Source organism: Leucobacter massiliensis (assembly GCF_002982315.1).
Taxonomy (GTDB): domain Bacteria; phylum Actinomycetota; class Actinomycetes; order Actinomycetales; family Microbacteriaceae; genus Leucobacter; species Leucobacter massiliensis.
The window spans coordinates 737,352-794,367 of record NZ_MWZD01000017.1 but is presented as its reverse complement, the minus strand read 5'-3'; the positions used below and the strand labels follow the sequence as shown (position 1 = coordinate 794,367).

At 71.6% G+C, this 57,016-nt stretch carries 49 protein-coding genes, 2 tRNA genes and 2 pseudogenes (2 of these 53 only partly in view); 20 read left to right on the top strand and 33 right to left on the bottom strand.

The genetic code is table 11. The features are described 5' to 3' along the window. Positions 1-428, top strand: partial view of an isochorismate synthase gene (locus B4915_RS10470; RefSeq protein ID WP_105805832.1) — the 3' end only. Its footprint begins 886 nt before the window's first position; 428 of the gene's 1,314 nt are visible here — the last part of the coding sequence; its start codon lies beyond the left edge, outside the window; it ends in the stop codon at positions 426-428. A 28-nt stretch (positions 429-456) separates the two neighbouring features. On the opposite strand, the gene menD is transcribed toward B4915_RS10470, so the two are convergent. Together menD and B4915_RS10460 are read right to left on the bottom strand one after the other, a co-directional pair. Then, positions 457-2,220, bottom strand: a complete 1,764-nt coding sequence (gene menD, locus B4915_RS10465; protein WP_245907436.1) for a 2-succinyl-5-enolpyruvyl-6-hydroxy-3-cyclohexene-1-carboxylic-acid synthase — start codon at positions 2,218-2,220, stop codon at positions 457-459. After that, on the bottom strand, positions 2,217-2,705 hold the full coding sequence (locus B4915_RS10460) for a PLD nuclease N-terminal domain-containing protein (RefSeq protein WP_105805705.1): 489 nt from the start codon (positions 2,703-2,705) through the stop codon (positions 2,217-2,219). Before B4915_RS10460 ends, menD begins: the two co-directional genes overlap by 4 nt. 93 nt (positions 2,706-2,798) lie before the next feature. On the opposite strand from B4915_RS10460, the gene B4915_RS10455 reads away from it, so the two are divergent. Further along, positions 2,799-3,119, top strand: coding sequence for a DUF4229 domain-containing protein (locus tag B4915_RS10455; RefSeq protein WP_105805704.1), 321 nt, complete (start codon positions 2,799-2,801; stop codon positions 3,117-3,119). Positions 3,120-3,229: 110 nt separating this feature from the next. Then, positions 3,230-3,535: a helix-turn-helix domain-containing protein gene (locus B4915_RS10450; protein WP_105805703.1), complete on the top strand. Its 306-nt coding sequence runs from the start codon at positions 3,230-3,232 to the stop codon at positions 3,533-3,535. Positions 3,536-3,545: 10 nt separating this feature from the next. Here the strand turns inward: B4915_RS10450 and B4915_RS10445 are convergent, their stop codons facing one another. From B4915_RS10445 to B4915_RS10385, 13 genes are all read right to left on the bottom strand, one after another. Beyond that, a complete protein-coding gene (locus tag B4915_RS10445) occupies positions 3,546-4,298 on the bottom strand; it encodes an HpcH/HpaI aldolase family protein (RefSeq protein WP_105805702.1) in 753 nt (250 codons plus the stop codon). A gap of 39 nt (positions 4,299-4,337) precedes the next feature. Continuing rightward, positions 4,338-5,135, bottom strand: a complete 798-nt coding sequence (locus B4915_RS10440) for a carbon-nitrogen hydrolase family protein (protein ID WP_105805701.1) — start codon at positions 5,133-5,135, stop codon at positions 4,338-4,340. Continuing rightward, positions 5,132-6,064, bottom strand: coding sequence for a LysR family transcriptional regulator (locus B4915_RS10435; protein ID WP_181158541.1), 933 nt, complete (start codon positions 6,062-6,064; stop codon positions 5,132-5,134). Before B4915_RS10435 ends, B4915_RS10440 begins: the two co-directional genes overlap by 4 nt. Positions 6,065-6,066: 2 nt before the next feature. Beyond that, on the bottom strand, positions 6,067-7,752 hold the full coding sequence (locus tag B4915_RS10430) for an ABC transporter ATP-binding protein (RefSeq protein ID WP_105805699.1): 1,686 nt from the start codon (positions 7,750-7,752) through the stop codon (positions 6,067-6,069). Further along, positions 7,749-8,594: an ABC transporter permease gene (locus B4915_RS10425; RefSeq protein ID WP_105805698.1), complete on the bottom strand. Its 846-nt coding sequence runs from the start codon at positions 8,592-8,594 to the stop codon at positions 7,749-7,751. The genes B4915_RS10430 and B4915_RS10425 overlap by 4 nt, the downstream gene beginning before the upstream one ends. Continuing rightward, complete coding sequence (locus tag B4915_RS10420; RefSeq protein ID WP_219845104.1) at positions 8,591-9,544, bottom strand: ABC transporter permease; 954 nt, start codon at positions 9,542-9,544, stop codon at positions 8,591-8,593. The genes B4915_RS10425 and B4915_RS10420 overlap by 4 nt, the downstream gene beginning before the upstream one ends. Positions 9,545-9,565: 21 nt before the next feature. Beyond that, positions 9,566-11,125: an ABC transporter substrate-binding protein gene (locus tag B4915_RS10415; RefSeq protein ID WP_105805696.1), complete on the bottom strand. Its 1,560-nt coding sequence runs from the start codon at positions 11,123-11,125 to the stop codon at positions 9,566-9,568. Positions 11,126-11,344: 219 nt separating this feature from the next. Continuing rightward, positions 11,345-12,511 (bottom strand): class I SAM-dependent methyltransferase, encoded by a 1,167-nt coding sequence (locus tag B4915_RS10410; RefSeq protein WP_105805695.1) that lies wholly within the window; start codon positions 12,509-12,511, stop codon positions 11,345-11,347. 92 nt (positions 12,512-12,603) lie between these two features. Then, the gene (locus tag B4915_RS10405) at positions 12,604-13,029 is read right to left on the bottom strand and encodes a heat shock protein transcriptional repressor HspR (RefSeq protein WP_181158540.1); all 426 of its coding nucleotides are present in this window, start codon (positions 13,027-13,029) and stop codon (positions 12,604-12,606) included. A 9-nt stretch (positions 13,030-13,038) separates the two neighbouring features. Further along, positions 13,039-13,995 (bottom strand): DnaJ C-terminal domain-containing protein, encoded by a 957-nt coding sequence (locus B4915_RS10400; RefSeq protein WP_105805694.1) that lies wholly within the window; start codon positions 13,993-13,995, stop codon positions 13,039-13,041. Then, positions 13,988-14,626: a nucleotide exchange factor GrpE gene (locus B4915_RS10395; protein ID WP_105805693.1), complete on the bottom strand. Its 639-nt coding sequence runs from the start codon at positions 14,624-14,626 to the stop codon at positions 13,988-13,990. Before B4915_RS10395 ends, B4915_RS10400 begins: the two co-directional genes overlap by 8 nt. Positions 14,627-14,628: 2 nt before the next feature. Further along, positions 14,629-16,479 carry a molecular chaperone DnaK gene (gene dnaK, locus B4915_RS10390; protein WP_105805692.1) on the bottom strand — a complete coding sequence of 617 codons (1,851 nt, stop codon included), beginning with the start codon at positions 16,477-16,479 and terminating at the stop codon, positions 14,629-14,631. 162 nt (positions 16,480-16,641) lie between these two features. Next, the gene (locus tag B4915_RS10385) at positions 16,642-18,360 is read right to left on the bottom strand and encodes an aminotransferase class I/II-fold pyridoxal phosphate-dependent enzyme (RefSeq protein ID WP_245907435.1); all 1,719 of its coding nucleotides are present in this window, start codon (positions 18,358-18,360) and stop codon (positions 16,642-16,644) included. A 140-nt stretch (positions 18,361-18,500) separates the two neighbouring features. On the opposite strand from B4915_RS10385, the gene B4915_RS10380 reads away from it, so the two are divergent. The 3 genes and pseudogenes from B4915_RS10380 to B4915_RS10370 all read left to right on the top strand — a co-directional run bounded on the left by B4915_RS10380 (position 18,501) and on the right by B4915_RS10370 (position 22,239). Further along, a complete protein-coding gene (locus B4915_RS10380; protein ID WP_146120076.1) occupies positions 18,501-19,463 on the top strand; it encodes a LysR family transcriptional regulator in 963 nt (320 codons plus the stop codon). Between the two features lie 91 nt (positions 19,464-19,554). Further along, positions 19,555-20,907, top strand: a pseudogene (locus B4915_RS10375) (MFS transporter); the annotation flags it as partial. 36 nt (positions 20,908-20,943) lie between these two features. Then, positions 20,944-22,239, top strand: a complete 1,296-nt coding sequence (locus B4915_RS10370; protein ID WP_105805689.1) for an ATP-dependent DNA helicase — start codon at positions 20,944-20,946, stop codon at positions 22,237-22,239. Positions 22,240-22,312: 73 nt separating this feature from the next. Here the strand turns inward: B4915_RS10370 and B4915_RS15065 are convergent, their stop codons facing one another. Next, positions 22,313-23,374 (bottom strand): biliverdin-producing heme oxygenase, encoded by a 1,062-nt coding sequence (locus B4915_RS15065; RefSeq protein ID WP_342747301.1) that lies wholly within the window; start codon positions 23,372-23,374, stop codon positions 22,313-22,315. A 118-nt stretch (positions 23,375-23,492) separates the two neighbouring features. Between B4915_RS15065 and B4915_RS10360 the strand changes: the two genes are divergently transcribed. The 3 genes from B4915_RS10360 (at position 23,493) to B4915_RS10350 (ending at position 26,612) form a co-directional block, all read left to right on the top strand. After that, positions 23,493-24,746, top strand: a complete 1,254-nt coding sequence (locus tag B4915_RS10360) for a serine hydrolase domain-containing protein (protein ID WP_105805688.1) — start codon at positions 23,493-23,495, stop codon at positions 24,744-24,746. 72 nt (positions 24,747-24,818) lie between these two features. Next, positions 24,819-24,892: transfer RNA gene (locus B4915_RS10355), tRNA-Gly, on the top strand. A 223-nt stretch (positions 24,893-25,115) separates the two neighbouring features. Further along, positions 25,116-26,612 (top strand): amino acid permease, encoded by a 1,497-nt coding sequence (locus B4915_RS10350; RefSeq protein ID WP_105805687.1) that lies wholly within the window; start codon positions 25,116-25,118, stop codon positions 26,610-26,612. A gap of 70 nt (positions 26,613-26,682) precedes the next feature. Here B4915_RS10350 and B4915_RS10345 read toward each other — a convergent pair whose 3' ends face one another. Continuing rightward, on the bottom strand, positions 26,683-27,240 hold the full coding sequence (locus B4915_RS10345; protein ID WP_105805686.1) for a methylated-DNA--[protein]-cysteine S-methyltransferase: 558 nt from the start codon (positions 27,238-27,240) through the stop codon (positions 26,683-26,685). Continuing rightward, a complete protein-coding gene (locus B4915_RS10340) occupies positions 27,237-28,895 on the bottom strand; it encodes a DNA-3-methyladenine glycosylase 2 family protein (protein WP_105805685.1) in 1,659 nt (552 codons plus the stop codon). The genes B4915_RS10345 and B4915_RS10340 overlap by 4 nt, the downstream gene beginning before the upstream one ends. 87 nt (positions 28,896-28,982) lie before the next feature. Between B4915_RS10340 and B4915_RS10335 the strand changes: the two genes are divergently transcribed. From B4915_RS10335 to B4915_RS10310, 6 genes are all read left to right on the top strand, one after another. After that, entirely contained in the window at positions 28,983-29,525 is a 543-nt protein-coding gene (locus B4915_RS10335; protein WP_105805684.1) for a TetR/AcrR family transcriptional regulator, read from the top strand. 174 nt (positions 29,526-29,699) lie between these two features. After that, a complete protein-coding gene (locus B4915_RS10330) occupies positions 29,700-30,830 on the top strand; it encodes a tyramine oxidase subunit B (RefSeq protein WP_105805683.1) in 1,131 nt (376 codons plus the stop codon). A 136-nt stretch (positions 30,831-30,966) separates the two neighbouring features. Continuing rightward, positions 30,967-32,139 (top strand): N-methyl-L-tryptophan oxidase, encoded by a 1,173-nt coding sequence (solA, locus tag B4915_RS10325; protein WP_105805682.1) that lies wholly within the window; start codon positions 30,967-30,969, stop codon positions 32,137-32,139. A gap of 102 nt (positions 32,140-32,241) precedes the next feature. Continuing rightward, on the top strand, positions 32,242-33,201 hold the full coding sequence (locus tag B4915_RS10320; protein ID WP_105805681.1) for an ATP-binding cassette domain-containing protein: 960 nt from the start codon (positions 32,242-32,244) through the stop codon (positions 33,199-33,201). Continuing rightward, on the top strand, positions 33,198-34,046 hold the full coding sequence (locus B4915_RS10315; RefSeq protein WP_105805680.1) for an ABC transporter permease: 849 nt from the start codon (positions 33,198-33,200) through the stop codon (positions 34,044-34,046). The genes B4915_RS10320 and B4915_RS10315 overlap by 4 nt, the downstream gene beginning before the upstream one ends. A gap of 128 nt (positions 34,047-34,174) precedes the next feature. Next, entirely contained in the window at positions 34,175-35,158 is a 984-nt protein-coding gene (locus tag B4915_RS10310) for an LLM class flavin-dependent oxidoreductase (protein ID WP_105805679.1), read from the top strand. A 76-nt stretch (positions 35,159-35,234) separates the two neighbouring features. On the opposite strand, the gene B4915_RS10305 is transcribed toward B4915_RS10310, so the two are convergent. The 3 genes from B4915_RS10305 to B4915_RS10295 form a co-directional block, all read right to left on the bottom strand. Next, positions 35,235-35,846 carry a TetR/AcrR family transcriptional regulator gene (locus B4915_RS10305; protein WP_181158539.1) on the bottom strand — a complete coding sequence of 204 codons (612 nt, stop codon included), beginning with the start codon at positions 35,844-35,846 and terminating at the stop codon, positions 35,235-35,237. Positions 35,847-35,935: 89 nt separating this feature from the next. Beyond that, positions 35,936-36,793, bottom strand: coding sequence for an SDR family NAD(P)-dependent oxidoreductase (locus B4915_RS10300; protein WP_105805677.1), 858 nt, complete (start codon positions 36,791-36,793; stop codon positions 35,936-35,938). Beyond that, positions 36,790-37,704 (bottom strand): hotdog family protein, encoded by a 915-nt coding sequence (locus B4915_RS10295; RefSeq protein WP_105805676.1) that lies wholly within the window; start codon positions 37,702-37,704, stop codon positions 36,790-36,792. Before B4915_RS10295 ends, B4915_RS10300 begins: the two co-directional genes overlap by 4 nt. A gap of 194 nt (positions 37,705-37,898) precedes the next feature. Between B4915_RS10295 and B4915_RS10290 the strand changes: the two genes are divergently transcribed. Beyond that, a complete protein-coding gene (locus B4915_RS10290; protein WP_105805675.1) occupies positions 37,899-38,117 on the top strand; it encodes a hypothetical protein in 219 nt (72 codons plus the stop codon). Between the two features lie 233 nt (positions 38,118-38,350). Here B4915_RS10290 and B4915_RS10285 read toward each other — a convergent pair. Further along, positions 38,351-38,435: transfer RNA gene (locus B4915_RS10285), tRNA-Ser, on the bottom strand. A 310-nt stretch (positions 38,436-38,745) separates the two neighbouring features. Here B4915_RS10285 and B4915_RS10280 point away from each other — a divergent pair. Further along, on the top strand, positions 38,746-39,351 hold the full coding sequence (locus tag B4915_RS10280; protein ID WP_245907433.1) for a CHAP domain-containing protein: 606 nt from the start codon (positions 38,746-38,748) through the stop codon (positions 39,349-39,351). Positions 39,352-39,421: 70 nt separating this feature from the next. Here the strand turns inward: B4915_RS10280 and B4915_RS10275 are convergent, their stop codons facing one another. The 6 genes from B4915_RS10275 to B4915_RS10250 all read right to left on the bottom strand — a co-directional run bounded on the left by B4915_RS10275 (position 39,422) and on the right by B4915_RS10250 (position 45,558). Continuing rightward, positions 39,422-40,630, bottom strand: coding sequence for a cobalamin-independent methionine synthase II family protein (locus B4915_RS10275; RefSeq protein ID WP_105805673.1), 1,209 nt, complete (start codon positions 40,628-40,630; stop codon positions 39,422-39,424). Positions 40,631-40,728: 98 nt separating this feature from the next. Further along, positions 40,729-42,393, bottom strand: a complete 1,665-nt coding sequence (resB, locus tag B4915_RS10270; protein WP_105805672.1) for a cytochrome c biogenesis protein ResB — start codon at positions 42,391-42,393, stop codon at positions 40,729-40,731. Beyond that, on the bottom strand, positions 42,377-43,138 hold the full coding sequence (locus B4915_RS10265; RefSeq protein ID WP_181158538.1) for a cytochrome c biogenesis CcdA family protein: 762 nt from the start codon (positions 43,136-43,138) through the stop codon (positions 42,377-42,379). The genes resB and B4915_RS10265 overlap by 17 nt, the downstream gene beginning before the upstream one ends. Before the next feature lie 2 nt (positions 43,139-43,140). Beyond that, on the bottom strand, positions 43,141-43,803 hold the full coding sequence (locus tag B4915_RS10260) for a TlpA family protein disulfide reductase (protein WP_105805671.1): 663 nt from the start codon (positions 43,801-43,803) through the stop codon (positions 43,141-43,143). Next, a complete protein-coding gene (locus B4915_RS10255; RefSeq protein WP_105805670.1) occupies positions 43,800-44,444 on the bottom strand; it encodes a histidine phosphatase family protein in 645 nt (214 codons plus the stop codon). The genes B4915_RS10260 and B4915_RS10255 overlap by 4 nt, the downstream gene beginning before the upstream one ends. A 67-nt stretch (positions 44,445-44,511) precedes the next feature. Further along, the gene (locus B4915_RS10250) at positions 44,512-45,558 is read right to left on the bottom strand and encodes an LLM class flavin-dependent oxidoreductase (protein WP_105805669.1); all 1,047 of its coding nucleotides are present in this window, start codon (positions 45,556-45,558) and stop codon (positions 44,512-44,514) included. A gap of 84 nt (positions 45,559-45,642) precedes the next feature. On the opposite strand from B4915_RS10250, the pseudogene B4915_RS15040 reads away from it, so the two are divergent. Both B4915_RS15040 and B4915_RS15035 read left to right on the top strand, forming a co-directional pair. Next, a pseudogene (locus B4915_RS15040) lies at positions 45,643-46,212 on the top strand (glycerate kinase); the annotation flags it as partial. Positions 46,213-46,267: 55 nt separating this feature from the next. Then, positions 46,268-46,726, top strand: a complete 459-nt coding sequence (locus tag B4915_RS15035; RefSeq protein WP_281258208.1) for a glycerate kinase — start codon at positions 46,268-46,270, stop codon at positions 46,724-46,726. A gap of 14 nt (positions 46,727-46,740) precedes the next feature. Here the strand turns inward: B4915_RS15035 and B4915_RS10240 are convergent, their stop codons facing one another. Further along, on the bottom strand, positions 46,741-47,694 hold the full coding sequence (locus B4915_RS10240; protein ID WP_105805668.1) for an aldo/keto reductase: 954 nt from the start codon (positions 47,692-47,694) through the stop codon (positions 46,741-46,743). Positions 47,695-47,920: 226 nt separating this feature from the next. Between B4915_RS10240 and B4915_RS10235 the strand changes: the two genes are divergently transcribed. Continuing rightward, positions 47,921-48,379 carry a hypothetical protein gene (locus B4915_RS10235; RefSeq protein ID WP_245907432.1) on the top strand — a complete coding sequence of 153 codons (459 nt, stop codon included), beginning with the start codon at positions 47,921-47,923 and terminating at the stop codon, positions 48,377-48,379. Here the strand turns inward: B4915_RS10235 and B4915_RS10230 are convergent. The 4 genes from B4915_RS10230 to B4915_RS10215 form a co-directional block, all read right to left on the bottom strand. Then, positions 48,376-50,640, bottom strand: coding sequence for an ATP-dependent Clp protease ATP-binding subunit (locus B4915_RS10230; RefSeq protein WP_105805667.1), 2,265 nt, complete (start codon positions 50,638-50,640; stop codon positions 48,376-48,378). The two genes, B4915_RS10235 and B4915_RS10230, sit on opposite strands and share 4 nt — an antisense overlap. A 174-nt stretch (positions 50,641-50,814) precedes the next feature. After that, the gene (locus B4915_RS10225; protein ID WP_105805666.1) at positions 50,815-55,611 is read right to left on the bottom strand and encodes an NAD-glutamate dehydrogenase; all 4,797 of its coding nucleotides are present in this window, start codon (positions 55,609-55,611) and stop codon (positions 50,815-50,817) included. A gap of 145 nt (positions 55,612-55,756) precedes the next feature. Next, positions 55,757-56,404: a TetR/AcrR family transcriptional regulator gene (locus tag B4915_RS10220; protein WP_245907431.1), complete on the bottom strand. Its 648-nt coding sequence runs from the start codon at positions 56,402-56,404 to the stop codon at positions 55,757-55,759. Between the two features lie 28 nt (positions 56,405-56,432). After that, positions 56,433-57,016, bottom strand: the 3' end of a protein-coding gene (locus B4915_RS10215; protein WP_105805664.1) for a sugar phosphate isomerase/epimerase and 4-hydroxyphenylpyruvate domain-containing protein. It continues 1,186 nt past the right edge of the window; the window shows 584 of its 1,770 coding nt (coding positions 1,187-1,770); the start codon falls outside the window, past its right edge — the gene reads right to left on this strand; the stop codon is at positions 56,433-56,435.

Genomic DNA, 57,016 nt, shown 5'->3' with positions numbered 1-57,016 from the left:
ACGTGCGCGAGCTGCGCACGAGCGAGGAGCCCTTCGCGCTGCGGCTGCCCAATGTGTGGCACCTGGCCACCGACCTCGGCGCCGCGCTCGCCGAGCACGTCTCCTCGCTCGAGCTCGCCGGCGCGCTCCACCCGACGGCGGCCGTCGCGGGCACGCCCACGGCCGCGGCCGTCGCCGCCATCCGCGAGCTGGAGCCCTTCGATCGCGGACGGTACTCCGGCGCGGTCGGCTGGATCGACGCCGCCGGGGACGGCGAGTGGGCGATCGCGCTGCGCTGCGCCCAGCTCGGAGACGCCGACCCCGCCAGCGGCATGCGGCCCGTCGTCGCGAGCGCGGGCGGCGGGATCGTCGCGGGATCCGACCCCGAGCACGAGCTGGGCGAGACCGTCTCGAAGCTGCGCCCCATCACCGAGGCCTTCGCCCCCTGAGCGCGCGGACCGGGCACGCGCAGCGGCTTCAGCCGGAGAGCGGGATCTCGATGAGCGACGGGCCCGCCACCGGCTCGGTGAGCAGCTGCTCCAGCTCTCCGCGGGTGGAGACGCGGCGGTACTCCCAGCCGTAGGCAGCGGCGAGCGCTGCGAGCTCAGCGGACTGCGGGGTCGTCATCACCCGCTCGAAATCTGCGGCGGGGGCGGATCCCGCAACCTCCAGATCGGCGAAGATGGTGCCGCCGCCGTCGTTGCCGACGAAGAGCTGCACGCGCGGACGCGGCTCGCTCTCCGGCAGCAGCAGCGAGCCGGCGTCGTGCAGCAGCGCCAGATCGCCCAGCAGCACCCGCGTGGTGCCGGCGGCCCGGGCCGGGTCCTCGCTCGCCTGGCTCGCCGCCGCGACGCCGAGCGCCGTCGCCACCGTGCCGTCGATGCCGGCCAGGCCGCGGTTCGCGCGCACCTCCAGCCTGCGGGCCGGCGCCAGACCGTCGAGCACGCGGACCAGGCGGGAGGCCGCCAGCACCAGCCGGTCGTGCGGCCAGGAGGCGCGCCACACGCTCTCCGCGAGCATCGCCCGCGTCACCGGCTCGCGCATGGCGGACAGCTCGGCGCGGGCGTACGCGCTGCGCTCCTTGTAGCCGCTCGCGAGCGCGGCGCCGAGATCGGGTTCGTGCACCGTGGTGCGCTCGCGCAGCAGCGCACGGTCCGCGATCACCCACGCGCCCAGCCAGCGCCGCAGCGCCCGGGGATCGTGGTCCTCGGCGACGCGCGCCGCCCGCACCACGCGCGCGCCGCCCGATGGGTCGTAGTGCTCGGCCTCACCGTAGGGATCCACCACGATCACCTCGACGTCGTCGCGGCGCAGCAGCGCGGGCAGCTGACGGGTGAGCGTGGGGTGCCCGAACACGATCGCCTGTTCCACGAGACCGCCGAGCGCGGGATCCTCAAGCAGGGTGGCGTAGGCCGCGATCGCCTCCCGGCCGAAGCGCGCGCCGCTCACCGCCTCGGCGAGCCAGGAGGCGCGCCACACGCTCTCCGCGAGCATCGCCCGCGTCACCGGCTCGCGCATGGCGGACAGCTCGGCGCGGGCGTACGCGCTGCGCTCCTTGTAGTCCGGGGCCGGCTCGTCCGAGGCGCGCAGCTGCGCCGCCTCGGCGCTCGCCGCCGCGAATCCGCGCGCGATCATCTCGTCGAAGCCGGCGGTGCCCGACAGCGGCTCGCGGAACGCGAGGGTGAGGTGCACCGGGCCCGGAGGCCGGGCGCCGGGAGTCCCGGCCGCCGCGGCGAGCGCGGCGGCGGCGAGCGCTCCGGGGTCGCGCCCGTCAGCGCGATCGAGATCCCCGTCCGAGGCGAATCGGGGAGCGGGCACGTCGCGGGAGAACCGGGCGACCGTGTCGAAGAGGCCGGCCTGCCGGGTGGTCTGGTTGCTGCGGATGCCGCGGAGCTCGGAGGGACGGTCGGCGGTGAGCAGCAGCAGCGGGACGCGTCCCTCGTGGGCTTCGAGCACGGCGGGCATGAGATTCGCCACCGCGGTGCCGCTCGTCACGATCACGGGAGCCGGCACCCCCGTCTCGCGGGCGACCCCGAGCGCGAAGAACGCGGCGGATCGCTCGTCGAGCCGCACGTGCAGGCGGACCGCCTCGGCGCGCTCGGCGGCGGCGGCGGCCAGGGCCAGCGCCTGCGAGCGGGATCCGGGACAGACGACCACGTCCTCCACCCCCCGGCGCACCAGCTCGGCGAGGAGCTCGACCGCGAACACCGAGGACGCCGCGGGCTCCGGACGTGCGGTCACGGCTGCGCCGCGTCGCCGTCGGCCCTGCGGTCGCCCTCGGGGGCGGTGCCGTCGGCGGGGTCGGCGGGATCGGCCGGCTTCGCCGGCGGCTCGGGGGCGGGCGGATGCACGGGCCCGCGGCTCTCGCGCGGCGCCGCTCCGGTGGTGCCGCGTTCCTCCCCGGGGTAGGTCTCGGCGTCGAGTTCGCGCAGGCGCTCCTCGAGGTCCCGCACGGTCGCGTCGAGATCCGGCCCCGAGAGCCGGGTCCCCGTGAATCGCGGGTCGTCGTCCGGCGCGGGACGCCTCGCGGACTCGGCGGGCTTCGTCCCCTTGCCGATCAGGAACCACAGGAGGCCGCCGATCACGGGCAGCAGCACGACGATCAGGATCCAGAGCGGCTTGCCCACTCCGCGGGCACGGCTCGCCTCGGTCATCGCGGCGTCCACGAGCGCGTAGAGCGTGAACGCCACCGCGACGACGACCCCGATAATCACGACCCGCACCATGACCCCCATGCTAGTGTCCCCCGCTGGCCGGAGGCTGGTGGCCGGAGGCGGCCGGGCAGCTTCGCTCCAGGTGACACGGGTACACTCGGCCGGGTGAAGAATCCCCGCACCGCCTGGCTCGTCTACACCGCGCTGCGCCTGCTCTTCTTCGCGGTGCCCTTCGCCCTGATCTACCTGCTGGCGAGCTCGATGCGGTTCTCCCTCATGGTCTCAGCGCTCATCGCGGCGATCTTCGCGGCGCTCATCAGCGCCTCGCTCTCCCTGCTGCTGCTCGCGAAGCCGCGCGAGACCGCCTCGGCGAGCATCTACGAGTGGCGCAACCGCGAACGCACCGCCGACGACATCGCGGAGGACGCGGCGATCGACGCCGCCGAGCGCGATCCCGCGCCGGGCCAGGATCCCGCCGAGCGCTGACACCCCGCGGAGACGGGACCCTCCGGCTTCCCGCTTGCTGTGCACTGGCTGTTTTTTCCCTGAGCGCGTACCCTCTGGCGTTTCAAGCCCGGCACCGACACTCTGGTCCGGTGCCGAGAATCCACTCACCCGCAGCAGTCGCCATCGGACAGCGCATCCGAGCGGTGCGCCACGGGCTCGGGATCTCACTCGAAGACCTGGGCGAACTCGCAGAGATCAGCTGGACCAGCATCGGCAAGATCGAGCGCGGGGTCTCCAGCCCCACGGCCGAGACCCTGATCCGGCTCGGGACCGCGCTCGACGTCGATCCCGGGCACTTCATCACCGGGATCACCTCCGACGACTACGGCCGGCGCTCGCATCAGCTCTCGGCCCGGGACCTGATCCGCGCCCGCCACGGCCGCGACTCGGCGTGAACCGCACCCCTCACACCCGCACGGCCCCCTCGATCAGCCCGTCCATCAGGGCGCGCGCACTCCGGTACCCCTCGGATATGGCGGCGTGCTGCATCGCCAGCAGCACGTAGTCGGCGCCCTCCGCAACCGCGAACTCCTTCTCGATCGTGGTCCAGGCCGGCAGGATCCACGGCTTGTCGTTGGCCCGCGCCGCCGCGACGACCCGCCGGAAGTCCTCGAAATCCGCCTCGCTCTGGCGGTAGACGCCGCGACCGCTCATCAGGGAGAGATCGCCGGGGCCGATGAAGATCCCGTCGACGGTGTCGAGCGCCGCGATCTGCTCGACATCGCGCAGCGCCCGCGGATCCTCCACCATCGGGAAGACCTTGATGGTGCGGTCCTGCTCCGCCACCCACGCGTCGTCGTAGCCGGCGTAGCCCATGGTGCGCCCTCCGGCCAGGCTGCGGGATCCGAGCGGGGGGAACTTCGCGAAGTCGGTGACCCGCTTCGCGTGCTCGACGCCCTCGATGTGCGGGATGATGACCCCGTCGGATCCGAAGTCCAGCACCTGCTGGATCGCGCCGCGCTCGGGCACCAGCACCTTCGAGAGGACCTCGAGTCCGAGCCCCTTGAGCACCGGAATGAAGCGCTCGAGGATGGCGAGGTCGAATGCCCCGTGTTCCACGTCGAGCACGACGAAGTCGTATCCGAGGCCTGCGACGATCTCGCCGATCGCCACGCTGCCGTCCGAGAGCCAGGCCCCCTGCTTCAGTTGTTCAGACATGTGTTCCCTCTGTTCCTTTCTCTGGGTTCGGCTGCGGGCCTACGACGCCGCCGCGACGGTGAAGCGCCGGTTGACGAGACACGGGTTGACGGCGCGCACCTCCGCGATCCGCTGGCGCCTGATCTCGGCGACGGCCACGCCGCTGACCTCGGGGATCTCGACCAGCGTCGCGCCCATCGGGTCCACGATCAGGCTCCCGCCCGTGCCGATCGCGGGACCCTGCGAGACGGCGGCCACGTAGAAGGTGTTCTCGATGGCCCGCGCCCGGGCCAGGGTGTTCCAGTGGTCCTCCTTGCGCGGCCCGGGCATCCACGCCGCCGGGTAGACCAGCACATCCGTGCCCGCGTCGGCGTGCTGCCGGGCCGCCTCGGGGAACCGCAGGTCGTAGCACGTGAGCATGCCGACCGTGGCGTCGCCCACCTCGAGGGTGACCGGTGCTCCGATGTCCCCCGGGCGGATGTGCTCCGACTCGCGCAGCCCGAAGGCGTCGTAGAGGTGCAGCTTGCGGTAGACGGCGGCGAGCCCCGTGTGCGGGGCGACGGCCACCAGCGTGTTGTATCCGCGGTCCTCCCCCGGGATCTCCTCGAGCATCCCCGCGATGAGCGTCACCCCCGTGCGATCGGCCACCCGAGAGAGACCCTGCACGAAGGGCCCGTCGAGTGCCTCCGCGTGGGCGACGAACTCCGGGCCGAGCACCGGCACGTCGTACATGGCGAACTCGGGGAACACGGCGAGATCGGCTCCCGCCTCCGCCGCCGCCTCGGCGAGACGCTCGATCTCCCTCAGGTTCGCCTCTTTGTCATCGCCAGAGACCATCTGGCAGATCGCGAGCTTCATCCTTGCTTCCTTTCTCGTGGGTCCGGTGAGGGCGCCGCATCGGCCGGAACCGCGCAGCTCTCGATGCAGTGCTGCACGAAGGCGCGGCCCACGGAGTCGAGCCGCCGCTCATAGCAGCTCACCGAGACGTTCATGGAGACGGTCGGGTCGACGAGGGGCCGGTAGACGACGCCGCTCGGGCGCAGATCTCCGTAGGAGACGGGCACGAAGGAGACGCCCATCCCGGCCGACACGAGCCCGGCGAGGTCGAGATAGGAGCCGTAGGCCTCGCCCGTCTTCGGTGAGAACCCCGCGCCCACGCAGGCCGCGATGATCGAGTCGAAACCCGCGGGGTTCGCGGAGCGCGGCCCCTGCAGGATCCGTTCGTTGCGCAGCTGCGCGAAGCTGACCTGCTCCTGTGCCGCGAGCGGGTGGTCCTCCGGAAGGCACACCAGGTAGTCCTCGCCGTAGAGCGCGTGCGAGGCGACGTCCTTCAGCTCGGGCCGCGTGAGCAGGATCGCCACGTCGATGCTCCCCTGCTCCAGCTCTTCGACCAGGTACGAGGTGGCGATGCTGCGCAGCTGCACCTCGGCCTTCGGGAACCGCTGCCGGAAGGTGCGCACCATCCGCGCCGGCGCGGCGAAGAGCATCGCGGGCACAATGCCGATGCGCACCCGGCCGAAGCGCACCTCCCGGGCGTCCTCGAGGAGCTGAGACACCTCTCCCATGGCATCGAGCACGTTCTTGCAGCGGAAGTAGAACTCCCTGCCGGCCTCCGTGAGGCTGATGGGACGGGTGCTCCGATCGATCAGCTGCACGCCGACGTCCTTCTCCAGCCGCATGATCTGCTGCGAGAGGGCGGGCTGGGTGATGAACAGCCGGTCGGCGGCCTGCCGGAAGCCGCCGGCGTCCGCCAGCGCGATGAAGACCTCCAGGCGTCGCGTCTCCACGATCAGCCTGCCTTCAGCAGCTGGCGTTCGGCCCTGCGCCGCCGCTGCACCTCGGGATCGGGCACCGGCGCCGCCGCGATGAGCCGGCGCGTGTACTCGTCTCGTGGATGGTGCAGCACCTGCTCGGTGGCACCCTGCTCCACGACGTCGCCGTGCCGCAGCACCACGACCCGGTTCGACAGGGTCTCCACCACCGAGAGATCGTGGCTGATGAACAGGCACGAGAACCCGAGCTCGCGCTGCAGTGCCAGGAACAGCTCCAGCACCTGTGCCTGCACCGACACGTCGAGCGCCGAGGTCGGCTCGTCGGCGATCATCAGCGCCGGGTTCGTCGCAATGGCCCGCGCGATCCCGATGCGCTGCCGCTGACCGCCGGAGAGCTCGTGCGGATGACGGTCCACCCAAGCGGGGTCGAGCTGCACCTTCTCCAGGAGCTCCTCCGCCCGCGCGCGCCTGCGGCGCGCATCGCGCTCGATCCCCTGCCACATCAGCGGATCCGAGATGGCCTGTCCGATCGTGCGCCGGGGATTCAGCGAGGACGCCGGATCCTGGAACACCATCGTGACGTGCCTGCGGAGCTGCTGCATCGCGCGGCCACCGGCGCCCGTGATCCGCTCACCGCGGACCTCGAGCTCGCCCTCGCTCACGGGGAGCAGGCCGACGGCGGCCTTGCCGATGGTGGACTTGCCGGACCCCGATTCGCCGACGAGGCCGACGATCTCGCCCTTGGCGACCACGAGGTCGAGACCGTTGATCGCCTGGAAACCCGGTGTGCGCCAGCGGCCGGGATAGCGGATCACGGCCCGGTCGAACCGCAGCACCGCCTCGGGCACGACCGTGGCGGCCGTCACGCCGTCGATGCGCAGCTTGTCGGCGGAGGACGCGAGGAAGTCCCCCGCCTCGCCCAGCCGCGGCACCGCGGCGAGCAGCTTGCGCGTGTACTCGTGCTCCGGCCTCGCGAAGAGCTGCGCGGCCGGTGCCGCCTCGACCACCCGGCCGTCCTTCATCACGACCACCTCGTCTGCGACCTCGGCCACCACGCCCATGTCGTGCGTGATGATGAGCACCGCCATGCCGAGGCGCTCCTGGAGCTCGGCGATGAGATCCAGGATCTCGGCCTGCACCGTGACGTCGAGCGCCGTGGTCGGCTCGTCGGCGATGAGCAGCTCGGGCTCGCTGGAGATCGCCATCGCGATCATGGCGCGCTGTCGCTGCCCGCCGGAGAGCTGGTGCGGGTAGTCGTCCACCTTCGTCTCGGGGGCGGGCATGTGCACGTCGCGCAGGAGCTGGATCGCGCGCGTGCGCGCCTCGGCCCTCGTGAGTTCGCGATGGCTGGTGAGCGCCGCGATGAGCTGGTCCCCGATCGTGTACACGGGGTTGAGCGCGGTCATCGGCTCCTGGAAGATCGTGGCGATGCGCGAGCCGCGCAGGGCCCGCAGCGCCGCGCCCTTCAGGCCCGTGACGTCGACGCCGTCGAAGAGGATCCGCCCGGTCCGCCGCGTTCCCGGCGGCAGCAGGTCGAGGATCGACATCGCGGTGACCGACTTGCCGGACCCCGACTCCCCGACGAGGGCCAGGGTCTTCCCCGCGCCCAGCTCGAAGGACACCTCGTGGGTGACGTCTCGCCATCCACCCGGTCCCTGGAACGCCACGGACAGTCCGTCGACCTTGAGAAGGGGGGTACTCATGAGCGCTTCTTCGCTTTCGGATCGAGGAGGTCCCGCAGCGCGTCGCCCAGGATGCCGAAGGCGAGGATCGTGAGGACGACGGTGATGCCCGGCACCAGCAGGGCGTGCGGGTCGGTGGTCAGGTAGCGCTGGCCCTGGGCGACCATCGAGCCCCAGGACGGCGCCGGCGGCACGATGCCGAGCCCGAGGTAGCTGAGCCCGGACTCGAGCAGCACGGCCGCCGCCATCGTCAGCGAGAACTGCACGATGATCGGGGCCGACACATTGGGCAGCACGGTGCGGAACATGACGAGCAGAGTGGGCGCGCCGAAGGTGCGGGCGGCGTCCACGTACTCCTCGCGCTTCACCGAGAGCACCTGGCCGTAGGTGATGCGCGCGAAGAGCGGCGCGAAGAGGACGCCCATGGCGACGATCAGGGTGACGGCCCCCGGACCGTACAGCGTCACCGCGAGCAGCGCGAGGATGATCGGGGGGAACGCGAGGATGACGTCGACGACGAGCCGCATCGTGACGAACTCGGTCAGCCCGTTGAAGTAGGCGCCGAAGAGGCCGAGCAGGGTGCCCAGCACCATCGAGAGCAGCGTCGCGCCGAGGGCGATGAAGAGCTCGATGCGGGCGCCGAACATGAGCCGGGAGAGGATGTCCCGCCCGAGCTCGTCCGTGCCGAGGAGGTGGCCCTGCGAGAACGGGGGCAGCAGGCGCTGCGACACGTTCTGCGAGATGGGATCGTCGGGCGCCAGCAGCGGCGCGGCGATCATCACGACGATGACGATCACGACGTAGGCGATCATGACGACGCGCAGCGGGGTGAGCGCCTCACGGAAGCGCGGGTGGAGTTTCACGATCGCCTCACTCGGGGGTCGAGCACGCCGTAGATCAGATCGACGACGATGTTGATGAGGATGAAGAGCAGGGCGATGACGATCACGATGCCCTGCACCACCGGGTAGTCGCGGTTGGTGACGCCGTCGACCAGGAGGCTGGACAGGCCGGGGTAGTTGAAGACGCGCTCGACCAGCACGGTCGAGCCCAGCAGCGTGGCGAAGCCGATGCCGATGACGGTGACCACGGGGGTGAGCGAGTTGCGGAGCACGTGCTTGCGGAACACGGTGAAGGGGGCGAGGCCGATCGAGCTCGCGGTCCGCACCCAGTCCTGGCCCTGCACCTCGAGCACCGCGGAGCGTGTCATCCGCGCGATCTGCGCGGAGAACCCCACCGCGAGTGCCACGGCTGGCAGGGTGAGCGACATGATCGCGCCGAGCGGATCCTGCGCGAAGTCCACGTAGCCGCCCGCGGGGAACCAGCCCAGCTTGATGGAGAAGACGAGGATCAGCACGGCTCCGAAGACGAACACCGGCAGCGCCACGCCGATCGAGCTGAGGGCGGTCACGAGCGTGTCGATCCGCCCGCCCTTGCGGGCGGCCAGCGCACCGAGCGTGACACCGCTCGCGACCGCCAGCAGGGTCGCGAACACGATGAGCTGCAGCGTGCGGGGCAGCCGCGCTCCGATGGCCTCGACCACCGGCTGCCCGGTGCGGAACGACTCGCCGAGGTCGCCCGTGAGAGCGCTCCCGAGGAAGTGCAGGTACTGCTGCAGCAGCGGCTGGTCGAGGCCGAGCTGCTGACGGACGCGCTCGACGGCCTCGGGGCTCGGGGCCCCGCCGTCGCCCCCGCTGAGGAGGAGGACGGCGGGATCCCCGGGTACGAAGTGCAGCGCGGAGAAGATGAGCGTGAGGACCAGGAGCACGAGTCCCGCCCCCATGGCCAGGCGCTTTGCAATGAATATCAGCACGGTGTCGCCGGATCCCGATCGCTATCCGAGCGAGGCGTTCGCGATGTTGAACGAGCTGTAGAAGACCAGGAAGCCGGGCATCGTCTCGAAGCCCTCGACGCGGTCGCTGTAGGCGTAGGCCTGCTGCCGGGTGTTGATCGAGGCGATCGGCACCTCCTCGGCCCACAGGCCGGTGATCTCCTCGTAGATGGCCCGTTTCTCCGCGTCGTCCGTGGAGCGGAGCCCCTCCTCGATCAGGCCGGTGAGCTCCTCGTTCCGGTATCCCCAGCTCACGTTGAAGTTCTCGTTGCCGACGACCCAGTTGAGCAGGTACGAGGGGTCCGTGATGAGCCCGGCGTCGCCCGACACGGCGATGTCGTATTCGCCGGCGTTGCCCTGGCTCACCCGCGTCGACCAGTCGGGGGCGTCGAGGGTCACATCGATGCCGACCGCGCGCAGGTCCTCCTGGACGGAGAGGGCGTTGTCCTGGAGGAAGGTGTACTGGGAGGTGGTCAGCAGCGTCGCCGCGAAGCCGTCCGGGTAGCCGGCTTCGGCGAGCAGCTCCTTCGCGCGCTCGGGATCGTAGCTCCAGAGCGTCGCCGCCCCCGGGGTGTAGGCCGGATCGCTCTCGGGGATCACGATGCCCTCGAGCGGGGCCCCGTGGCTCTGGAACGCCGCGGTCACCGCATTGTCCCGGTTGATCGCGTAGGCCACGGCTTGACGCACCTTCGGATCCGCGAACGGGGAGTCTCCCTCGACGTTGAACTGCACGTACTGGAAGGGCCCCTCCTTCGCGTCGACGGTGAAGCCGGCCTCGGCGACCCGGTCGAAGTTCTCCCAGGGCACGTACTCGATCATGTCCACGTCGCCGCTGAGCAGCGCGTTGGTGCGCGCCTCGCCGTCGGCGTAGAACTTCACCTCGACGCCGTCGAGTGCCACCTCGTCCGCACCGTAGTAATCCTCGTCCTTGGTGAGGGTGACGCCGATTCCGTCCTGCAGCTCGGTCATCTCGAAGGGGCCGGCGCCGACCCAGTTGGGGGTGTCGGGGTTGAGCGAGGAATCGGGCACGATCGCCGCGAAGGGGAGAGCCAGATACTGCAGGAAGGCGGTGTTGGGCTGGGAGAGGGTGATCGTGACCGTGTCGCCCTCCGCCTGAATGGACTCGATGTCGGCGATGCCCGAGGCGATCTGCGGCGCGTTCGCGGGATCCCGGTAGTATTCGAGCGAGTTCTTCACGTTGTCAGCGGTCAGCGGCGTGCCGTCGTGGAAGGTGAGCCCCTCGCGGAGCGTGAAGACGTAGCTCGTGTCGTCGGGGGTCTCGACCGACTCCGCCACGCCGGGCACCACCGCCCCGCTCTCGTCGTAGCTCATGAGGCCGCGGTGGACCATGGTGAGGAGCTGGTTCACCGCGCCGCCCTGCTGCACGCCGGTGATCGGCGTCGCCGGCTCGGCGGAAAGGCCGAAGGTGAGGATCTGCTCGCCGGAGCCGCCTCCGGATCCGCCCGGATCGCTCCCGCAGCCGGCCAGCAGCAGAGCTGCGGCCGCACCCGCCGATACCGCGGCGAACGCGCGCCGGCCTCGCCTCGAAGTCGCGAAAGACATGGTTGTTCCCTCCGTTGGGTCAGCTGATGAAACGCTCGGCGGCCGATCCGCGGTCGCGCAGGAGGCACTCGCCACTGAGTGCTCGCTCCGGTCGACGTTTCGGGTGATGCGAACAGATCCCTAATGATCGGTTCGGTACGATTCTGTCCGGCTTATGTATTAGGTGACAAGTTCGATCTGCGTTGCGGGGATAACTCCGGCGTTATACTCCCGGCGGCTTCAGCGACGCGACGCGGAGAGCACCGTGAACGACGGATCGCGGGAGATCTCCCGCACGGGCCCCACCGTCCGTTCGACGAGGGGCCGGTAGCGCAGCGAGGAGTTGAACACGAGGCGCAGCTCGCCCCCGGGCGCCAGCGCCTCACGGCAAGCCCGGATGAGCCGGTGGGCGACGCCCGCGTGCACCGTCGCGCCGGTGTGGAACGGCGGATTGAGCAGGATCAGCTCGGCCCACGCCGCGGGAACGGCCTCCAGCGCGTCGGCGCGATGCACCTCGACGCGATCCGCCACCCCCGCCGCCTCAGCGGTGAGCCGGGCGGCGGCGACGGCGGCGGACGACTGGTCGGTGGCGATGATGCGCGCCGCTGGGCGGGCGAGCGCCGCGGCGACGCCGAGCACGCCGTTGCCGCAGCCGAGGTCGACGATGCGACGCGCAGCGGGAGCCGCCGAGCCGAGGCCGGCGAGCAGCAGCCGGCTGCCGCGGTCGAGAGTGGCGCCGCCGAAGGTGGCGCCGAACGCCGCCACTCGGAACGGCAGGGCCTCGTCGCCGCCCCACCGCGGGAAGGGCGGGGCACCGGGATCCCGGGGCGCCAGCGGCGAGCTCGCGGTGAGCACCCGGGCCTTCCGGCGGCCCAGGCCCGCGCTCACCTCGCCGAAGTGACGACCCAGCACCTCGTTCATGGCGCGGGTCATGTGCTTGTCGCGACCGCCGGCGAACACCACCGCCTCGGGCTCCGCCCAGCGGGCGATCGCCCAGGCGATCTCTTCGAGGGCGTCGAGTCCGCGCGGCAGCTGCAGCAGCACGAGCCGCGCGCCTCGGAGCAGCTCCGGGCCGAGCGGATGCGCGGTGCACACGGCGCCCGGTTCCGCCGCTCCGAGGATGCGCCGGACGTTGCGTGCGAGGGCCCGCTCGGCGAGCAGCGGATCCTGGTGGCTGCGGATCCCGCGCGCTCCGAGGACCGCGGCCGCTCCGACCGTGAGCGCGCCGTGACGGTCGCCGATGATCACGAGCTCGCCCGGGCCCAGCCCGCGCACGCGATCCGCGGCGGTCGCGAGAATCAGCTCGTCGGCGGCGTCGAAGGCGCGGAGCTCGGGGGCGTCGAAGTCCGGCTCGCGCGAGAGCTCGGCGAACACGGCCCTGAACTCGTCCCCCGCCGCGTCACCCACGCTCCCAGCGTATCGCCCGCAGCGCGGCTCGTCCGCGGGAGCGGCCCGCCCGCAGGAGCCGCTGTCGGGGCGCAGGGCCGATTCCGGACGGCTCAGGGCTTCCAGACGACGACTTCGGCGTTCCTGCGCACCCGCGTGCCACGGCGGAGCGTGATGACCTCGCCGCCGGCGGATCCCGCCGCGAACACACGTCGCTCGGGTCGCTGCATGCGCTCCTCCGTCAGCGCGTGCTCCAGCTCGCGCACCTGCCGCTCCAGCTCGCGCACGCGGTCCTCCAGCTGCAGCACCCGCCGGATCCCCTCCAGGCTCAGGCCCTCGGCCGAGAGCCTGGCGATCTCGCGCAGCTGCGCGACGTCGTGCAGGGAATACCGGCGGGTGTTGCCGCGGGTGCGCTGCGGCGACACGAGCCCGATGCGGTCGTACTGCCGCAGCGTCTGCGGGTGCATCTCGGCGAGCTCGGCGGCGGCTGCGATCGCGAACATGGGGGTGAAGCGATCGATCTGCGCTTGCGCTGACATGGGGTCCGCCTACCCCCTCGCCCGGGCGAGCAGATCCTCGCGGGGGTTCTCCTGGGGCTCCACGGCGCGGAATGCCTCCAGCGCTTCGCGCGCCTGCTCCGAGAGGTGGGCGGGGACGACCACCTGGACCTCGGCCAGCAGATCGCCGGTGCCCTTCGCGCTCTTGACCCCGCGGCCCTTGACGCGCAGCACGCGCCCGCTGGGGGTGCCCGGCTGCACCTTCAGCTTGACGGGCGGTCCGCCGAGCGTCGGCACCTCGACGGTCGCGCCCAGCGCGGCCTCGGAGAACGTCACCGGCAGCTTCACCCGCAGGTTCTGGCCCTCGCGCTCGAAGACGGGGTGCTTGCGCACGCTCACCGTGAGGATGATGTCGCCGGGAGCCCCGCCGTTCGGGCTGGGCTCCCCCTTGCCGCGCACCTTGATCTTCTGCCCGTCGTTCACGCCGGCCGGGATCTTCACCTTCACGGCGCCCGTGGGAGCCTGCAGGGTCACCGTGTCACCGCGGACGGCGGTCTCGAAGTCGAGCGTGGTCGAGGCGGAGATGTCGCGCCCCGGCTGGGGACCGCGCGGGGCCCCGCCGCCGAACATGCTGAAGATGTCCTCGAAGCCCTGAGCCCCGCCCTGCTGGTAGCTGAAGTGGGATCCGCCCCTGCCGCCGCCGAACATGCCGCCGAAGACGTCCTCGAAGCCCTGGCCGCCACCGCCGCCCGCGGTGAAGCGGGCACCGCCGGCGCCCATGGCGCGGATCTGATCGTACTCCGCGCGCTGCTCGGCATCGGAGAGCACCGAGTAGGCCTCGCTGACCTCCTTGAACTTCGCCTCGGCAGCCGCGTCCCCCGGGTTCGAGTCGGGGTGGTACTTGCGCGCGAGCTTGCGGTAGGTCTTCTTCAGCTCCGCATCGCTCGCGTCCTTGGAGACGCCGAGGATCTGGTAGAAGTCCTTCTCGAGCCAATCCTGACTAGCCATCTGCCCCCACCGCCACCGCTACCTTGGCGGGGCGCAGCTCGACATCGCCGATGCGGTACCCCCGCTCGATCACGTCCAGCACCGTGTGCTGCTCGGTGCCGGGCACCGGAACCTGCGCGATCGCCTCGTGCAGCTGAGGGTCGAAGGGCTCGCCCTTCTCGCCGAAGGCGACGACGCCGAAGCGCTCCATCGTGCCGCGGAGCTTCTGCGCGATGGTCGCGAAGGCGGAGCCCTCGACCAGGTCGCCGTGCTGCTCGGCCCGGTCGAGGTCGTCGAGCACCGCGAGCAGCGGGGTCACGGCGGCCGCGACGGCGCGCTGCTTCTCGAGCTCGGCGTTCGCCTCCGTGCGCTTGCGGTAGTTCGCGTACTCCGCGGTGAGGCGGCGCAGATCCTCCAGGTACGGGTTCTCCGCCTCCTCCGCCGGGGAGGCGCCCGAGGCGGCGTCCGCGTCCTTGGCGTCCGCGTCCTTGGCGTCCGCGTCCTGCTCCGCTCCGAGGATGTCCTCGACCGTCAGCTCCTCCTCCTGCGGCTCGGGGCCGGAGTCCGCAGACTCCGGCCCCGAGGTGCGATCCGCAGGAACCTCGCCGGCGTTCGGGTCATCCCCGGGCATGCGCTGTTCCTCGTTCGCCATGATTACTTCTTCTCCTCATCGTCCTCGACGACCTCGGCGTCCACCACGTCGTCGTCCTTCGACGCGTCATCGGCGGCGCCGTCGGCGGGAGCCTCGGCCTGCGCTGCGGCGTAGATGGCCTCGCCGAGCTTCGTCTGGCTCTGGCCGAGCTTCTCGGACGCGGACTTCACCGCCTCGTCGTCCTCGCCGGCCAGCGCCTGCTTCAGCGCGTCCAGATCACCCTGCACCTCGGTCTTGACGTCCTCGGGCAGCTTGTCCTCGTTCTCGGAGATCAGCTTCTCGACCGAGTAGGCGAGCTGCTCGGCGACGTTGCGCTGTTCGGCCGACTCGCGCCGCTTCTTGTCCTCCGCGGCGTGCTCCTCGGCCTCGCGGACCATGCGCTCGATGTCCTCCTTCGAGAGGGTCGAGCCGCCCGAGATGGTGATCGTCTGCTCCTTGCCGGTGCCCTTGTCCTTCGCGGAGACCTGCACGATGCCGTTGGCGTCGATGTCGAAGGTGACCTCGATCTGCGGCACGCCGCGCGGGGCGGGTGCGATGCCCGTGAGCTCGAAGGTGCCCAGGTTCTTGTTGTCGCGGGTGAACTCGCGCTCGCCCTGGAAGACCTGGATCGCGACGGAGGGCTGGTTGTCCTCGGCGGTGGTGAAGGTCTCGCTCCGCTTGGTCGGGATGGCGGTGTTGCGCTCGATCAGCTTCGTCATGATGCCGCCCTTGGTCTCGATGCCGAGCGACAGCGGGGTGACGTCGATGAGGAGCACGTCCTTGCGCTCGCCCTTCAGCACGCCGGCCTGCAGCGCGGCGCCCACGGCGACGACCTCATCCGGGTTGACGCCCTTGTTGGGCTCCTTGCCTCCGGTGAGCTTCTTCACCAGCTCGGTGACGGCGGGCATGCGGGTCGAGCCGCCGACGAGCACGACGTGCGCGATGTCGGAGACCTTGACCCCGGCCTCCTTGATGACGTCCTCGAAGGGCTTGCGGGTGCGCTCGAGCAGATCCTTCGTGAGCTCCTCGAACTTCGCGCGGCTGAGCGTCTCGTCGAGGTTGGCGGGCCCGTTCTCGGTGAGCGAGAGGTAGGGCAGCTGGATCTGGGTGCTCATCGAGTTCGAGAGCTCCTTCTTCGCCTGCTCCGCGGCCTCCTTGAGGCGCTGCAGCGCGATCTTGTCCTTCGACACGTCGACGCCGGTCGAGGACTTGAACTGCGTGATGAGCCAGTCCACGATGCGCTGATCCCAGTCGTCGCCACCGAGCCGGTTGTCGCCCGAGGTGGCGCGCACCTGGATGGTCGAGAAGTCGTCGTCCTTGCCCACCTCGAGCAGGGACACGTCGAAGGTGCCGCCGCCGAGGTCGAAGACGAGGATGAGCTCGTCCTCCTTGCCCTTGTCGAGACCGTAGGCGAGGGCGGCCGCGGTCGGCTCGTTGATGATGCGGAGCACGTTGAGGCCCGCGATCTCGCCGGCCTCCTTGGTGGCCTGGCGCTCGGCGTCGTTGAAGTAGGCGGGCACGGTGATGACCGCGTCGGTGACCTTGTCACCGAGGTAGGTCTCCGCGTCGCGCTTCAGCTTCATGAGCGTGCGGGCGCTGATCTCCTGCGCGGTGTAGCGCTTGCCGTCGATCTCGTCGCTCTTCCAGTCGGTGCCGATGTGGCGCTTGACCGAGGCGATGGTCCGGTCGACGTTGGTGACGGCCTGGCGCTTCGCGGTCTCGCCGACGAGCACCTCGCCGTCCTTGGTGAACGCGACGATCGATGGGGTGGTGCGGAACCCCTCCGCGTTGGCGATGACGGTGGGCTCGCCGCCCTCGAGAACCGCGACGACCGAGTTGGTGGTGCCGAGGTCGATGCCGACTGCACGTGACATGTGTGATCTCCTTCTCCGCTGCTGAACCGGTGCGCCGTGAGCGCACCGCCTGACTGCCGCCCAGGTCGCGAGTGCCCCGGCAACCTTGAGCCTGATGAACTCAAGTTTAACCGCGACGAAGGTGAAGTCAAGTCATCGGGATGAAATCTGAGCCCGAATCACTCAACTTCCAGGCTCGGGATCGCGGAGCACCCGCATCCGGGACACCCCTGCGTCGTGCGCGCCGCGCACGAACCCGATCGGGGACGCGGCCACCGCCTGCAGATACGCCACCGCCTCTGCGGTGATCGTCTCGCCGGGGAGGATGTTCGGGATCCCCGGAGGGTAGGCGGCCAGCGCGTCCGCGGAGATCCGGCCGACGGACTCGGCGGCGGGGACCAGCTCGGAGGCGGCGAAGAACGCCTCGCGCGGACTCAGGCGCGTCTCCCCGGGCGCCGGGAGCGCGAGCCGCGCGAGCGTGCCGGCCCGCGCGGCGGGCGCAGGGCTGCGCGGGCCGCGCTCGCCCGCTTCGCCCGCGCTCTCGGTCTGGCTCTCGGCCTGGCTCTCGGCCTGGCTCTCGGCCAGGCTCTCGGCAACCACCGCTTCCCGCCGTTCCGTCACGGAGTCGATCACCGCGCGCACGGCGGTGGTCAAGCGCTCGAGCGGCAGCGGCTTGCCCGGGCCGAGGAAGGCGACGACCGCGCCCAGCGTCGCGATCTCGGTGTACACCGCGAACTCCTCCGCAAGCCTCGACCGCAGCTCGTAGCCGGTGAGGCCCGTGCCGCGCACATCGATGGAGACGCGCAGCGGATCGGCGCCGGAGATGTCGGGCACCGCGGCGAAACCGTCGCTGACGAGCTCCAGCTCGGGCTGGGCGCGGACCCAGGCGCGCAGACGACCGGCGGCGGCGATGCTCGCGCCGATCCCGGGGCCGCCGGCGACCAGGCTGCGACGCGCGACATCGAGCGATCCGAGGAGCAGCGAGCTCGCGCTCGTGCTCTGCGTGAGGCGGAACGCCCGCTCGAGCAGCGGCTCGAGCTCATCGGCGAACGGCCCCTCCGCGAGATGGATCATGGCGGACTGGCCGAGACTGCCGCCCATCTTGTGCGTGCTCGTGACCACCACGTCCGCGCCCTCGCTCGTGGGGAAGGCGGGCAGGCCCTCGTGGAAGCCGAAGTGGGCGCCCCACGCGGCGTCGACGATGAGCGGCGCACCGTGCTCGTGCGCCACCTCCGCGAGCGCGGGGACGTCTGCGACCGCGCCGAAGTAGCTGGGCGAGATCACGTAGACCGCGGCGGGCGCCGCGCCATCGGCCTCGGCCGCGGCGGCGAGCGCGAGGCGCAGCGACCCCGCCGTGACGCCGTGGTTGATGCCGCGCTCCGCATCGACGCTGGGCAGCACCCAGCGCGGGGTCAGCCCCGAGACGATGAGACCGTCCGTGAGGCTGGAGTGCGCACTGCGCTGGGCCAGGACGGTCCCGCCCGCCCCGCGCAGCGCGACCGCCACCGTCGCCATCCGGTTGCCCTGCGAGGATCCGTTCACGAGGAACCAGCTCCGCCGCGCGCACCACGCCTCGGCGGCGAGCGCCAGCGCCCGGTCGAGCGGGCTCCCCTCGCCGGAGTCGATGCCGTCGATGAGCTGGGGGATGTCGAGCCGGACCGCCTGCTCCCCGGCGAACTCGGCGAGACCCGCCGACAGGCCCTCCGGGCCGGCCGCGTGCGCGGGCACCATGAGCATCAGCGGCTCGCGGGCGGCGTGCGCGCGCAGGGCGTCTGCGTAGGGGGCCTCGCGGGCAGCGTCCCGCGCCTCGATCGGCGATGCTCCGCGGTCGGCGGACGCCGCTGCCTGCGGCGCGCGCTCGCGCAGCGCCGCGCCGGCCCCCATCGTCGTCGCCGTCTCCACCGCAGCCTCCCGAGTGATCGTCCTCCGCCGATCACCCACCCTAGGGAGCCGCGACCTCGTAGCCCAGGGGAATAGACTTGTCAGAACAGTTCAGTTCTTCTTCACTGTCCGGGAGCTCTCACCCGGGATCGGGGTGCTCCGTGCTCGACCTCCGCAGGCTCGCCCTGCTTCGCGAGTTCGCTGCGCAGCGCAGTCTCGCCGCGGTCGCGCGCATTGCGGGCATCAGCACCTCAGCCGTATCCCAGCAGCTGCGGCGCCTCGAAGCCGAGGCCGGCGTCCGGCTCTTCGAGCGGGAGGGACGACGGCTCGTCCTCACCCCCGCCGCCCGGCGTCTCGTCGCTCGCGCGGAGGAGGCGCAGACGGTCCTCGAACGCGCAGAGGCCGAACTGCTCGCCTCCCGCGCCCGGCTGCAGGGCCGGGTGCGCCTCGCCTCCTTCAGCACCTTCGCGCACCGCCACCTCGCCCCGCTGCTCGGCCGGCTGAGCCGCGCGCATCCGGACCTCGCGGTGAGCTTCGCGCAGATCGAGCCGGCCGAGGCGCTCGACGAGATCGCGGGGCGCCGCGCCGACATCGCCGTCATCGACGAGTTCCCCCAGATGCCGCGCGCCGTCGACCCGCGTCTCAGCCGCGTCCACCTGCTCCGCGACCGCATCGTGCCCAGCGCCCCCGCCCGCGTCGCCCGCTTCGCCGCGCTCGCCGACACCCCCTGGGTGCTCGAACCGGCCGGCACCGAGTCCCACAGCTGGGCGCTGCGTGTCTGCCGCGAGGCCGGCATCGAGCCGCGGGTGCAGTTCGAGACCCCCGATCTGCGCGTGCACCAGGAGCTCGTGCGCGCCGGGATCGCCGCCGCGCTCCTCCCGGAGATGCTCCTCTCCGCCGACCGGGAGCCGTGGCCATTCGGGATCCCCGACTGGCCGGATCCCGGCGCCCCGGACGGGGCGGCAGGCGGGGCGCCCGCCGGCGCGCAGGCCCCCGCACCGGCCACGCTGCGGCGCGACGTCTCCGCGGTGATGCGCCGCGGCACGGAGCACTCACACGCGGCACGCGCGGTCCTCGATGCGATCCGCGAACTGCTCTCCGAGGCCGAGGCCGGACCCCGCTGAGCAGGCGCCGCTCCGCGAAGCGCGATCCCCGTGCCGCAGCGGCGCCCCCCCCCGCGCCCGACCCGGCACCCGCGGTTCACCGCCCCGTCACCCGCGCCCGCGGACGTCACCCGTATGGGTTAGTGTGAGCCACATGAGCGAGACATCGGCGTCAGCACCCGCCGCGGTTCCGGCGGCGCCCGTGAAGAAGCGGACCGTGTTCGCGTGGTCGCTGTGGGACTGGGGCTCCGCCTCCTTCAACGCGGTCGTCACCACCTTCGTGTTCTCCGTCTACATCACCGGCGACGCCTTCGGCCCCGAGCAGCAGACCACCACCCGCCTCGGCACCGCCCTGCTCATCGCGGGCATCGTCGTCGCGGTGCTCGCGCCCGTCATCGGCCGGCTCACCGACGCCGCCGGCCGCCGCAAGTCGTGGCTCGCGCTCACCACCGCCGTCGTCGTGCTCTGCACCGCGCTCATGGCGCTCGTGGCGCCCGCCGAGCAGTACCTGCTCCTCGGTCTCGTCCTGCTCGCCGTCGGAAACGTCGCCTTCGAGCTCGCGAGCGTCAGCTACAACGCCATGCTCGGCCAGGTCTCCACGAACGCGAACGTCGGCCGCGTCTCCGGCTTCGGCTGGGGCATGGGCTACCTGGGCGGGATCGTGCTGCTCGCGATCCTGCTCGTCGGCTTCATCTTCCCCGAGGTCGGCTGGTTCGGCGTCACCTCCGAGGGCGCGTGGAACGTCCGGATCGCGATGCTCGTCTCGGCCGTCTGGTTCGGCGTCTTCGCGATCCCCGTCTTCTTCGCGGTCCCCGAGATCGCAGCCGCGCCAGGGCCCCGCCGCGGGCTGTTCACCGCCTACGCCGACGTCTTCCGCTCCATCGCCGATCTGTGGCGGGGCGCCCGTCACACCCTGTTCTTCCTCATCGCGAGCGCGGTGTTCCGCGACGGGCTCGCCGGCGTCTTCACCTTCGGCGGCGTCATCGCGGCGCGCAGCTTCGGCTTCGACAACACCACGGTGATCCTCTTCGCCATCTGCGCGAACGTGGTCGCCGGCATCGCCACCATCCTCATCGGCGGCTTCGAGGACCGCCTCGGGGCGAAGCCGGTGATGGTCTGGTCGATCGTGCTGATGGTGTTCTGCGCCATGCTCGTGTTCGTGCTGCACGATCTCGGCGCCTGGGTGTTCTGGAGCTTCGGCCTGCTGCTGTGCATCTTCGTCGGCCCCGTGCAATCGGCCAGCCGCTCGTACCTCGCCCGCATCATCCCGCCCGGCCGCGAGGGGGAGATCTTCGGCCTCTACGCCACCACCGGACGGGCGGTCACCTTCATGGCGCCCGCCGCCTTCACCCTCGCCATCGCACTCGGCGGCGCCACCATCTTCGGCATCCTCGGCATCGCGATCGTGCTGCTCGCCGGGCTCCTGCTGCTGCTTCCGGTGCGCGGCCGGACCACCGCCGCCTGACCCCGCCCCGCCTCCCCACGCAGGTAGTCTGGTGCGGTGGCACGCCCCCGACTCAGCCCCGAGCAGCTCGCCGTCTACGAGCGCATCGAGCACACCCGCGAGCACGTATTCGTCACCGGCCGGGCCGGCACGGGCAAGAGCACCATCCTGAACCACCTCGCGTGGAACACCAGCAAGATCATCGCCGTCTGCGCCCCCACCGGGGTCGCCGCCCTCAACGTCGGCGGGCAGACCATCCACTCGCTGCTGCGCCTGCCCACCGGGATCATCGCCGACCACGAGCTCGAGCAGCCGGCCGAACTCAAGAAAATGCTCGCCGCCATCGACACCCTGGTCATCGACGAGATCTCGATGGTCTCCGCCGACCTCATGGACGCGATCGACCGCTCCCTCCGCCAGGCCCGCGGCAAACGCCACGACCCCTTCGGCGGCGCGCAGATCATCATGTTCGGCGACCCCTTCCAGCTGCCGCCCGTCCCGCCACGCGACCCGCACGAGCGCGCCTACTTCGCCGACACCTACCGCTCCCTGTGGTTCTTCGACGCGAGGGTGTGGGCCACCACCCCGCTCACCGCGATCGAGCTGCGCGAGGTGCACCGGCAGCGCGACGACCGCTTCAAGCAGATCCTCGGGGCCGTGCGACACGGCGTCGTCGAGGAGGACCAGGCCGCCGAGCTCAACGCCGCAGGGGCTCGCCCCGCCCCCCGCGACGTCATCACCCTCGCCACCACCAACGCGACCGTCAACCGGATCAACGCGCAGCGCCTCGCAGAGATCGGCGGCAAGCCACTGCGCGCCGTCGCCGAGATCAACGGCGAGTTCCGCGAGAACAGCTACCCCGCCGACGAGGTGCTCGAGCTGAAGCCAGGCGCGCAGGTCATGTTCCTGCGCAACGACCCCGACGGACGCTGGGTCAACGGCACCATCGGCACCGTCTCCCGCGTCGACGGCACCGTGTGGGTGGAAGTGGACCGCGAGGAGTTCGAGGTCGAGCCGACCGTGTGGGAGCGCTACCGCTACCGCTACGACGCCGACACCAAGAAGCTCGAAAAAGAGGTCGTAGCCGAGTTCGAGCAGTTCCCGCTGCGGCTCGCGTGGGCGGTGACCGTGCACAAGTCGCAAGGCCACAGCTACGACGCCGCGAACATCGACCTCGGCCCGCGCGCCTTCAGCGCCGGTCAGACCTACGTCGCGCTCAGCCGGGTCCGCTCGCTCGAGGGGCTCTACCTGCAACGGCCGCTGCAACCCCGCGACGTGATCGTCGACCCCAACGTCGTGCGCTTCATGAACGAACGCACGCGGCTCCCGGGCGGCGCGGCGCCGAATCCCTGAACCCGGCCGCCTCGGGCCCTCCAGCCCCTCGGGGGGGCGGCGCGGCGCCGGGACCGGCGCCCAGGGGAGAGGGCTACGCGGCGGCCTTCGCGCGGCCGAGATCCACGAAGACGGCCGTGTTGAAGGCGTAGGCCCGTCGCACCTCGTCAAGCACGCGCTGCCGCTCGACCTCGTCGAGCCGGGTCCCCAGCTCGTCGAGTGCGAGCCGGTACTCGTTCTTGAAGTCGGTGAGCGAGCCCAGCTCGGCGAAGTCGTAGAAGGCGACGCCCTCGCGATCCAGCCCGTGCTGCTTCGCCACGCGCCTCGCGATCATCTGACCGCCGGAGAGATCGCCCAGGTAGCGCGTGTAGTGATGCGCGACGACACCCGCGACCCATCCCTCCTCGGTCACCTCGCGGATGCGCTCGGCGTAGGCCGCCGTGGCCGGCACAGCGGCGATCCGCGCGCGCCAATCGGCGCCGATCAGATGGGCGAGGTCGGCCTCCAGCGCCGGCATCCGCAGCAGCGCGTCCCGGTGGAACGGCGCGAACGCCGGATCCTCGGCGAAGCGCTCCGCCGCAGCCTCCAGCGCCTCATACATGAAGAAGTGCTGGGCGACCAGATCGATGTAGTCCTGCAGCGAGCCCCTGCCGCGCATGATGTCCTCCATGAAGGAGGCCCCCTCGCTGTCCGAGTGGTCTCCCCACGAACTCTCCCGGATCACCACCGAGAACGGCTTCTCCCCGGCCACCGGCTCGGGCTCGCCCTGCGCGAGATCGGCACCACCCGGCGCCTCGGCACCGTGACGGCCGTGAGCGCCGTGATGCGCGCGATGCCCCGCGGCGGAAGGCTCCTCGTGCTCCTCACGCGGCTCGATCCCCAGCCGCTCGCAGGCGGCGCGGTACAGCGCGACCACCTCACGGCGGATCTCGGGCCGCTCGGCGATCGCACCCGAGGGCCACGGCACCGTCAGCTCCCGCTCCCCCGAGGGCTCCGAGACCAGCCACACGCCGCTCTCCGGGCCCACCCCCACCATCCGGCTCGCGCTCGCTTCCGGCGCACCGAAGGCGCGCGCGATCAGGAGATTGTCGTCGGCGTGGTCGCCGTTCATGTGCCCGGTCACACCGGCGATCACGTCTGCAGGAAAAGTCGTCACGGGCACAGTCTAGTAAGGCAAGCCTCACTTTGCCGCCCCCGTCCCGAACTTCCCAGCCGCGCACAGTACACTTCTGCGTGTTCTGTGCCCCCACGACGCACGAGATTGGCGGACGAGTTTGATCCCGAAGCTTGCACATCGCACGCGCATCGTCGCGACCGCTCTGATCGCGACCGCAGCTCTCGGGCTCACGGCCTGCACCGGCACCGAGATCGCCGGCCCGCAAGGCGACGCCAACAGCGTCGATGAGAGCCTCGCGAGCGGCATCGACGACGCCATCGCACAGGCGATGAGCCTCAGCGGCTCGTCACAGGCCGTCGTGGGCGTCTGGTCCGGGGAGCAGGCCTACGTGCGCGGCTACGGCGACGGCGAGATCAATGGCTCCGCCAGGATCCGCGGAGCACAGGCCACCCAGCCCGTCATGTGCGCGCTGCTGCTCGATCTCGTCGACCAGGGTCGCATCGACCTCGACCGCAAGGTCTCGAAGGACCTCCCCCGCCAGTCCGGCATCGAGGACGTGACCTACCGGCAGCTCTGCGACATGCGCTCCGGCATCGCCGACTACAAGCAGAACTACACCAGCATCTTCGCGAACAACCCCACCCGCCCCTGGCCCGACCAGGAGCTCATCGCCCAGGGCCTCGCCCACTCGCCGCTCAGCTGGCCCGGCCTCGACATGCACCAGTCCGACACGAACGCCGTGCTGCTCGGCCGCGCGCTCGAAGTCAACACCGGCGAAGAGCTGCCGGAGCTGCTCGCTGAGCACGTCTACAGCAAGGCAGGCATGTCCGCCAGCTACTACCCGAGCATGTCGAGCACCACCATTGAGGGGACCACCCTCACCGGCCACAACTTCCCCGTGCAGGGCGGCAAACTCGTCTGCGACGCCGGTCCGGTTGAGACCCCAGAGGTGTCCCCGTCGATGCTCTCCGGCGCCGGAGCCACCGTCACCACCGTCACCGACCTCAAGAACTTCTACGAGAGCTACCTCGGCGGCACCTTCGGCGGCGAGGCGGCTTCCGTCGTCACCGAGACCATCCCGGCGAAGAACCCCAAGCGCGACGACGCGGGCACCCCCACCGAAGAACCCGACACCGAAGGGCGCCAGTGGGGCTTCGACGTCGAGAAGCTCGGCCCGCTCTACGGCCGCAGCGGCGCCATCACCGGCACACTCACCGCCGCCTACCACGACCCCGACAGCGGCTACACCGTCGTCGTCGCCCTCAACAACTCAGCCGCCGGCGCGGCCTTCGCGAAAGCCCTCGCCTTCCAGCTCGCCGCGATCTCCAGCGAAGCAGGATCCGGACCCGAGCTGCCCTGGAGCGCGGAGGACCAAGCCGCCGCACTGCAGAAGGGCGCCGTCTGCCAGTAGCTCCCCGCCCGCCGCGCCGCGCGCGGATCCGAAGGCGCCGCCCTGCTATAGTTGGTGCGGCGCACTCGCCCCGGGATCGTCGTCTAATGGTAAGACATCAGCTTCCCAAGCTGAGAACGCGGGTTCGATTCCCGTCGGTCCCTCCACTTCGAAGGCCCCGCATCGCGGGGCCTTCCTCGTTCCTGGCCTCCGGGAACCTCCGAGAACCCGGAACGTGACGCGAGGGCACGCCACGCGGCGCGGCCGCGCAACGGGACTGCAACGCGGGGATTGGTGGATGCCGTCCGAGTACGCTATTTTCTCTAGCTGTTGTCCACTCGGCGTCGAGGGGTCAATCGAACACGTCCCTCAACGCGCGAAGGATCACGCATGCCCGCATCCACCCCCGGAGACAGCTCCGCCTACTCCGAACCGGTGTCGCCGCAGACCTCCGCGGGCTCGACGGCCCGGCAGCCCAAGAAGCTGCGCTCACGCCACGTCACCATGATCACGCTCGGCGGCATCATCGGGGCGAGCCTCTTCGTCGGCTCCGGCAACGTGATCCGCAGCGTCGGCCCGGCCGCGATCATCTCCTATCTGATCGGCGGCCTGCTCGTCTTCCTCGCCATGCGCATGCTCGGCGAGATGGCGGCCGCGCGCCCCGCCATCGGCTCCTTCATGGAGTACGCACGCGTCGGCCTCGGCAACTGGGCCGCCTACCTCGTCGGCTGGCTCTACTGGTACTTCTGGGTGGGCGTGCTCGCCTACGAGGCGGTGCTCGGCGGCGAGACCCTGCACGAGTGGTTCTCGTTCCTGCCCACGTGGGCGTGGTCGCTGATCCTCATCGCCATCTTCATCGGCGCGAACGCGGTCTCCGTGCGCACCTTCGGCGAGGTCGAGTTCTGGCTGGCCAGCATCAAGGTCATCGCGATCGTCGTCTTCCTGGGAGCTGGGCTGCTCTTCGCGCTCGGCCTGTGGCCGAATGCGAGCTTCTCGATCCCGAATCTGTGGGAGCACGGCGGCTTCGCCCCCAACGGCATCGGAATCGCGCTCACCGGCGTCGCGCTCGTGATCTTCTCCTACTTCGGCACGGAGATCGCGGTGATGGCGGCAGCCGAGTCCGAGGACCCTGCCAAGGGCATCAAGCAGGCCACGAGCACCGTGATCTGGCGCATCCTGCTGTTCTTCGTCGGCGCCGTGCTCATCATCGTCATGGTGGTGCCGTGGGACGAACTCCCCGAGCCGGTGAGCGTCGCCACCGCGCCCTTCACCCACGTCTTCTCGCTGCTCGGCCTGCCCGGAGCCGCCGTGATCATGCAGCTCATCATCTTCACCGCGGTGATCTCCGTGCTCAACTCGGGACTCTACTCGGCCTCGCGCATGTTCGCAGCGCTCGCCGAGCAGGGCTTCGCGCCGCGGTTCGTGGCGAAGCGCTCCCGGAACGGCGTGCCGATGTGGGCGCTGCTCGCCTCGACCAGCGGCGCCGTGATCGCCACGATCGTGAACTACGCGGCTCCCGACTCGGGCGTCTTCGACTTCATCATGAACTCGGCCGGGCTCGTCGCGCTCTTCGTCTACGTCTTCATCGCGCTCACTCAGATGCGGATGCGCCAGAAGATGACGCCCGAGGAGGCCGCGGGCTTGAAACTCAAGATGTGGCTGCACCCGTGGCTGAACATCCTGCTGATCGCGGCGATCGCGGGCGTGCTCGCCGTCATGCTGAGCACGGATGGCGGCCGCACCCAGGTGTGGACGAGCCTCATCGCGACGGGCGTGCTCATCGTCTTCTGGCCGCTCGTGCGCCGCAATCTGCGCCGCCGCCGTGCCGCGGTCACCGCGGAGGCCGTCGCGGATGAGCAGCAGGGATCGACCGTCACCGGCCACTGAGCCGGACGCCTGAGTCCTGCGCACTGCCTGCCGCGCCCTGCGCCGCGCGCCCAGCGCGCTTCGGCAGGGCTCACCCGAAGAGCGCCTGCTGCGCCCCCGCGCCCTCGTGGGACAGCAGGCGCTCTTTCACCTCGGTGCCGAAGAGGTAACCGCCGAGCCCGCCGTCGCTCCGCACGATGCGGTGGCAGGGCACTACGAGGGCGATCAGGTTGTTCGCGCAGGCCGAGGCCGCGGCGCGCACCGCCTTCGGCCGGCCGGCGAGCGACGCGAGCGCCGTGTAGGTGACGGTTCCGCCGGCGGGCACCCGCCGCAGTGCCTGCCACACCTCAGCCCGGAACGGGCTTCCGGGCTGGGCGACGATCAGCCCGTCGATCGCGCGCAGATCGCCCGCGGCATAGGCCCGCAGCGATGAGACCACGGGACTGCTGCCGCTCGCGTCCGGAGCGAAGCCGCGAGCCGCGAGCCCGGGATCGAGGCGCGCGAGCCGCTCCACGAGGCTGTCGGCAGCGGGATCGGCCGCGGTGGCGAAGCCCGCCGCCCTGAGCGCGCCGTCCTCGGGCGTCCAGATCGCGTGGAAGGGGCGGCCGAGGACGTCGACCTCGGCGCGGAAGAGGGGCTGAGAGCTCATGCGGGGTCCTTTCGCGGGGATGCGGGCTGGGACGCGACGGCGTCCGCCGTCGCCGTGAGGAAATCGGTCCAGAGGTGCTGCGCGGCGTAGCCGCGGAACGGACGCCAGCCGGCTGCGAGGCGCTCCGTCTCGCGATCGGCCCGGGTGCCGAGGGTGCGGCGGAGGATCAGGTCGCCGGCGGGAAAGGCGTCGGGGTCCGCGAGCGCCCGCAGCGCGACCAGCTCCACCGTCCACGGCCCGATCCCGCGGATCGCGGTGAGCTCGGCTCGCGCACGCTCCCGATCCGCTCCGGGACCCAGCTCCAGCCCGCCCGCGAGCGCTCCCGCCAGCGTGCGGAGCGTCTCGGCCCTGGCACGCATCAGCCCGAGGCGTTCGCGCAGCTCTTCGGCGCTGCACTCCGCGATGCGCGCGGGGTCGGGGGCCGCCACGAGCCCTTCCGGCCCCGGCGCACCCGGCCGCGCGAAAGCCGCCGCGAGCCGGCCCTGCACGGTGCGCGCTGCGGCGAGCGAGATCTGCTGCCCGAGCACCGTGCCGAGCGCGAACTCGCGCGGTTCGCGGGCGGCGGGCAGCCGCAGTCCGGGTCGTCGCGCCACGAGCGGCGCCAGCAGCGGGTCGGGGGCGAAGGCGGCTGCGAGCTGCGCTGGATCCGCGTCCAGGTCGAGGAGGCGACGCACGATCTGGATCGCGGGCATCGCGTCGGCGAGGCGCGGCAGGGTCAGCACGACCGGCACGCCGATGTGACCGCCCGGTGCTGCGGGCTCGGCGGCGGAGGCGGGAAGCTCGGACCAGTCGATCCGTGCGGCGCCGGTGCCGCCCGGCAGGTCGAGGGCGTGGACCGTGCCGCCGTCGGCTTCGACGCGGTCCCGGCCGGGGATCGCGTGCGCGATGAGATTCGCCCGGATCGCGGCGGCATCGAATGGTGCTCGTGTGCGCAGGCGGATCGCGATCCGCGGAGGCGCATCGCTCACCGGGCCTGCGGGGTCGCTTCCCGTGCCTGCCGTTCCCGCGGCAGCAGGCGCACGGGAACCCGCTCCGCGCCCGCGGCTCAGGCGGGAGGGCGCGACTCCGAACTCCTCCCGCATGGTGTCGCCGAACTGGCGCACGCTGCCGAAGCCCGCGGCGAAGGCGATGTCGGCGAGCGGCAGATCGGTCTGCTCGATGAGGGCGCGGGCCGCGTGGGCCCGCCGGGTGCGTGCGAGCTGCAGCGGGCTCGCGCCGATCTCCTCGATCATGAGCCGACGCAGGTGCCGCTCGCTCACCGCCAGCTCGGCGGCGAGGCCAGTGACGCCGACCGCGTCGATCGCACCGTCTCTGATGCGCCGCACGGCCCGCGCCACGAGGTCGCCGCGCGCATCCCAGTCGCGGGTGCCGGGCACCGCGTCGGGGCGGCAGCGCTTGCAGGCGCGGAAGCCGGCTGCCACGCAGGCGGCCGCGCTCGGGAAGAAGCGGCAGTTCTCGGGCAGGGGCTTGCGCGCCGGGCACGAGGGACGGCAGTAGATACCGGTGCTCGTCACTCCGAGGAACACGCGGCCGTCCCAGCGGGGGTCGCGCCCCGCGGCGGCGCGGTAGCACGCGTCGAAGTCGAGATCGGGCGTGAGGGAGGAGCGGGATGCGGAGCCGAGCCCGAGAGGCGTGGCGGGCGGATGATCGGTCACCGCTCCATTGTTTCGCGCCCGAAGCGACGGCGCACGCGGAAATCGGACGTCGCAGTGGTCCGGGTGCGAGTCGCTACGCTCGGAAGCATGAGTTCTGCCTCCGGACGCACCGCGCTTCTGCGCGCCACCGTCGTCGTTGTCGCGGCCGGCGGGCTGCGGGCGCTCACCTATCGGGCCGTCGCGGCCGAGGCGGGGGTGTCGCACGGGCTCGTGCGGCACCACTTCGGCACGCGCGATCAGCTCGTCGCCGAGGCGATGGAGTTCGCCATCGAGGAGAGCCTGCGCGAGTCGAACATGCTGAACGAGGCGCTCACCCCCGCCGAGTTCGCGGAGGGCATCCAGTCGCTGTCCGAGCGCGAGGCGGAGATCCAGTCGTTCCAGTACGAGCTGCTGCTGGAGTCGCGTCGACGGCCCGAGCTGCGGCCCCTCGCCGAGCTGCACTACCGCAGCTACCGCGAGGCGATCGGCCGGCAGCTGAGCCGTCTCGGCGTGGACGACGCCGAGCTGACCGAAGTGATCTGGTTCGCGCTCGACGGCGTCGTGTTCAAGCAGCTCGTCGATCCCGAGGATGTCACCCCGGCCCTGCGCCGGATCCGCGCTCTCGTCGAGCTCGCAGCGACCGCAGGCTGATCGGGGAGCGCGCCGCGGGAGGGCGTGCCGCACAGCCGCGCAGCCGCGCAGCCGCGCAGCCGCGCACTTGACTATCCATCTGGATAGTTTTAGGCTGTCGGCACCGAGCGGTCCACCGGAGGGCCGCGCGCCCGGGCGCGGGAGCCCGGAGCCACATCGAAGGGACACACCGCCGTGCCAGACACCGCCATCGACTTCCTGTACCTCAACGAGCCCGACATGATCCGGGCCGGCGTCACGAACATGGCGGAGTGCGTCGACACCATGACCGACATGCTCGCGCTCTTCGCGCAGGGCGACTACCGAATGGCCGGCACCGAGAACAACTCCCACGGCGCGCAGCTCTTCTTCCCCGAGACCGAGACCTTCCCCGGCATGCCCGTCGACGGCCCCGACCGGCGGTTCATGGCGATGCCGGCCTATCTCGGCGGCGGCTACCAGCTCGCCGGCTGCAAGTGGTACGGCTCCAACGTCGCGAACAAGCAGCGCGGCCTGCCCCGCTCCATCCTGATGTTCACCCTCAACGACAAGGACACGGGAGCCCCGCTCGCGATCATGTCGGCGAACCTCCTGAGCGCATACCGCACCGGGGCGATCCCCGGAGTCGGGGCGCGCTATCTCGCCCGCGAGGACGCGCACGTGGTCGGCATCGTGGGCCCCGGGCCCATGAACCGCACCTCCCTCGAGGCCTTCATCGCGGTGCGCCCCGGCATCGACACCGTGAAGGTCGCGGGGCGCGGCCAGGCGGGCGTGGACGCCTTCATCGCCTGGGCTCGCGAGCGATTCCCGCAGATCACCACGATCGAGCAGGTGCCCGACATGGAGGCCGCCGTGCGCGGCTCCGACATCGTCAGCATCGCCGTGCCGAGCGCCTCCGGCTCCGAGCACTATCCGCTGGTCCGCGACGAGTGGGTGCAGCCGGGCGCCTTCATCTGCTGCTCCGCGCACCTCGCCGTCGAGGAGCGCCTCGTGCAGCGCTCACGGCACGTGGCCGACGCCCGCAAGATCTACGAGGCCTGGGCCGAGGAGCTTCCCGAGCCCGCGCACGAGACCGTCGGCATCTGGGGGATCGCGCTCGTGGACCGGGTGCGCGACGGGCGGATGCGCCCCGAGCAGTTCGAGGACATCGGCGAGATCATCCAGGGCCTCGCCCCTGGAAGGCGGCACGAGGACGAGGTCTTCGTGTACTCCGTCGGCGGCATGCCCGTGGAGGACGTCGCCTGGGCGACCCAGGTGTACCGCAATGCCGTGCGCGACGGCATCGGAACGCGCCTCAAGCTCTGGGACGAGCCGGCGCTCGCCTGAGCCGGCGAGGGGCCTCGGGCGGCCGCGGAGCCGGCCCCCGGCGCGGACGGCCCGGCGTCACGCATGCCCCCCCGCAACCGCACACGCACACGCACATCGCGCCCGCACCGCGGCGCAGAACGAGATGAGGAACGAGATGGATCTGCAGCGAAGCGACGTCGTGGTGATCGGCGCGGGCACCGTGGGCTCGATGGCCCTGTGGCAGCTCAGCAAGCGAGAGGGGCTGGAGGTCGTCGGCATCGAGCAGTTCGGCCGCGTGCACTCCCACGGCTCCTACGCCGGGGAGTCGCGGGTCTTCCGCACCGCCGTGCACGAGGGCGCCACCTATGTGCGCATGATCCAGCGATCCCGCGAGCTGTGGCGCGAGCTGGAGCGCGAGTCGGGCCGCAGCATCTACGCCGAGGTCGGCTGCCTGAGCATCGCACCCGAGGGCTTCCCCGACCTCGAGACCGCCCTCGGCACCGTTCGCGAGTTCGATCTCCCCCACCGCATGCTCAGCACCGAGGAACTGCGCAGGGAGTACCCGCAGCACACGATCTTCGACGGCGACGTCGGCCTGCTCGACGCCCACGGCGGCGGGCTGCGTCCAGAGGTCGCGGTGATGAGCGCGCTCGACCTCGCCGAGGCGAACGGCGCGCAGCTGTTCTTCAACACGCCCGTGCTCGGCATCGAGGAGCGCAGCGACGGGATCGTGGTGCGCACCACGCAGGGCTCCTGGCTGGCGGACCGCGTGCTGCTCGCCTCCGGCTCCTGGTCGACCCGGCTCTCGCCCGAGCTGAACGAGCTGCTGCGCCTGCAGGTGCTGGGGCTCACCTGGTTCATGCCGAAGCGACCCGAGATGTTCGTGCCCGAGCGCTTCCCCGCATTCCTCCGCGACCTCGGGCCCGTCCACTTCTTCGGCGCCCCGAGCTTCGACGGCTACGCCTTCAAGGCGTGCACCAACCCCGAGTGGCCGGTGCTCCGCGACGTGGACGAGGTGCCCGCCGCGCACACCCGCGCGGAGCTCATCAAGATCGGGCAGCGCGCCGCCGAGCTCTTCGAGGGCGTCAATCCGGAACCGGTGCGCGAGAGCGTGCACCACTGCGCCTACACGCCCGACCGGCTGCCCGTGGTCGACCGCAGCGACAGCGGCCGGCTGGTGACGATCGCCGGGCTCTCCGGCCACGGCTTCAAATTCTCGCCGCAGCTCGGCGAGTGGGCCGCGCAGCTCCTGGCCGGCGAGGAGAGCACCGTGGACCCGCGCTTCGCGCTCGCCGCGCACCTCGAGCGCCTCGCCGCACTCGGCCCCTACCGCGGCGGCGGCCACTGAGCGCCCCCGCAGCCCGGCGCCCGGCTCGCCGGTCCGCGCCCCCGCGCATCGGATAGTTCTAGCTACAATAGAGTTATCGCGACCGGGCCGAGAGGGGCGTCCATGACTCAGCACGCAGTACCCGTGGAGGTGAACGGCCTGTCGAAGCGCTTCGGCGGCGTCCAGGCGGTGCACCGGCTCAGCTTCACCGCCCAGCCCGGCCGGGTGACCGGATTCCTCGGGCCGAACGGCTCCGGCAAGACCACCACCCTCTCGATGGTGCTCGGCCTCACCCGTCCCGACAGCGGCACCGCCACGATCGGCGGTGTGCCCTACGCCCGGCTCGACCGTCCGGCACTCACCGTCGGATCCTCGCTCTCCGCCGACTTCCACCCCGCCCACACCGGCCGCGCCCACCTCGACATCGTGCGACGCGCCATCGGCGTCCCCGCCGGCGCCGTCGACGAGAAGCTCGCGCTCGTCGGGCTCGCAGACGCCGCCGACCGCAAGACCGGCGGCTACTCCCTCGGCATGCGCCAGCGCCTCGCACTCGCCGCGGCACTGCTGGGCGACCCCGGCGTGCTGCTGCTCGACGAGCCGATCAACGGCCTCGATCCGGAGGGCATCCGCTGGATCCGGCTCTTCCTGCGCCACCTCGCGAGCGAGGGGAGGACCGTGCTGCTCTCCTCGCACCTCCTGAGCGAGGTGCAGCAGACCGTCGACGACGTGGTGGTGATCCGCCGCGGCGAACTCGCCTTCGCGGGCACCCTCGACGAGCTGCAGCGCGGCAGCGGTGAGCGCACCGTCCTCGTGAGCGTCGCGCGCGACGCCGACGGCGAGCACGCGACGCTCGCCCAGGCGCTGCAGGCTGCGGGAGCAGGGGTGCACGGGGTGCGCGGAGCCGTCATGCGGGTGACCGGCATGGATCCCGCCTCCGTGGGCCTCACCGCTCTCGCCGCGGGGATCCCCCTCTCCCACCTCAGCGTCGAGCAGGCCGAGCTCGAGCAGAGCTTCCTCGCGCTCGTGGAGGACGCCGCGACCGAGCCGCCCGTCGTGGCCGCGACGGAAGGGGGCGCCGCATGAGCCGCGTGAGCCGCAGCCTCTCCTCCGAGTGGCGCAAGGTGCGCTCCACCAAGCTGTGGTGGATCCTCGCGATCGTGCTCGCGGCCTACTCCGCCATGATGGCGGGCATGTTCGGCTTCGTCTTCGGCGCGATGGCGGACGCGCTCGGCGAGACGCAGGGTGGCGGAGCGGCCGCGGGACTGCCGCCCCAGGACACCGCCGATCTCGTCTACTCGACCGTCTCGGCGCTCGGCTACGCCGTGCCGCTGCTGCTCGGTGCGCTCATGGCCACCGGCGAGATGCGCCACCGCACCCTCGCGCTCACCTTCGTGCTCGAACCCCGGCGCGGGATCGTGCTGCTGAGCAAGACGATCGTGCTGCTCGGCTTCGGGATCCTGCTCGGGATCGCGGGCCTCGCCGGGGCGTTCGGCGCGGGCGCCACGGTGCTGGCGGCGACCGGCGGCGACCCCATGCTCGACTCGGGCGAGACCTGGCTGCTGGCGCTGCGAGTGCTCGGCGCGATCGGGCTGTGGGCGATCATCGGATTCGGGATCGGCGTGCTCGTGCGGAATCAGGCCTTTGCGATCGTACTGGCGCTCGTCTTCACCCAGTTCGTCGAGCCCGTGCTGCGCACCGGCGCCCAGTTCTGGGAGTGGAGCGCGCAGATCGCGAAGTTCCTGCCCGGCGCCGCCACCGACGCCTTCGTCGGGGCGAGCGTCATGTCGAGCATGTCGAACGCCGGCGCGGGCGCTGCCTCCGGCGTTGAACCGCTCGGCATCGGCGCGGGACTGCTCGTGTTGCTCGCCTACGCGGTCCTGACCGTGGGCGCGGGCTGGGCTCTGCGCTGGCGCCGCGACGTGATCTGAGCGGGCAGGGATACGGAGCCGCCGAGGGGGGCGCGGGCCGCTTGCGATCCGGGGCCCCGCAGCGCCGCATCCTGGCCCGCCCGCGCCCGAACGGGAATCCGGCCGCGGCGATCCGCGTTGCATCCCGTATGAACGCGACCCCGCTCTCCATCCTCGATCTCGCCACCGTCGAGGCGAACGGCAGCATCGCCGACGCCTTCGCCCACTCGGTCGAGGTGGCGCGGCTCGCCGAGCGCAGCGGCTACCGCCGCATCTGGTACGCCGAGCACCACAACATGCCCTCGATCGCGTCGAGCGCGACGGCGGTGCTCATCGCGCACATCGCCGCGCAGACCTCGGCCATCGGCCTGGGCGCGGGCGGCATCATGCTGCCCAACCACTCGCCGCTCGTGATCGCCGAGCAGTTCGGCACGCTCGCCGAGCTGCACCCCGGCCGCATCGACCTGGGCCTCGGCCGCGCGCCCGGCACCGACGGGGCGACCTTCCGGGCGCTGCGCCGCACGTACGAGGCAGCCGAGAGCTTCCCCGCCGACGTGGCCGAGCTGCAGCGCTACCTCTCCGACGAGCTGCCGCGCACCGCCGTGAACGCCTACCCGGGGCGCGGCACCCGCGTGCCGCTCACCATCCTCGGCTCGAGCATGTTCGGCGCGAGCCTCGCCGCGCAGCTCGGACTCCCCTACTCCTTCGCATCCCACTTCGCGCCGCAGCAGCTCACCGCGGCGGTGCAGCACTACCGCGCGAGCTACGTGCCGAGCGAGGCGCACCCCGAACCCTACGTGAGCGCGGGGGTCAATGTGATCGCGGCGGAGAGCGACGAGGAGGCCGAGGCGCTGTTCGCCCGCGCCGAGGTGGACCGGGTGCGGCGGTTCCTGTCGCGCGGGCGGGATCGGGAGCTCACCGCCGATGAGGCTTCCGCGCTCGTCGACACCCCGGCGGGTCGCGAGATCCGCGGCATGATGCGCTACACCGCGATCGGCGGACCGGATCGGGTGCGCGAGGAGCTGGAGGCGTTCGCGCGCTTCGCCGGGGCGGACGAGCTGATCACGGTGCACGCCGCGCCCACGCGCGCGGAGCAGCTCGCTTCGGTGCGGATCGCCGCCCCCGCAGCCTGAGGCGTGCCTCGCCGCCCAGCGCGGCGCGACGCCACCCAGCGCGAGCCGCCAGGCGCGCCCGAGCGGGCGCGGCGGCTCAGGGGGCGAGCAGCTGCTCGAGCCGCGGGCGGGCGCGGCGCACGCGGCCGGGCAGCGTCTGCCAGCCGTCGAGCATGCCCGAGAGCACCTGGGCGCCGACGAAGGTCTCGTTGACGACCTCCGCGAGCTCGTGGGCCGGAATGCCGGACGTCACGGAGCCGTCCTCCACCCCTTCGCCGACGAGCGTGGCCGTGACGCGCTGCCACTCGTCGTAGTAGCCGTAGCCGCGATCCTTCAGCTCGTCCGGCAGGGACGTCAGCAGCCGGATCCCGGCCTGCACGAGCGCGTCGCCGGCGATCAGTTCCGCCATCCCCTCCAGGAGGTCGAGCAGTCGCTCCAGCGAGGTGCCCTCGGTCTCCTCCACGACCGCGGAGAGCACCTCGGTCATGCGCTCCTGCTGCACGTCGAGCACGGCTGCCGCCACATCGTCCTTGTTCCCGAAGTGGAAGTAGAGCGAGCCGAGGCTGATCCCCGCGTCATCGGAGATGTCCTTCAGCTTGGCCTTGTCGTACTCCATCCGCGCGAACACCCGGCCGGCAGCCTCCAGCAGCGCCAGCCGCGTCCTGATCCCGCGTTGCTGCTTCCGGCGTACCTCGCCCACTCGGCTCATCCGCGCACTCCCCTTACTCATTCCCCGGCCGGTTCCGGCCACACGGGAGATTCTTACACACGTTCCTCATTGCTCCCCGTCTGCAGCCTTCAGACTTCCTCCTGGTCCTCAGCCAGCAGTTCCTTCACCGAGTGCTTGCGGGCGCCGCGCGCGCTGAGCGTGCTTCCCCCGGACACGTCGAGCGTGGTCCCGGTGGTGCGCTTCGCCGCGTCAGAGGCGAGGAACGCAACCGCGGCCGCCACCGTCTCGGGCTCGGAGACGCCCCCCAGCACCGCGAAGGAGGCCATGTACTCCCGCACCGCTGCGCTTCGGAAGCCAGGGTGGCCGTTGTCGGTGAAGCCCGGGATGACGGCGTTCACCCGGATCCCGCGGGACGCGATCGCCTCCGCCATGTTGCGCGTGAGCGACTCGACCGCAGCCTTGCTCATCGCGTAGCTGATGTCGCCGGGACTCGAGAAGTGCGCAGAGGCAGAGGACATGTTGACGACGGAGCCACCGGGAGGCATGAGGGGGACGAGTCCCTGCGCGAGGAAGAAGGGTGCCCGGGTGTTGATGGCGAAGTAACGGTCGAAGTCGGCGGGCGTGGTGTCGGCGAAGGAGGGGCTGAGCATCTTCGCCGCGTTGTTGACGAGCGCCGTGAGGCGGTACTCCGGGTGCTCCTCCAGCAGCGCGCCGACGTGGCGCACCACGGCGTCCACTCCGGCGGGATCGCCGAGATCGGCGCCGATCAGGTGGCAGCGCGCACCGCGGTCACGCAGCTTCTGCTGCAGTTCGCGGGCGCGCTCCTCCCGGCTGCCGTAGTGCGCGAGCACCGCGTGTCCCGAGTCCGCGAGGGCGGCGCAGATCGCCGAGCCGATGCCGCCGGTCGCGCCGGTGACCACCGCGAAGCGGACGGTCCCGGAGTCCGGTCCGGTGCCGCCCGCCACTCGGGCTCCGTCACCGCTCATGCCTGGTCCTCCCGGTCGCCCGCCTCGTCGAAGCGCATCACGGTCTCGGCGCGCACGGCGCCCCGCTGCACGACCGACACGATGAGGCGCTCACCGTCCTGGCGTACCGCCAGGCGCGCGGGCTCCGCCTTCTCGATGAAGGCGATGAAGCGCGTGGTGATGCCGCGCAGGCGGCGCCCGGGCATGAAGCGGGAGGCCATCTCCTCGGACGCGCACACGACCGCCATCCCGTCCACGTGGTCCGTCTCGTGGTCGGCGAGGATCGGGTTGCTTCGGTCCACCACCAGCTCTTCGACCGCGAGCGCGTCGACGAGCGCGGAGGCCGCGGTCTCGTGCTCCGGCGCCGCGGGGTCCGTGACGCCGGACTCCGCCGCGGCTTTGCTCGCAGCGGGGGCGGCCGCGGTGCGGAGCCGATCGTAGAGCCGCTGCGGGAGGTACTTGCCGGTGATCCGGCCGGTCGCGAAGCAGGCGCCGGAGGGCGCGTCGTTCCCCGCGAAGAACTCCGCGCCGACATCGATGTGAGCGACGCCGCGGACCGCGCGGCCATCGACGCGGGTGCGCAGCCGCGCTCGGCCGGCACGCGGCGCCGCCTCGCCGGGCTCATCACCGTGGAAGACGAGATCCGCGGAGGAGAGCATGGCCCGGCTCTCGAAGGGAACGCGCAGCAGCAGGTGGGCGAGCGCGTGCGTCGCCTGCCGCTGCACCTCGACGTACTCCGCAGCGCCGGGCCGCAGATCGCCGGGCAGGCGATACCCGAAGTCGATGGCGTCCTCGCCGTTCGGGGTGGAGGCGGTGAGCCAGCCGTGACGCTGCTCGACCTTGTGCACGAGCTCCGGGGGCACGGCTCCGTCGAGCCCGTCCTCCCCCGGGAGCGGGGGCGCGTGCCCCTCATCGACTTCCGCGATCACCATCGTCCCCGTCCCCCTAAGTCGGACTCCTGAATGAATTGTGGCACAGGAGCCGGGGATACGGGAGACCGCTGCGGTTCGAGTCCTCTCGTGTCGCCCCGCTGTCAGGGGTGGGGCGTACGCTCATCAGCCATGGGCATGTTCGGGGGAGACACGGACGCGAGAGCGGTGCGGCGCGAGGCGATCGGGGATCCGCGGTGATCCGGGATTCGGGCGCGCTCGAGCCCGCGGCCTCGCGCTACGACGCTGCGCACGCGGAGCGCGTCATCGCGGAGCTCGAGGCGCAGTATGCGGCCGGAGACATCGAGCGGCACGCCTATCTGGAGAAGAAGCGCGGGCTGGTGCGGCTGTTCGTGAAGGCGACGACCCAGCCCCGGCGGCGGGCAGCGCGGTCGGAGAACTACGACGGAGAGTAAGGGCCGGTTCAGGGGTTCTCGATGAGCCCCCAGCCGAAGCGGAAGAGCCCCCTGCGCATGCAGGGGGCTCTGGAGCGGAGGATGGGGGATTTGAACCCCGGCCGCGCGCTTGAGGCAACGCACCGCGTTGCGCGCGCACGCCGCTGGCGCCGCCCTCGGCGCCAGTCACGGGGTTCTCGATGAGCCCCCAGCCGAAGCGGAAGAGCCCCCTGCGCATGCAGGGGGCTCTGGAGCGGAGGATGGGGGATTTGAACCCCCGAGGGCGTGAACCCAACACGCGTTCCAGGCGTGCGCCATAGGCCGCTAGGCGAATCCTCCTCACCGGCGCGTGACCGGCGGCCACCAGTCTAGCGGGTTCTGGCGTTCTGGCCGAAACGGGGGCGGCGCGGGCGGCTGGGTGGGCGCTGCGGGGATGCGTGAGCGAGGCGGGTGCGGTGCCTCGCGCGGGCGGGGCCGAAGCTGACCGCGGCCTTGGAGCTTGCCGGGTGAACGCGGCATTTCGCGGCATAACTTGAACATAACGGAACGGTAACGCATACTTGTTGAGGCGCTCGGGCCGTAGCCCAGCGCATCGTATTGTTCAACCCCCCGGAGTTTTCGCGTGAGAGTTTCTGCCAAGGCGTTTGCTGTGAGCCTCGTCTCCACTGTCATCTTCGCCTTCGGTGCGGCACCCGCGATGGCCGAGGCGCCGGTCGAGGATTTCTCTCTCGCCGCGGTGCAGCCCGCCACCACGACCGTCTCCCAGTCTCTGGACACGGGCGATGCGCTGGCCGGGGCGCCGATCGAGTCGGTGCTGAGCGTCGACGAGGTGGCGCATGTTCCCCACCACTTCGACGTGGACGCAGCGATCTCGCTCGCGGAGAGCGAGGTCGGCACGAGCCGGGCGACGGGCTGGAACCAGCCGGGCGAGTGCATCATGTCCGCGCAGCGCTGGATCCGGGCGGGCGGCGGCAACTGGGGTGGCGGCGGCGATCCCGTCTCCAACTACGATGGCGCGACGCGGGTGACGCTCGCCCAGGCGGAGCCGGGCGACGTGGTGCAGTACGAGTACGTCGCCTCACCCACCTCGTGGGTGACGGGCGTGCATACGGTGCTCATCACGGAGGTGCACGACGACGGCACCTTCACGATCATCGAGTCCAACAATCCGGGCGGTTCCGGCCTCGTCAGCAAGGACGAGAACTGGACCCCGGCGCCCCCGGCCGGTTTCCAGGCCGCGGTGTGGCGCTTCTAGAGCTTCCCGTGACGCACACGCAGAGGGGGCCGCGCGGTTGTTCCGCGCGGCCCCCTCTGCGTTGCCGGTCTTAGACGCGCTGCGCGGCGCGGCGCGCCCCCTCGCCGAGCGCTTCGAGCTTGGCCCAGGCGATCTGCGGGTGGACGCGGCCGCCGAGGCCGCAGTCGGTCGATGCGATGACGCGCTCGGGGCCGACGATGCGCGCGTAGCGGGTGATGCGCTCGGCGACGAGGTCGGGGTGCTCGATGAGGTTGGTGGAGTGGCCGACGACTCCGGGGACGAGCACGAGGTCGTCGGGGATGAGCTCGCGGTGCTCGTCCCACACGGTCCACTCGTGCTCGTGCCGCACGTTCGCCGCCTCGAAGGAGACCTGACCCGCTTGGACGCCGAGCACGGTGCGCAGGATGTGCTTCAGCTCGATGTCGGTCGAGTGGGGTCCGTGCCAGGAGCCCCAGCAGAGGTGCAGGCGGATCTGCTCGCGCGGGAGTCCCTCGATCGCCGCGTTGATGGCGTCGACGCGGATCTGCGTGAATGCGAGGTAGTCCTCGATGCTCGGCTCGGGGTTGATCTGGTCCCAGTTCTCGGCGAGCGAGGGGTCGTCGATCTGCAGGATGAGGCCGGCATCGGTGACCGCGCGGTATTCCTCGCGCAACGCGGCGACCCAGGCGTCGATGTGCTCCTGCTCGGTGCCGTAGAAGCGGTTGCTGATGCGCGCCGCGGAGCCGGGGGCGATCGCGGTGAGGAAGCCGCGCTCGCCGGGCTGGAGCGCGGCCCGGAGGTTGCGGGTGTCGGCGGCGATGGCCTCCTGGCCCGTGTAGGCGATGGGGCCGGTGGTGGCCGGGAAGGCGGTCGTGTTCTTGCCGACGCTGATCCCGCTCTCCGGGTCGCGGTAGGCCTCGGCGAAGAGCGTCCAGTCACGGCGGTCGGGGAAGGTGGTGAGCCGCACATCACCGGGCGCGGAGCGCACGGGCTCCTGGCTGAAGATGTCCTCGCCGGTCAGCGAGAGGCCGGAGTTGCGCTGGAAGGAGTACGTCCACCACGCACCGTAGTCGACCGCATTCGACATGGCCTTGCCGAACTCGCCGTCGCCGGGCTGCGTGATCCCCCGCTCGCGCTGCCGCTCGACGACGTCCCGCACCGCCTCCGCCACGAGCTCCTCGAACTCGGGGGTGGTGCGCAGCGTGAAGCCGTCGTCCTCGAAGCCTCGCGCCGCGTTCGCTTCGATGAGCGCCTGGGTGCGGGGGAGGCTGCCTGCCGTGGTTGTCTCGATCGTCGTCATGGCCCAGAGCCTACCCGCGGGCCGGCGGCCCGTCGCGGCGCGTGACGGACCGTGACGGCTGATGACGGAACGTGACGGGGCGGCGCGCCGCGGACCGTCTACAGCCGCTCGCGATGACGCTCGCGCAGCTCCTCGACGGCGCGCTCCAGCGCCGGGTCGTCGCCCCGGGCGAGGGCCGCGTACTGCAGCACGACGCCGTCCTCGGTGGGCAGCGCCTTCACCCACATGCGCCGGCGGGGCACGAACAATGACCACATGAGGCCGCCGAGGGCGAGCAGCGCGAACACGAGGATCCAGATCTGCGCCGGGTTCTGCATCACGTCGAAGGAGGCGTAGCGGGGCACCGACTCGAGCGTGACCGTGCCGAGGCCGTTCGGCAGATCGGCCTGCTCGCCGGGACGCAGCTCGATGGAGTCCTTGTCGATCGCCCGGCCGGTGAGCTGCTCCATGCCGCTCGTGTCGAGTGCGTATACGGACTTCGGGATCCCGTCGTCGATGCCGAGGTCGCCCTCGAACACGTCGAGGGTGAGGACGGGATTCTCGAGGTCGGGGTAGTTGGAGGTGTAGGCCCCGGTGTCGAGCTCGGCCTGAGTGGGGTAGAAGAAGCCGCGCAGGCCGATCTGCACCGGCTTCCCCGCCTCGTCGACCATGCCGTCGGGCACCTTGACGACGCCGAGCGAGGTCATGTTGAGGTTGTCCTGCGGGATGAACGGCATCGCCTCGCGGTAGACGACGGTGCCTTCGGCGTTGCGGATCGTGATGAGCGGCGCGTAGCCGTTGGCGATCAGGTACACGGGCGAGCCGTGCACGCGCAGCGGGTGGTTGACCCGGATGGTCTCGCGCGACTCGGCTCCGTCCGGCGTGATGAGGGTCATGTTCGCCGTGTAGTCCTTCACCAGCCCGATGGCGTCGACATTGCCGCCGTCGGGCGTGTTGTAGCTGACGTCGAGCGAGTCGAGCCTGAGGCTGAACGGCTCCAGGCTGTTGCTGTCGAAGGAGCGCCCGGAGGTGGCGGTGTCGTAGTCGATGAGCTGGTTCACCATCGTCTCGCCCTCGACGAGGACCTTCTGACCGTTGAAGGTGACGACGCCGCCGAGCGCGACGCTGACGAGCACGCCGAGCAGCGAGATGTGGAAGAGCAGATTGCCGGTCTCGCGCAGGTAGCCGCGCTCGGCCGACACCGACACCTCGCTCGCGCCGCGCCGCGTGGCGCGCTGCACCTCGACGCGGTAGCGCTGGCGGCGCAGGATCGCGGCGGCCTCGTCCACGGCCCGCTCCGCGAATTGCTCGCGCTCCTCGGGCGTCGCCTCGGGGTTCGAGAGACGGATCTCGGAGAAGCCGGCCATGCGCTGGAGGCGGGCGGGCGTCTTCGGGGGGCGGCCGCGCCAGGCGCGCCAGTGGTGGGCGATGCGCGGCAGCACGCAGCCGATGAGGGAGACGAAGAGCAGCAGGTAGATCGCCGAGAACCACACGGAGCCGTACACGTCGAAGGCCTGGATGGGGAAGGCGTCGAGGATCGGGAAGAGCTGTGGATGATCCTGCTCGTACTGCACCACCCCGTTCGGGTCGGCTCCGCGCTGCGGCACGAGCGATCCCGGGATCGCGGCGACCGCGAGCAGCAGCAGCAGGATGAGGGCGACCCGCATGCTGGTGAGCTGCCGCCAGAACCAGCGCAGCCAGCCGCGCAGCCCGAGCTCGGGCGACTCGGCGCGCAGCGATCCCCCCGCCCCGGTCCCGTCGTCGTAATCAGAGGGGCGTGACATATCCGCCGATCACCGCCTGCAGTGCGTACATCATCTGGCTCCAGAGTCCGGTCACCATGAGGAGACCGATGAGGATCAGCAGCCCGCCGCCGATCAGGTTGACCGCGCGGATGTGCCGCTTGAAGAAGGACATGGTCTGCGTCATCCAGCCGAAGCCGAAGGCGGCGAGCACGAAGGGCAGGCCGAGGCCCAGGCAGTAGAGGATCGCGAGCACCACGGAGCGGCCCACGGATCCCTGCTGCACGCTCAGCGTCATGATCGCGGCGAGGGTGGGACCGAGGCAGGGCGTCCACCCGATCGCGAAGACGACACCGAGCAGCGGGGCGCCGATGAGTCCGGTCCTCGGCTTGACCCGCAGCTTCGCGGTGCGCTGCATGGCGCCGAAGGCACCCATGAAGACGAGCCCCATGACGATCACCGCGGCGCCCATGATCCGGGTGATGAGCCGCTCCCACTCCAGGAGCCACACGCCCACGGTGCCGGCAGCGGCGAGGAAGGCGACGAGCACGGCGGTGAAGCCGAGCACGAAGAGCAGGGAACCCAGCACGAGGCGGCCCCGCGCGGGCCGCTCCCCTGAGCCGGACCCGGGGCCGGACCCCGAGCCCGCGCTCGCGCCGACGTAGGCCAGGTATCCGGGCACGAGCGGCAGCACGCACGGCGAGAGGAACGACACGAACCCCGCCGCGAGCGCGATCAGGGACGCGACGAGCAGCTGTCCGTCGGCGACGAGATCCTGCACCTCCACCGTTACCGCTCGGGGGTCTCTGCGGCGTCGCCGGAACCGTCGCCGGATCCACCGGCGGTGTCGCCCGATTCCGCCAGCGTCTCGGAGATGAGGGTCCGCAGCTGCGAGGCGCCCGCGAGCTGCCCGAGCACGCGGTGGGCGACACGGCCCTCGGTGTCAAGCACGAGCGTGGTCGGCACGGCGTTGAGGGGCACCTGGCCGGCGAAGGCGCGCTGCACGGCACGACCGCCCGCGTTGTCCATGAGCGAGGGATACTCCACCTGGAAGCGCTCGGAGAACTGCCGCGCCTGCTCCACCTGGTCCCTCGTGTTGACGCCGACGAACCTGACGCCCTGCGACGCGAACTCGTCGTAGGCCTCGTTGAGGTCGGGCGCCTCGGCACGGCAGGGGGCGCAGCCCGCGTACCAGAAGTTCACGACGGTGACGCTGCCCCTCGTGTCCTCGGAACCGTAGGCTTCGCCCCCCTCGGTCTCTCCCGAGAACACGACGGGCTCGGTGCGCTGCTCGGGCGGGAGGCTGAGGGTCGATCCGTCGCCCTCCACGTAGTTCTTGCCGCTCGCCTCGTTCCACTCGGCCGAGAGGTTCCCGTCACCGCTGCAGCCGCTGAGCACGAGCAGGGCGGCGAACGGCAGCGCGAGTCCAGCCCAGATCCGACGACGACTCATACCGCCCCCACATCCACAGCGTCATCGAGCAGGCCGGCAGCCGGGGTCCGGTAGCCGACCTCGAACCACCGCTCGCCGCGCTTCTCGAAGCTCGTGATGCTCGACAGCTCGCAGCGGCGGCCGGCGGGGTTGTGAAACAGCGGCTTGCCTGCGATGTCGAGGTGCGCGATCCAGATCGGGGCCTGGTGCGAGACCATCACGATGTCACCGCCGCGCGTCGAGCCCCACGCCTCGTCCATCGCGGCGCGCACCCGGGCGGCGATGCGCCGGTACGGTTCGCCCCAGCTCGGCCGGAACGGGTTGACGAAGCGGTACCAGTAGCGCGGCTGCTTGAAGGCGGATTCGGGGCCCGAATTGACCATGCCCTCGAAGGCGTTGCTCGGCTCGATGATGCGCTCCTCCGTCTGCACCTCCAGCCCGAAGGCGCTCGCGATGGGGCGCGCCGACTGCTGGGCGCGCTCGAGCGGAGAGGCGAGCAGACGGGCGACTGCCCGGTCGCTGCCGGCGAGCTCGAGCGCGGCGGCCTCGGCCATGCGGTGCCCGAGCTCCGAGAGCCGGAATCCCGGCAGGCGGCCGTAGAGCACCCGGCCGGGATTGTGGACCTCGCCGTGGCGCACGAGATGGAGGAGTTTATCGCTCACGGCACCATTCTACGATCGGGGTGTCTGTGAGTTCGGGGCGCGTCCGGCCCCCGTCCCCGCGCTCCCCTCAGCTTCCGGGCCGCCACCCGAGGGCGGGTCCGATCCGGGTGGCGAGCTGCTCGAGGATGTGCTTCCAGTCGGCGAGCTCGAACTCGAAGGGCAGCTCGAAGAGGTAGTCGTCGGCGGCGCGGAACGCGAGGTCGCCGCGGATGAACTCGACGATCTCGTCGAGCGAGCCGAGCACATCGCGCGCGATGATCGTGTTCCTGCCGTGGACCTGCTCGGTGCGCGGCGTGCGCGCCTCGGCGTAGGCGCGGTACTTCGCGGCCTGCGCTGGGGTGGCCCCATCGGTGGGCACGATGACCCGCGCGACCGTGGCCCGGGCCGCCTCGCCCGCGGGGTGGACGGCCCGGAAGGCGTCGATCTGGGCGCGCTGAGCCGCCGCGAAGTCGCGGATCCCGTTCTCGGTCGAGCTGATGTTGCTGACGAGCCAGTTGAGGCCCGCCCGGCCCGCCCACTCGGCGGAGCGCAGCGAGCCGCCGCCGTACCACAGCCGCCCGGCGAGACCCGGACTGTGCGGCTCGACGCGCGGGGAGTCGAAGTCGCCGCCGATCCCGCCGTACTCGGGCACCTCGCGCACGGCGTCGCCCGCGAGCAGGCTGCGCAATCGCTCGATGCGGCCGTAACCGTAGTCCTCCTCCCGCCAGCCGGAGTCGTGCACGAGGTCGTTCAGTGCCTCGTCGTAGCTCGGAGGGTGGACGCTCAGGCCGGGCAGCAGTCGCCCGCCCGAGAGCGCGTCGGCGGTGCCGAGGTCCTCCGCCAGCCGGAAGGGGTTCTCGTAGCCGACGGGGATCACGGCCGTACCCAGTCCGATGCGCCGGGTGCGCTGGGAGACGGCTCCGAAGAAGGTCGCCGCCGAGGGGAGGCCGCGCTGCAGGTGGCGGGTGCGCACCCAGCCGCTGTCGAGGCCGAGCCGCTCCGCGTACTCGAAGAGCTCGATCCCCTCCTCGAGGCCGCGTCGCGGAGATTCGGCGTCGAAGGGGACGAGGTGGATGAAGCCGAGGTGCCTCAGCGGACGGGCGGAGGCAGCGCTGGCGGGCGTCGTCGTGCTCATGCGGTCAGCATAGTCACCGCGCAGGCTCGTGCGACGCGTCGTGACGCCCCGGGTCCGGGACCGCCGCCCGCCTACCCTGGAGGCATGAGCACCGCACCCCGCACCGTCGTCATCGCCCCCGACTCCCTCAAGGGGAGCTGTTCGTCGCCGGAGGCCGCTGCCGCGCTGGCCGCGGGTGCGCGGCAGGCTCTGGGAGACGAGGCGCGGGTGGTGGAGGTTCCGCTCGCCGACGGCGGCGAGGGCACCCTCGACGCCCTCGTCGCCGCCTGGGGCGGCGGATTCGTGGAGCTCGCGACCACGGATGCGCTGGGGCGACCCCGCCAGGGACGTATCGGGATCAGCCCCGACGGTCGCACGGCGATCGTCGAGGCTGCGGAGGCCAACGGGCTCCCCCACGTCGCGGACCAGCCGCTCCGGCCGCTCGACGCGGACTCGGCCGGGGTGGGGGCGCTGGTGCTGGGGGCCCTCGACGCCGGGGCCGAGGAGCTGCTGCTGTGCCTGGGCGGATCGGCCACGAGCGACGGGGGCGCCGGGATGCTGCGGGCGCTGGGGGCGCAGTTGCTCGACGCCTCGGGGCGGGCGGTGCCGCCGGGGGCGCGAGGCCTCGATGCGCTGGCGAGCATCGACCTCTCGGGGGTGCCGTCACGGGTGCGGAGCGCCCGGTGGCGGATCGCCTGCGATGTGGATCATCCGCTGACGGGGCCGCGGGGTGCGGGGCCTGGCTCTTATACACCTCTTATACACATCCGACGCAGCCGGTGCCGCGGGGGCGGGAGCGGCCGGGGGCCTCGCGGCCGGCCCGATCGCGCTCTTCGGCGCGGAGCTGCTGCCGGGGGCGGCGCTCGTCGCGGAGGCGGCCGGGCTGCCGGGAGCCCTCGCCGAGGCCGAGCTCGTCATCACCGGCGAGGGGCGTGTCGACACCCAGTCGCTTGCCGGCAAGGTGGTCTCACTGGTGCTCCGCGAGGCGGCCCCCGGCGTTCCGGTGGTCGTGATCGCGGGATCCCGCGCCCTCTCGGCCGCGGAGTGCGCACGCGCCGGGATCACCGCCGCGTTCTCCATCGCCGAGGGGCCGGCGAGCCTCGACGAGCTGCGCGCCGAGGCCCCGCGCCTGCTCGGGGAGGCCGCGGCCCACGCCTGCGCGCTCGCCTTCGCCCGCGGCGGGCGCTGAGCGGACCCGCGGCCTCAGGCGGAGGCGGCGGTGAGGCTCTCGATCTCCTCGGAGCCCAGTTCGAGGCTGAGGGAGGCGAGGAGCGCGGTGAGCTGCTCGGTGTTGCGCGCGCTCGCGATCGGCGCTGCGACCGTGGGCTGAGCGCGCAGCCACGCGAGGGAGACCGCGGCGACGGGCGCCTCGTGCGCGGCTGCCACGTCGTCGAGCGCCGCGAGCACGGCCCGTCCGCGCTCGTCGAGGTAGTCGAGCGCCTCTCCGGCCCGCGGGCTCGCACCGGGAGCGGAGCCCGCTGCCGAGTCGCGGTACTTGCCCGCGAGGAAGCCCTTGGCCAGCGAGAAGTAGGGGAAGACCGCGAGGCCTTCGCGTTCGGCGGCCTCCCGCAGACCGTTCGTCTCGAAGTCGCGCTCCACGAGGTTGTAGTGCGGCTGCAGGGCAACGGGAAGGTGATACCCGCCCTCGCGCGCGATGCGGAACCATTCGGCGATGCGCTCGGCCGTGTAGTTCGAGACGCCGATCGCGCGCACCTTGCCGGCGTCGACCAGGCTCGAGAAGGCCGCGACGGTCTCTTCGAGCGGGGTCTCCGGGTCGTCGAAGTGAGCGTAGTACAGGTCGATGCGGTCGGTGCCGAGCCGGCGCAGCGAGGCTTCGGCGGCCGCACGCACATTGTCGCCCGCCAGCCCGGCGAACTCGGGATGCGTGGAGACCTTCGTGGCGATGACCACCGAGTCGCGGCTGCGGCCGGCGGCCAGCCACTCACCGATGATCGTCTCCGACTCGCCGCCCGTGTGTCCCGGGGCCCAGTGCGAGTAGCCGTCGGCGGTGTCGACGAGATCGCCCCCGCCCGCGAGGAAGGCGTCGAGCACCGCGAAGGAGTCGTCGCGATCCGCGGTCCAGCCGAAGACGTTGCCTCCGAGCGCGAGCGGAGCGATCTCGATCCCCGAGCTGCCGATGCGGGTGGTGTTGGACATGTACGTTCCTCCTTCGATCGTGCTCACACCCTAACAGCGGCCTCCGACACTCTGACGGGAGATGACGAAGCAGGTCCCAGCTGTCCCGCCTGGGCGCGGCGGAGCCGGCTTCTGAGCGGCGCTGCACAGCCGGCGCGGAGGGACTGAGCCGCGCGGCGCCCCGCTGAGGCCCCGGTCCGTCCGTCCCCGCTCCCCTCACTATTGCGGTGCCGGATACCATGTCAGCGTGAGCGATGCGGCGGAGACCCCCGGGACGGGGCGATCCCTGTTCTCGCGCGCGTACCGCATCGCGCTCGGGATCGTCGCCTGGTTCAGCCTGCTCTCGTGCCTGGGCGGTGCGGCCGCCATCGTCTTCGGCGACGGCATGGGGATGCCGCTCGAGTGGCTCGACGGCAGCCCCTTCACCTCGTATCTCTGGCCCGGGATCATTCTCGGCGTGGTGGTGGGCGGATCCCAGGCGGTCGCGCTCCTCGCGCAGTGGCGGGGCTTCGCGCTGGCCCGCGGCGCGCACATCGCCGCGGGCCTCGTCATGACGATCTGGATCTTCGTGGAGCTGCTGATCATTCCCGGGCGCTCACCGCTGCACACCATCTACTTCACCGCGGGCGCGGTCCAGATCGTACTGGGCACCCTCGCCCTCGCCGCCTGGCCGCACCCGCTCCTCGCCCGCGAGCCGCGGGGCTAGTCGTCGAGCAGTTCCGCCTCGATGACGTCGTCCGGACCGCCGTCCCGGCCGAAGCCCGAGCCGTCGAAGCCGCTCCCCTCGGCAGAGCTCGGCACCGATCCCGCGCTCTCCAGCACCAGCGACTCGCCGTCCTCCGCGACCGTGACCCGCACGGCGTCGCCGTCGCGCACCGTTCCGGAGAGGATCGCGCGGGCCAGCCGGTCGTCGATCTCGTGCTGCATCAGCCGCCGCAGCGGCCGCGCGCCATAGATCGGATCGTAGCCGCGGGAGGCGAGCCAGGCCCGCGCCTCGGGCGTCACCCCGAGGGTGAGGCGCCGATCCGCCAGCCGCGCCTGCAGCCGGTCGATCGACAGCTCCACGATCTGCGCCAGATCCGACTCGGAGAGCGGGTGGAAGATCACCATCTCGTCGAGCCGGTTCACGAACTCCGGCTTGAAGGCGCGGCGCACCGTCTCGCGCACCGCGTTCTCCTTCTCGGCCCACGCCATATCGGGGTCGATGAGGTACTGCGAGCCGAGATTCGAGGTCAGGATCAGGATCGTGTTGCGGAAGTCCACCGTACGTCCCTGTCCGTCGGTGAGGCGGCCGTCGTCGAGCACCTGCAGCAGCACGTCGAAGACCTCCGGGTGCGCCTTCTCGACCTCGTCGAGCAGCACCACCGAGTAGGGCCGGCGGCGCACCGCCTCGGTGAGCTGACCGCCCTGCTCGTAGCCGACATAGCCGGGAGGGGCGCCGACCAGACGCGAGACCGAGTGCTTCTCGCCGTACTCGCTCATGTCGATCCGCACCATCGCGTGCTCGTCGTCGAAGAGGAACTCGGCGAGCGCCTTCGCCAGCTCCGTCTTGCCCACGCCCGTCGGGCCGAGGAACAGGAAGGAACCGGTCGGGCGGTTCGGATCCGCGATCCCGGCCCGCGTGCGGCGCACGGCATCGGCTACGGCGCGCGCCGCCTCGCCCTGCCCCACGACCCGCTTGCCGAGCTCGCTCTCGAGCGCGAGCAGCTTCTCCGTCTCGCCCTGCAGCAGCCGGCCGACCGGGATCCCGGTCCACGCCGCGACCACGCCCGCGATGTCCTCGTCGGTGACCTGCTCGTTCACCATGCGCGGCTCACCGCCGACCTCGCCCGCGAGCTCCGCGTTCTCGGCCTCGACGAGCTGCTTCTGGATCACCGGGATCTCGCCGTAGAGCAGCTTCGACGCCTTCTCCAGCTTGCCCTCGCGCTGCGCCACCTCCGCCTCCATGCGCAACTGGTCGAGCTTCTCGCGCAGCTCGCCGACGCGGTTCAGCGAGGAGCGTTCGCGCTCCCAGCGCGCCTCCAGCGCGTCCAGCTCCTGCTGGCGCGCCGCCAGATCCTCGCGCAGCTTCGCGAGCCGCTCCTTCGAGGCGGCGTCCTTCTCCTTCTTCAGGGCGAGTTCTTCGAGCTTCATGCGGTCGACGGCGCGGCGCAGCTCGTCGATCTCGACGGGCGCCGAGTCGATCTCCATGCGGAGCCGCGAGGCCGCCTCGTCGATCAGGTCGATGGCCTTGTCGGGGAGCTGACGAGCCGTGATGTAGCGGTTCGACAGCGACGCCGCCGCGACCAGCGCCGAGTCCGCGATGGTCACCTTGTGGTGCGCCTCGTATCGCTCCTTGAGCCCGCGCAGGATCGCCACCGTGTCCTCGACGGAGGGCTCTCCCACGTAGACCTGCTGGAAGCGCCGTTCGAGCGCGGCATCCTTCTCGATGTACTCGCGGTACTCGTCGAGCGTGGTCGCGCCGATGAGGCGCAGCTCACCGCGGGCGAGCATGGGCTTGAGCATCTGGGAGGCCGCGACCGAGGATTCGCCGCCGCCGGCGCCCATGAGCGTGTGCAGCTCGTCGATGAAGGTGATGATCTTGCCGTCGGAATCCTTGATCTCCTGCAGCACCGCCTTCATGCGCTCCTCGAACTCGCCGCGGTACTTCGCCCCCGCGATGAGGGCGGAGATGTCGAGCGAGATGAGCTCCTTGTCCTTCAGCGACTCGGCCACGTCGCCCGCGACGATGCGCTGCGCGAGACCCTCGACGACGGCGGTCTTGCCGACGCCGGGCTCGCCGATCAGCACGGGGTTGTTCTTCGTGCGCCGCGTGAGCACCTGACTCACCCGGCGGATCTCGCTGTCGCGGCCGATCACGGGGTCGAGCTTGCCCGAGCGGGCGACCTCCGTGAGGTTGACGCCGAACTGCTCGAGCGCCGACTGCTGTTCTCCTTCGCCCTGCGCGGGCGTCCAATTGGCCTGCATGTTCCTCCTCCGACTGCGGACGAGGACGGCCCTCGCCGCTGCTGGCGGGCTCGGACGGTACGCAGCGCGCGAACCCGCGACACAAACTTGAGCGTTACTGGCTCAAGTTTAACCCGGGTGCCCCGCTTCCGCTAGTGGCAGAACGCGCGGGCCCCGGTGCGCCGCGGACCCGCCTCAGCGGACGAGCGCCCGCAGGCGGCGCAGCGCGACCGAGAGCGTGGCGAGCCCCGCGCCCGACCCCGCGCACACCGCGTCGAGCGCCTCGCCCAGCACGCGCCGCCCCGAGGGCGTCACCTGCTCCAGCCAGGCGTCGATCCGCGCGCCGGCCTCGCCCGGCTCCGTGTGGTCGAGCACCGAGGAGCTGAGCTCGATCATCACCGCGTAGAGGTCGTCCCGCATCGCCGCGCGCGCCATCGAGCCCCAGCGATCGTCCTGCGGCAGCGCGGTCACCCCGCTCAGCAGATCGTCGAAGCGCATCCGGGAGGAGAGCTCGAAGTACACCGCCGCGACCTCGTCGAGCTCCCGGCCGCGCAGGCGGGACTGCTCCACGATGTCGAGCACCGGGAGGGAGGCGAGCAGGCCCGCCCCGCGGCGGGCGAGCGGCGCCGGCACGCCGGCCTCCTCCAGCTCGGCGACGCGCGCCTCGAAGCGGCGCAGCTCATCGCCCCGCAGCAGGTCCCCGAGCCCGGCCACGAGCCGGGCCACCGGCTCGCCGAACAGCTCGATCTCCGCACCGATGTCCAGGCTCTCCGCACGGTGATGCACGAACCACCGGGTCGCCCGGTCGAGCAGCCGCCGGAAGCTCAGGTACAGGTCCGTCTGCACCGCCGTCGACACCGCATTGTCGGTCGCCTCGACCTCGACGACGAACTCGCGCAGCGCGAAGATCTCCCTGGCCACCACGTAGGCGCTCGCGATCTGCGCGCTCGACGCACCCGTCTCGTCCGCAGCCCGGTAGGCGAAGGTGATCCCGCCGCGGTTCACCATGGAGTTGACGACGGAGTTCACGATGATCTCGGACCGCAGCGGGTGGGCGGCGAGGTCATCGGCGTAGGCGTCGCGGATCGGCGCCGGGAAGTACTCGGCGAGCGTGCGGGCGAACCAGGGGTCGTCCGCGATCGCCGTCGAGGCGAGATCGGCCTTCAGCGCGAGCTTCGCGTAGGCGACGAGCACGGCGAACTCGGGCCGCGTGAGGCCCCGCTCCTCGGCGATCCGCGTGCGTATCTCCGCGCTGCTCGGCAGGAACTCCAGCTCGCGGTCGAGCTCGTCGCGGTCTTCGAGCCACCGGATGAGCCGCGCGTGCGAGGGCAGCATCTCGGCCGCGTTCTCGCGGGAGTTGCCCAGCAGCACGTTCTGCTCGTAGTTGTCGCGCAGCACCTGCACCGCGACCTCGTCGGTCATGGACCGCAGCAGCTCATCGCGGGCCTCGCGGTCCAGGCGGCCGTCCCGCTCGACGGCCCCGAGCAGGATCTTGATGTTCACCTCACGGTCGCTGGTGCCCACCCCCGCAGAGTTGTCGATCGCGTCGGTGTTGATCCGCACGCCCGCGAGCGCCGCCTCGATGCGGCCACGCTGGCTGACGCCGAGGTTGCCGCCCTCGCCCACGACCCGCACCCGCAGATCCGCCCCGTCGACGCGGATCGCGTCGTTGCCGCGGTCGCCGATCTCGGCGTTCGTCTCCGCGCTCGCCTTCACGTAGGTGCCGATGCCGCCGTTCCAGAGCAGATCGACCGGGGCGAGCAGCACCGCGCGCTTCAGCTCGGCCGGCGTCAGCCGCTGCACCCCGGCCTCGAGGCCGAGCGCCTCCGCCATCTCCGGGCTCACCGGGATCGACTTCGCCGTCAGCGGGAACACGCCGCCGCCCGCGGAGATGAGCGAGCGGTCGTAGTCGTCCCACGAGGAGCCGGGCAGCTCGAACAGCCGCCGGCGCTCGGCATAGGAGACGGCGGCGTCGGGCTCCGGGTCGACGAAGACGTGCCGGTGGTCGAAGGCCGCGACGAGGCGGATGTGCTCGGACAGCAGCATGCCGTTGCCGAAGACGTCACCCGACATGTCCCCGATCCCGACCGCCGTGAAGTCCTCGCTCTGCGTGTCGTGGCCCAACTCCCGGAAGTGGCGCTTCACCGACTCCCACGCGCCACGCGCCGTGATCCCCATGCCCTTGTGGTCGTAGCCGGCGGAGCCGCCCGAGGCGAAGGCGTCACCCAGCCAGAATCCGTACTCCTCGGAGATGGCGTTGGCGATGTCCGAGAACGACGCCGTGCCCTTGTCGGCGGCCACCACGAGGTACGGGTCGTCGCCGTCGCGGCGCACCACGCGCTCGGGCGGCAGGATCTCGGCGCCGTCGCGGTTGTCGGTGATGTCGAGGAGGGCGCGGATGAAGGTGCGGTACGCCGCCTTGCCCGCCTCCAGCCAGGCCGCGCGGTCGCTCGGGGCGGGCAGTCGCTTCGCGACGAAGCCGCCCTTGGAGCCGGTGGGCACGATGACCGCGTTCTTCACCATCTGCGCCTTCACGAGGCCCAGCACCTCGGTGCGGAAGTCCTCGCGCCGGTCGCTCCAGCGCAGGCCGCCGCGGGCGACCTTGCCGAAGCGCAGGTGCACGCCCTCGACCTCCGGCGAGTACACCCAGATCTCCGCCATCGGGTGGGGCTTCGGCAGCCCGGGCACGCGGGCGCAGTCGAGCTTCATCGACACCCACGGCTTCGGCTCCCCATCGGCCCCGCGCTGATAGAAGTTGGTGCGCCACGTGGCCTCGATGACGCCGACGATGGAGCGGAGGATCCGGTCGTGGTCGAGGCTCGACACGGCGTCGAGACGCTCCTCCAGGGACGCGAGCAGCTCGGCCGCCTGCGCGTCCCGGTCCTCGCCCGCTGCGCCGTCGCCCCCGGCAGCCGGATCGAAGCGCGCCTCGAAGAGCCGCACGAGCCCGGCAGCGATTCCCGGATTGGCGATGAGCGCCTGCTCGATGTACTCCACCGAGAAGGCGGAGCCGATCTGACGCAGATACATGCTGATGGCGCGCAGGATGACGATCTGCCGCCAGTCCAGCCCGGCGAGCAGCACGAGCGCATTGAGACGGTCGCTCTCGGCGTTGCCCGTCCACACCGCCCGGAAGGTCTCGGTGAACGCCTCCCCCCACTCGGGACGCCCCCACAGCTCCGTGTCGGGGGCGATGAGCCCGAAGTCTGAGATGAAGCGGGTGCCTCCGTCCGGGAGGGAGATCGTGTTCGGGCGCTCGTCGACGACGTCGACGCCGAGGTCCGTGAGGAGCGGCAGCACCCGGGTCAGCGGGTACTCGCGATGGGACGCGAGCGTGAGGTAGCGCTTCGCGGGGTCCTCCTCCTGCGGCGCGTAGAGGTGGACGGCGAACTCGGCCCCCGCGTCGAGGCTTTCGAGGAGGGCGACGTCGCCGAGGGCGTGCGTGGGCGGCACGTACTCCTTGTACGACTCGGGGAAGGCGCTGCCGTAGCGCCCCAGCAGCCGCGCGGCCTCCGTCTCGTCATTGGCCTCGTGCAGCGCGTCCACGAGCGCCTGGTCCCAGCTGCGGATCGCGGCCTCGAGCCGCTGCTGCAGCTCCGCCTCGGAGACCTCGGGCACCGACTCGCCCTTCGGCACCCGCACCACGAAGTGCAGCTGCGCGAGCGGGGAGTCGCCCACCCTCGTCGTGTGGTCCACCTGCTCCGCCCCGAAGGTCTCGCGCAGCAGCGCCTCGACGCGCAGGCGCACCGTCGTGTTGTAGCGGTCGCGCGGCAGGAAGACGAGCGCAGAGACGAAGCGGCCGAACTCGTCGCGGCGCAGGAAGATGCGCGAGCGGCGGCGCTCGCGCAGGCGGCTCACCTCGGAGGCCACGGCCAGCAGGTGCTCGGGGGTGTCCTGGAACAGCTCGTCGCGGGGGTACTGTTCGAGCACCTGCAGGAGGTCCTTGCCGGAGTGGGAGTTCACGCTGAAACCGGAGGCCTGCAGCACGGCTCGCACCTTGCTCCCCACGATCGGCAGCGTCAGCACCGAGGCGGCGTAGGCGACGGAGGTGAACATGCCGAGGAAGCGGCGCTCGCCCACGACGTTGCCGGCCTCGTCGAAGGAGCGGACGCCGATGTAGTCGAGGTAGGCGTCGCGGTGCACCGTAGCCCGCGAGTTGGCCTTCGTGATGGTGAGCAGGCGCGGGTCGCGGGCGGTGCGCTGCGCCTCCGGGCGGAGCTTGGCGACGGCGGTGGTCGACTTGCGCAGGATCCCGAGACCCGTGTGCGGCAGGGGACGCAGCACCGCTTCGCCGTCGGCGTCGGTCTCGAGCCGGTGCTCGCGGTATCCGAGGAAGGTGAAGTTGTCCTCCGCGAGCCAGTTGAGGAACTCGACCGTGGGGGCGATCTCACCCGGATCGACGGTGGGCGGGGCCGCGGTGCGCAGGTCCGTCACGATGTCGAGGCAGGCGCGCCGCATCGCCTGCCAGTCGTCGACGGCGGCGTGGACGTCGCCGAGCACGGCCCGCAGCCGCTGGAGCAGCTCGTCACGGCCCTCGTCCGTCGGCACGCGGTCGACCTCGAGGTGGATCCACGACTCCAGCTGCCCGCCGTGCGCATCGATCTCGAGCAGCGCGCCGTCGTCGTCGCGGCGCACCGAGACGACGGGGTGCATCAGCAGGTGCACGGAGAGCCCCTGCCGGGCGATGGCCGCCGTGACCGAGTCGACCAGGAACGGTGCGTCGTCGGTGCAGATGTTGACGATGGTGCGCCGCGAGGTCCACCCGTGTTCGCGCAGGGTGGGGGTGAAGGCCTCGACGAGCGTCTGCCGCGGCCGGCGCGAGGCGGCGAGGGCGCGCATCGACCGGGCGGCGCCGAGGATGTCGCGGGGTTCCCGCTCCCGCAGGTCCTCGGCGTCGAGCTGCCCGATCAGGCGCTCGATGCCTCCCCTGGTCTCGGGATCCAGTGCCGCGATGGCTTCGCGGAGCTCGGTCGTGCCGGATGCGCTGCTCATGAACCTCGTGTCCTGTCTGCCGTTGCCGGGGCCGACGCCGGCCCGCCCACGCCCAGCATAGCCCGCGGCCTCCGGGCGGGCGGCACCCGCCGCGGGCCCTGGGCATCCGCCGCTCGGGGACGATAGGCTGTGCGGCCGCGGCGGCTCAGCCGGCGGTCCGGGGAGCGCTCAGCCACGCCACGACCACGTCGCCGATCATGCGCCGCAGGCGCTCGCGGCGCTGCGGCTCCTCGAACTCGACCCCGAAGATGTAGCCGAAGGTGTGCTGGTTCGCGACCTGGAAGACGCAGTAGGAGCTGATGAGCAGGTGCACCTCGAGCGGCTCGATCCCTGCCGCGAACACTCCCTGCTCCCGGCCGCGCTCGAGCACCTCCTCGAGCAGCCCCAGGGCGGGCTGGTTCGCCTCCCGGATAGAGGGGATCTGACGGATGAAGCGGCCGTGGTGGATGTTCTCGACGGCCACCAGCCGGATGAAGTCGCTGTGGGCGAGGTGGTGGTCGAAGGTGATCTCCGCGATCCTGCGCACCGCTTCGACGGGACTGAGAGCGCCGACCTCCAGCTCGCGCTCGGCGTCCCGGATGCCCCGGTAGGCGGCCTCCAGCACCGCGAGATAGAGCCCCTCCTTGGAACCGAAGTAGTAGTAGATCATCCGCTTCGTGGTCCGGGTGCGCTCGGCGATCTCGTCCACCCGGGTGCCGGAGTAGCCCGATTCGGCGAAGGCCCGCGTGGCTTCGGCGAGCAGTTCGGCACGGGTCCGCTCCGCGTCGCGCTGTCGTTCCGTGCCGTGGCTCACCCCACCATTGTGCCCCACCGCTCGTCGCTCAGCCCCGCTGGGCCGCGAGGCGCACGGGGGCATTGGCGGCGCCGTATCCGGGGTAGCCGCCGCGGCGTTCGACGATCTCGAGGAACACCCCTCCCAACGTGGGCGTGTAGAAGTGGACGAAGGAGCCGTGGGCGTCCCGGTCGTAGAGCAGGCCCAGCTCGCGCAGCTCGCCGATCCGTTCGGGCCCGAGGGCGAACCGCGCCTCCAGATCGTCGTAGTAGTTGCTCGGGATCGGCAGGAACTCCAGGCCGCGGGCACGGGCGAGCCGCGCGGTCGCAGCGGCGTCCTCGACGCGGATCGCGAGGTGCCGCGGCATTTCCGGAGCGCTGGGCGGGGCGAGATTGCAGGCGAGCCGCACCGCGCCGTCCGGGGTGCGGAGCACCTGGCTGCGCACGAGGCCCTGCGGTCCCGGCAGTTCGGAGCTGGTCTCCGCCGTCAATCCGAGCACGCTCGTCGCGAAGAGCACCGCCTCGTCGAAGTGCTCCCACCCGGCGCCCACGTTGACGTGGTCGATCCATCCGCGCAGCCCCGCGGCGCCCCGCTCGCCGCCGCCGAACTCGTCCCGCCAGGAGCGCCCGGCGC

What these genes read in the sequence shown, in the direction of transcription:
- B4915_RS10250 (WP_105805669.1), bottom strand. Translation starts at nt 45,558, where the DNA reads ATGAGCACGACGACGCCCGCCAGCGCTGCCTCCGCCCGTCCGCTGAGG.
- resB (WP_105805672.1), bottom strand. Translation starts at nt 42,393, where the DNA reads ATGTCACGCCCCTCTGATTACGACGACGGGACCGGGGCGGGGGGATCG.
- B4915_RS10400 (WP_105805694.1), bottom strand. Translation starts at nt 13,995, where the DNA reads ATGGCTAGTCAGGATTGGCTCGAGAAGGACTTCTACCAGATCCTCGGC.
- B4915_RS10335 (WP_105805684.1), top strand. Translation starts at nt 28,983, where the DNA reads ATGAGTTCTGCCTCCGGACGCACCGCGCTTCTGCGCGCCACCGTCGTC.
- B4915_RS10260 (WP_105805671.1), bottom strand. Translation starts at nt 43,803, where the DNA reads ATGAGTCGTCGTCGGATCTGGGCTGGACTCGCGCTGCCGTTCGCCGCC.
- solA (WP_105805682.1), top strand. Translation starts at nt 30,967, where the DNA reads ATGGATCTGCAGCGAAGCGACGTCGTGGTGATCGGCGCGGGCACCGTG.
- B4915_RS10275 (WP_105805673.1), bottom strand. Translation starts at nt 40,630, where the DNA reads ATGACGACGATCGAGACAACCACGGCAGGCAGCCTCCCCCGCACCCAG.
- B4915_RS10295 (WP_105805676.1), bottom strand. Translation starts at nt 37,704, where the DNA reads ATGGTGATCGCGGAAGTCGATGAGGGGCACGCGCCCCCGCTCCCGGGG.
- B4915_RS10315 (WP_105805680.1), top strand. Translation starts at nt 33,198, where the DNA reads ATGAGCCGCGTGAGCCGCAGCCTCTCCTCCGAGTGGCGCAAGGTGCGC.
- B4915_RS10430 (WP_105805699.1), bottom strand. Translation starts at nt 7,752, where the DNA reads ATGAGTACCCCCCTTCTCAAGGTCGACGGACTGTCCGTGGCGTTCCAG.
- B4915_RS10310 (WP_105805679.1), top strand. Translation starts at nt 34,175, where the DNA reads ATGAACGCGACCCCGCTCTCCATCCTCGATCTCGCCACCGTCGAGGCG.
- dnaK (WP_105805692.1), bottom strand. Translation starts at nt 16,479, where the DNA reads ATGTCACGTGCAGTCGGCATCGACCTCGGCACCACCAACTCGGTCGTC.
- B4915_RS10395 (WP_105805693.1), bottom strand. Translation starts at nt 14,626, where the DNA reads ATGGCGAACGAGGAACAGCGCATGCCCGGGGATGACCCGAACGCCGGC.
- B4915_RS10460 (WP_105805705.1), bottom strand. Translation starts at nt 2,705, where the DNA reads ATGGTGCGGGTCGTGATTATCGGGGTCGTCGTCGCGGTGGCGTTCACG.
- B4915_RS10225 (WP_105805666.1), bottom strand. Translation starts at nt 55,611, where the DNA reads ATGAGCAGCGCATCCGGCACGACCGAGCTCCGCGAAGCCATCGCGGCA.
- B4915_RS10440 (WP_105805701.1), bottom strand. Translation starts at nt 5,135, where the DNA reads ATGAAGCTCGCGATCTGCCAGATGGTCTCTGGCGATGACAAAGAGGCG.
- B4915_RS10345 (WP_105805686.1), bottom strand. Translation starts at nt 27,240, where the DNA reads ATGAGCTCTCAGCCCCTCTTCCGCGCCGAGGTCGACGTCCTCGGCCGC.
- B4915_RS10305 (WP_181158539.1), bottom strand. Translation starts at nt 35,846, where the DNA reads ATGAGCCGAGTGGGCGAGGTACGCCGGAAGCAGCAACGCGGGATCAGG.
- B4915_RS10230 (WP_105805667.1), bottom strand. Translation starts at nt 50,640, where the DNA reads ATGCAGGCCAATTGGACGCCCGCGCAGGGCGAAGGAGAACAGCAGTCG.
- B4915_RS10350 (WP_105805687.1), top strand. Translation starts at nt 25,116, where the DNA reads ATGCCCGCATCCACCCCCGGAGACAGCTCCGCCTACTCCGAACCGGTG.
- B4915_RS10405 (WP_181158540.1), bottom strand. Translation starts at nt 13,029, where the DNA reads ATGTCAGCGCAAGCGCAGATCGATCGCTTCACCCCCATGTTCGCGATC.
- B4915_RS10240 (WP_105805668.1), bottom strand. Translation starts at nt 47,694, where the DNA reads ATGTCCAACACCACCCGCATCGGCAGCTCGGGGATCGAGATCGCTCCG.
- B4915_RS10300 (WP_105805677.1), bottom strand. Translation starts at nt 36,793, where the DNA reads ATGAGCGGTGACGGAGCCCGAGTGGCGGGCGGCACCGGACCGGACTCC.
- B4915_RS10320 (WP_105805681.1), top strand. Translation starts at nt 32,242, where the DNA reads ATGACTCAGCACGCAGTACCCGTGGAGGTGAACGGCCTGTCGAAGCGC.
- B4915_RS10415 (WP_105805696.1), bottom strand. Translation starts at nt 11,125, where the DNA reads ATGTCTTTCGCGACTTCGAGGCGAGGCCGGCGCGCGTTCGCCGCGGTA.
- B4915_RS10445 (WP_105805702.1), bottom strand. Translation starts at nt 4,298, where the DNA reads ATGTCTGAACAACTGAAGCAGGGGGCCTGGCTCTCGGACGGCAGCGTG.